Here is a 57,671-nt window from a genome sequence, read left to right on the forward strand (position 1 = left end):
CTCTCGTAGAGGTTGTCGATGCCGAGGTAGTCCTCGACCTTCGCGATGCCGGGCTCGAGCACGCCGACCGTGCGCTTCTTCTCGTCGACCTCGTAGTCCTCGCCCTCGACGAGGCGCGTCGCGAGGCTCGCGAACTCGGTGAACCAGCGGTTCGCCTCGCCGGACGCCGGCCCGGAGATGATGAGCGGCGTGCGGGCCTCGTCGATGAGGATCGAGTCGACCTCGTCGACGATGGCGTAGAAGTGGCCGCGCTGCACCATGTCGCTGGCCTGCCAGGCCATGTTGTCGCGCAGGTAGTCGAAGCCGAACTCGTTGTTCGTGCCGTACGTGACGTCGGCCGCGTACTGCTCGCGACGCTCCTCCGGGGTCTGTCCGGACAGGATCACGCCGACGGTCATGCCGAGCGCGCGCAGCACCCGGCCCATGAGCTCCGACTGGTAGCTCGCGAGATAGTCGTTGACCGTGACGACGTGCACGCCGCGCGACGGGATCGCGTTGAGGTAGGCCGCGAACACGGCCGTCAGGGTCTTGCCCTCGCCGGTCTTCATCTCGGAGATGTTGCCGAGGTGGAGGTTCGCACCGCCCATCGCCTGCACGTCGTACGGCCGCATGCTGAGCGTGCGCCGGGATGCCTCCCGCACCGCGGCGAACGCCTCGGGCAGCAGGTCGTCGAGCGACTCGCCCTGCGCGTAGCGCTCGCGCAGCTCCACCGTCTCGTTGCGGAGCTCGTCGTCGGTGAGCTCCTTGAAGTCGTCCTCGAGGTGGTTGACGGCCTCCGCGTATCGCTTGAGGCGACGCAGGATGCGCCCCTCACCGACGCGGAGTGCGCGCTCCAGAACGTTGGCCACTGGTGTCTCCCCACCTGCCGCACCGCGCGGCGGAAATCGGCTCGAAATCGTGAGCCAAGCCTAGGCCGCCGCGCGGTGCATCGGGTGTGAGTTCCGCCGTCAGCGCACGGCGCGCAGCGCGGTGACCGCCTCCTGCAGCTCTTCGGCGGCGCCGTCGAGCGCGATGACGCCGTAGTCCCAGCCCTTGCGGCGGTACACGACGCTCGGCCGCTGCGTGTCGCGATCGATGAACAGGTAGAAGTCGTGGCCGACGAGCTCCATGTAGTAGAGCGCGTCGTCGACGGTCATCGGCGTCGAGGCGAACACCTTCTCACGGATGACGACGGGGCAGTACTCCTCGTCGGCCTCCGCCTCGGCCGCCTCCACGACGGGGATCGACCCGGTGCGCACCGCCTCGAGCACGGCGGCATCCGCCGGCACGACGCCGACGGCACGGAACTCCCCGCCCGCCGCCTCGCGCAGCGACGTGGGCCGGTGCTGACCGCGGTGCACCTTCCTGCGGTCCTTGGTCTGGCGGATGCGCTCGACGAGCTTGCCGAACGCGAGGTCGAACGCGACGTACTTGTCCGACCCGCTCGACTCGGCCCGCACGAGCGGGCCCGGGCCGATCAGGGTGAGCTCGATCCGATCATCACCGGCGGATCCCCGGGTCTCCCGATGTCGCGAGAGCTTGACCTCGAGCGCGATCGTGCGGGGGGCGAGAGCCTCCACCTTGGACGCCTTGTCCGTCGCGTACTCGCGAAAGCGATCCGTGACGTCCACGTTCCGTGCGGTGATGATGGTGTCCACTGCGGCCTCCAACCCGGCGGCGTGCCCCGCCCGGTGGGTCCAGGCGGTGTTCCTCTCTCACGCCTTTCCGGTGAGCGTAGACCCGGCGGCACGCCGGTGTCTCGGTTGTTTCACTCCGGGCAAGCGATCGGCGGCGGATGCCTACCGCGCTGCCAGCAGACGCGCAGTCGAGGCGACAGCGACGGCCCCCAGCACCGTGCCCCCGGCGGCCCGCACGGCCCGCGCCGCCTCGTCGAGCGTGGCGCCCGAGGTCACGATGTCGTCGACGAGCACGACCGCGCGACCGGCGAGCGGACGGACCGCCCGCATCGCGCCGGCGCGGTTCGCGGCGCGCTGCTCGAGGCCCAGCGTCTTCTGTGCGGCGGCGGACCGCGAGCGCAGCGCCGGCGTCGCCCGCAGACCGGCCGCGCGCACGATCTCGGCCGTCGGGTCGAACCCGCGCCGGCGCCGGGAGGCCGGCGCGCTCGGCACGAGCACGAGGTCGCCGAGCGGATGCCGCTCGAGCGCGGTCGTGAGCGCTGCGGCGAGCGCGGGGGCCGCATCCGTTCTGCCCTCCTCCTTGAGCGCGAGCACGACGCGACGCGCGACGCCCGCGTAGGCCAGGCCGGCCGCGACGGGGAGCCCGCCGGGGGTGACGCGCTCGATCGGGTGCGGCGAGAGAGCGGCGCGGCACGCCGGGCACACGGCCCGGTCGACGCGGCCGCAGCCCGCGCACGCGACCGGCAGCAGCACCGCGAGGGCGTCGAGCACGGCCTCGCGCAGCACGGCGATCATGCCGGCAGGATGCCGCACCGGCGCCGGCGGCGGAGACCCGGACGCCGGCCGGTGCGATCCGCGCGGCTGTGGACGGATCGGCCGCGTCCGGCTCAGTCGGGCTGCTGCGTGAACAGCGCGGTGGCCGAGACCCCGGTGTCCTGGAACGTGACGCTGCGCTCGGCCAGGAGGGTCCCGTCGCTCGTCAGGATGCGCAGGCCGGTCACCCCGCCGTTGCCCCCGGTGATCGCGACGGCGTTCGGCACCGAGCCCAGCCGCTGGGCGGGGCCGCCGACGAGGTAGGCGGTGGCCACCGTGCCCGCGCCGCCGCCCGAGATCGTGGCCACGGTCTGGTCGTCCACCCAGGCGGCGTCGACGGGCAGCCCGGTGGCGACGGGGAGCTGGATGCCGGTCGAGGCGAGCGTGGGCACGCGACCCGACACGCGCACGATGCCCACGACCACGAGGGAGTTCGCGCCGTCGGGACCCGCGATGTACAGCAGCAGCCGCGTGCCGTCCCGCGAGACGTCGAGCGACACGAGCCGGCCGCCGGCCGGCACGAACGACTGCGTCACCTCGCGACTCGTGTCGTCGGCGTCGATCGCCTCGATGGCCCCGGCCGAGGTGGCCGACCAGATGATGCCGTACGGGTCGACCGAGGGAGCGATCAGGTCGGCCCGGGGGTCGACCGGGTCGACCCCGGTGCCGTCCACGCGGAACACGCCGTCCGCCGCGAGCACGGCGAGCGTCTGCGCGCCCACCCGGTAGCTGCCGCCCTCGATCCCGGCGAGCGCGCGGGCGGCATCCGTCACCGCACCGAGCGGGGTGCCCTTGCCCGTGCCCGCCGACACGATGCTGTCCCCGCTGAGCACGATCGGCTGCGCACCGACCGACGGGTTGACGACCGCCTTCGCCGCTGACGTCGGCGTGGCGAGCTCGACCCCGCCGACCGTCATGTCGAGCGAGAGCACCGACGTGTAGCTGCTCAGGCTCGCGAGCAGCTGGGCCCGCATCAACAGGCGCGTCTCGAGCGACGCGTCGTCGATGGACTGCCCCCCGGCGCTCGCGCTGTCGTCGAAGTCGACGACGGCGGCGCCCGCTGCCAGCGAGACGAGCGACGTGAGCTTGGTGCCGACCGGGAACGCGCTCGTGACCGACTGCGCGAGGGCCGTCGTCGGTCCCGCGAGCATGCCCTCGACGATGTTCGTGCTCGTGACGCTCGTGTTCGGGTACCAGCGCACGTCGGGCACGAGGTAGTGGTAGCTCGGGTCGTAGAAGTACAGCGCGTAGCTGTTGAAGACGCTCGTGAACACCGCCGCCGACAGCACGATGCCGTCGAGGTCCGCCGCGGGGCCGGCGATGCGCCACTCGCCGTGCTCCTGCACGAGGTCGAAGTCCCGCGTGCTCGTCGCGCCCGAGGTGTCCTGGGTGTAGCTGCCGCCCGCGTCGACGTGCGCCGACTCGGTGAAGCTCACGGTGCGCGTGGTCGGGGTCGACGGATCGGCGTCGAGCACGCGCGGCGCGGCGGCGCTGATCGACACGGCCTTGAGCGGGTTCCACTTCTTGGCGACCGAGCTCGCGAGGTACTCGCGCGCGACGGCGAACTTCTCGTCGGCGACGGCCTGCGCCTCGAGGAAGCCGTTCACGATGTCCGTCGGGTCCGCGCCCGGCGTCGGCGCGTTGGCCGTGAGAGACACCCCCGCGTCGGTGTCCTGGCGGATGGTGCCGCCCTGCTGCACGGCGCCCGTCGTCGGCACCGACACGCATCCCGCGAGCACCGCCGCGAGGATCGCGCCCGCGGCGACGGCGCGGATGACGTGCCCGATGCGTGCGGATCTCATGCGTCCTCCCGGTGGGGCACGGCCTCGGCGGGCGGCAGCGCGAGCGGTGACAGCGCGAACTCGCCGCCGCGCACGCGCGGGATGGTGAGGCGGAAGCACGAGCCCGCGCCCGGCTCGCTCCACACGTCGAGGCGCCCGCCGTGCAGGCCGGCGTCCTCGAGGGCGATCGCGAGGCCGAGCCCGGTGCCGCCCGTCGTGCGCTGCCGGGACGGATCGGCCCGCCAGAACCGGTCGAACACGCGCTCGACCTGGCCCGCCGTCATGCCCACGCCGTAGTCGCGCACCGCGATGGCGACCGCCGCCGAGTCGCTGTCCACGTAGACGACGACGGGCCGCCCCTCGCCGTGGTCGATCGCGTTGCCGAGCAGATTGAGCAGGATGCGGCGGATGCGGCGGGGGTCGACATCCGCCTCGAAATAGCCGCCCGGGGCGACGAGGCGCACCTCCGAGCCCTTGGTCGCGGCGAGCGTGGCGAGCGAGGCGATGGCGTCGTCGGCGAGCCGCACGAGGTTCGTGGGCTCGGCATCCATCTCGACCGCGCCGGCGTCGTACCGGCTCATCTCCAGCAGGTCGGCGAGCAGCGACTCGAAACGCTGCACCTGGTCGTGCAGCAGCTCGACCGTGCGGGCGGAGGTCGGATCGAACTCGTCGCGCTTCTCGTGCAGCACGTCGCCGGCCAGCCGGATCGTGGTGAGCGGCGTGCGCAGCTCGTGCGACACGTCGGAGACGAACCGCTGCTGCACCTGCGAGAGCGTCGCGAGCCGCGTGATCTGCTGCTGCATGCTCGCGGCCATCCGGTTGAACGACCGCGCGAGCGTCGCGACGTCGTCGTCGCCGTGCACGGGGATGCGGATGTCGAGCTCGCCCGCCGCGAGCCGCTCGCTCGTCTGCGCGGCCGTGCGCACCGGGCCGACGACGAGCCGCGAGACGAGCCACGCCACCGCCCCGATGAGCAGCACGAGCGCCGAGAACCCGACGAGCAGGGTCTGGCGCACGAGGTCGAGCGTCGCCTGGGTGTCGACGAGGTCGAACACCAGGTACAGCTCGTACTGCCCCGCCGTGGACAGGTCGACGACGCTGCCCACGACGAGACCCGGATGCACGGCGCCGCCCGGCATCGGCAGCGCGATCGACTGCCAGTAGGTGCGGCGCTCGTCGCCCTGACCGCCGACGTCGGCGCGCAACTGGGGCGAGATGAGCGACTCGTCGAAGTCCCCGCTCACGCGACCGAGCGGCGCGCCCGCGCTCGACCCCTGCCCCGGCGTGCGGGCGATCACCACCGCGGCGGTCGACGACGACGTCGCGAGCGCGCTGAACGCCGAGCGCATGGTGTTCTCGAGCGGCGGGTCGCTCTCCGTCGACGCGTCGGCCGCCGCGAACCGGTTCTGGGTCGAGACCGTGGCGCGCGCAGCGAGGTCGAGCGACTGCGTCACCCGCTCCGAGAACAGGTTCGTGCCGATCGAGTACTGCATGTAGCCGCCGATCACGACGACCGCGATGCCGGACAGCACGATCGTGATCGCGACGGTGCGGAACTGCAGCGAGGTGCGCCACAGCCGCCAGAGCCGGCGCACGCGCAGGCGCCAGTCACGCATCCGCGCGGCACCCGTCCACTCGGCGGTCGATCCGTCAGGCCACGGCGCCGGCGCGGTAGCCGACCCCGCGCACGGTCATGACGATGCGCGGGTTGTCCGGGTCGACCTCGACCTTCGCGCGCAGGCGCTGCACGTGCACGTTCACGAGCCGGGTGTCGGCCTTGTAGTGGTAGCCCCAGACCTGCTCGAGCAGCATCTCGCGCGTGAACACCTGCTGCGGGCGGGCGGCGAGCGCGAGCAGCAGCTCGAACTCGAGCGGGGTGAGGTTGATGCGCTCGGCGCCGCGGCGCACCTCGTGCCCGGCGACGTCGATGACCAGGTCGCCGACCCGCAGCGTCTCCTTGGCCGCCTCCGGCGCCGGGCGCAGCCGGGTGCGCACGCGCGCCACGAGCTCCTTGGGATCGAACGGCTTGACGACGTAGTCGTCCGCTCCGCTCTCGAGGCCGGCCACCACATCCGTCGTGTCGCTCTTCGCGGTGAGCATGATGATCGGCACGCCCGACTCCTCGCGGATGCGCGCGCACACCTCGATGCCGTCCATGCCGGGCAGCATGAGGTCGAGCAGCACGAGATCGGGACGGATGTCGCGGAACGCGCGCACGGCATCCGCTCCATCGGCGCAGAACGCGGCCTCGAACCCCTCGCCGGTGAGGACGATGCCGATCATCTCCGCGAGGGCGGTGTCGTCGTCGACGACGAGGATGCGTGGGCTCATGTCTTCCCTCAGCCGGGCTTCACAGCCCTGTGGACCTTTCGCGCAAGCGTAGCCGAGTGTGGAAGCATGAAAATATGAGCGATGGCCGCGGGTGGCAGCCGCCCGCCTCCGGCTGGCAGGTGCCCGCCGGCCCGCCCGCCGTCCGCCCCGGCGGGTCGTCGGGACCGCTGCCGGGTGCCGGTGGCTGGACGCCCCCGCCGCCGCCCGGTCTCATCCCGCTGCGGCCGCTCACGCTCGGCGTCATCCTGGGCGCAGCGTTCCGCGTCATGCGCCGCAACCCCCGGCCGACCCTCGGCATCTCGCTGCTGCTCTACGGGGCGGTCTCGATCGTCTCCTCGGCGATCGTCGGCGGGGTCGTCGCGTGGCTCATCTCCCGCATCGCGATGTCGAGCGGCGAGGCGCGCGACGACATCGTCGCGGGCGGCATCCTCGGCGGCGGCATCGCCCTGCTCGTGCCGATCGCCGGCTCGGTCGTCGTGAGCGCCGTGCTGCAGGGGATCATCTCGATCGAGGTGACGCGCGCGACCCTCGGCGAGCGCCTCGGCACGCGCCGGCTGCTGCAGCGGGCGCGCGGGCGCATCGCCCCGCTCATCGGCTGGTCCGCCGCGATCACGGGAGCACTGCTCGTCGTCGTCGTGGTGGTCGTGCTCATCAGCGTGCTGCTCGGTTCCACGGGCGACCCCGTCGGCGCCGTGCTCGGGTCGCTCGTCGTGCTCGGCGCCGAGCTCGGCATCGTCGTGATCGGCCTCTGGCTCTCGACGAAGCTCTCCTTCGTGCCGAGCGCGCTCGTCGTGGAACGGCTCACGCTGCGCGCGGCGATCGCGCGGTCCTGGACGCTCACGCGCGGCTCGTTCTGGCGCACGCTCGGCATCGAGTACCTCGTGCAGCTCATCGTCAGCACGGCCGCGCAGGTCGTGGTCGTGCCGCTCGGGGTCATCCTCGGGATCGTGCTCGCGCTCGTCGCGCCGCAGGGCGATCCGACGACGCTCGCGGTCGTGTCCGTCGTCGGCGGCGTCGTGATCGCCGCGGTGAGCACCGTGACGAGCGCGATCACGCTCATCATGCAGTCCGCCGTCGCCACCCTGCTCTACCTCGACCTGCGGATGCGGCGCGAGGGGCTCGACATCGAGCTGCAGCGCTTCGTCGAGGACCGCGCAGCGGGACGGGCGGGCGACCGCGACCCGTTCGCCCCACCGCCAGCCGCGCCGCCCGGCCGGCCGCCCGCGGCACCGACCGACTGGCCGACCGGCTGGCCGCCGGCCGCGCCGTGATCGCCGCCGGCGACCCCTCGGTGCCGCCGCTCGCGCCCGATGCGGACGAGGCCCGGCGCTGGGTGCTCGACGAGCTCTCCCGGTCGGAGTACGTGCGGGCGCAGCCGAGCTGGTTCGACCGGTTCGCGAAGTGGCTCGGCGATGTGCTCGCGTCGCTGCGCCCGGACGGCGCCGGCGGGCTGCCGGGCCTCGGCTGGCTCGTGCTGCTGCTCGTCGTGGCCGCGGCGATCGTCGTCGCGCTGCTCGTGTTCGGCGTGCCCCGGCTGCGTCGCCGCAGCGCGCTGCGCGGAGCGCTGTTCGGCGAGCGGGACGAGCGCTCGGCCGACGACATCCGTCGCTCCGCAGCGGATGCCGCTGCCGCCGGCGACCACGCGCTCGCCGTCGCCGAGGCGTTCCGCGCCATCGCCCGGGCCCTCACCGAGCGCACGCTCGTCGCCGTCCTGCCGGGCACCACGGCGCACGGATTCGCCGACCGCGCCGGCCGGGTGTTCCCGGCCGAGGCCGGGGAGCTCGCGGCGGCGGCCGCCGCGTTCGACGGGGTGCGCTACCTCGGACGCCGGGGCGACGCGGCGACCTACGAGAGCATCCGGGCTCTCGACGTACGGCTGCAGCGGGCGAGTCCGCGCCTGGACTCGCCCGAGGACGTGCTCGCGTGACGGTCACGACGCCGACCGTGCGCACCACGCTCCGCCGCTCGCTGTTCTGGATCATCGTCGCGGCGGGCGCGATCGTCACCGCCGTCGTGCTCGCCCTCGTCGGCACCGCGGGCGGCGCGGGTGTGCCGCTCGGCGCCGACGAGGCCGGTCCGGACGGCGCGCGGGCCCTCGTGCGGGTGCTCGAGCAGCACGGCGTCGCGGTCGAGCCGACCGGCAGCCTCGACGACACGCTCGACGCCCTCGACGACGACCCGGGCGCGACGGTGCTCGCGTACGACCCCGACCTGCTGCTGCCGGGCGATGCCTGGCCCGGGCTCGCCCGCGCGCACGCCATCGTGCTCGTCGACCCGGCGGCGGCGGCGCTCGAGGCGCTCGCCCCGGCGATCGCGCCGGCCGGCGTGATCGACGACGCGGGCGCGGTCGACGGCTCGTGCGCGCTGCCCGCCGCACAGCGCGCCGGCCGCATCCGCGCCGCGGGCCACGGCTACCGCATCGTCGACGACGGCGCCGGGGCGACCGGCTGCTTCGGCGCGGGCGACGGCCGGTACGCCGTCGTCCAGGCACCCACCGCATCCGGTGGCACGGTCACGGCGGTCGGCAGCCCGCACGTGCTCGACAACGACGGCGTCGCGCTCACCGGCGACGCCGCCCTCGCGATCGGCCTGCTCGGCGCCGACCCGCACCTGGTCTGGTACCTCCCGACCGCGGCCGACCTCACCGGCGGCGACATCGACCTGTCCGACCTCACCCCGGGCTGGCTCTCCCCCGTGCTCGTGCTCGGCCTGCTCGCCGGCGTCGCCGCAGCGCTCTGGCGCGGCCGCCGGCTCGGGGCGCTCCTCGTCGAGCCGCTGCCCGTCGTCGTGCGCGCGAGCGAGACCATGGCCGGCCGCGCGCGGCTGTACGCGCGTGCCGGCGCCCGCGGACGCGCCGCGGATGCGCTGCGGATCGGCACCGTGGGCCGCGTCGCGAGCGCGCTCGGGCTGCCGCGCACCGCATCCGTCGACGACGTGATCCGGGCGACGGCGGCGCTGCTCGACGCTCCCGAGGCGCCGCTGCGCGAGCTGCTGCTCGACGCGCGACCGGCGACCGACCGTGACCTCGTGGCGCTCTCCGACGACCTCGAGCGCCTCGAGCGGCGGGTCGCGGCCGCCGTCCGGCCCGGCGCCACCCCCGGCGCCGGGCGCCCGACCGAGCCGAAGCTGTGAGGATGACCGTATGACCGATTCCGCCGAGACGGCGTCCACCGACCCGCGGGAGGACTTCGCGCGCGTGCGCGCCGAGGTCGGCAAGGCCGTCGTCGGCCAGGACGGCGCCGTCACCGGACTCATGATCGCGCTGCTCGCGAACGGGCACGTGCTGCTCGAGGGCGTGCCCGGCGTCGCGAAGACCCTGCTCGTGCGCGCGCTGAGCGCCGCCCTCGACCTCGGCACGAAGCGCGTGCAGTTCACGCCCGACCTGATGCCGGGCGACGTCACGGGCTCGATCGTGTTCGACGCGGCATCCGGGTCGTTCGTGTTCCGCGAGGGCCCGGTGTTCACGAACATCCTGCTCGCGGACGAGATCAACCGCACGCCGCCGAAGACGCAGTCGGCGCTGCTCGAGGCGATGGAGGAGCGCCAGGTCTCGGTCGACGGCGTCACACGGCCGCTGCCCGCGCCGTTCCTCGTCGCGGCGACGATGAACCCCGTCGAGTACGAGGGCACCTACGAGCTGCCCGAGGCGCAGCTCGACCGGTTCCTGCTCAAGCTCGTGCTCGACGTGCCGGCCCGCGACGCCGAGATCGAGGTGCTCACCCGGCACGCCGCCGGCTTCGACCCGCGGAACCTCGCGGGCGCGGGCGTCGCACCCGTGCTCGACTCCGAGCGCCTCGCCGCCGCACGGGTCGCCGTCGCCGCCGTCGGCGCGAGCCCGGACGTCATCGGCTACGCGGTCGACCTGGCCCGCGCGACGCGGCAGTCGCCATCCGTCAAGCTCGGGGTGTCGCCGCGCGGCGCGACCGCACTGCTCGCCGCGTCGAAGGCGTGGGCGTGGCTGAGCGGCTTCGACGCGATCACGCCCGACCACGTGCAGGCGATGGCGCTGCCCGTGCTGCGCCACCGACTGCAGCTGCGGCCGGAGGCCGAGCTCGAGGGCGTCGGCGCCGACACGGTGCTGCGCTCGGTGCTGCAACAGGTGCAGGTGCCGATCTGATGCCCGTTCCGGCGCGGGCGGCCTGACCGTGGCCGTCACCGGACGCTTCGTCGCGCTCGTCGCCCTCGGCGCCGTGCCGCTCGTCGCGCTGCCCGCGGCGTCGTCCTGGCTCGTGCTGCTCGGCTGGCTCGGGATCGTCGTCGCCCTCGCCGCGCTCGACCTGGCCCTCGCCGCCTCGCCGCGGCGCGTCCGCATCACCCGCGCGGTGCCCGACGCCGTGCGGCTGGGCGAGACGGCCCGGGCGCCGCTCGCGCTCGTCAACACCGGGCGACGGATGCTGCGCGCCCTCGTGCGGGACGCCTGGCCGCCGTCCGCGGTCGCGGCTCCCGCCCGGGCGCGGCTGACGATCCCGCCCGGCGAGCGTCGGGTCGTCGAGACCCGCCTGACCCCGTTCCGCCGCGGGGAGCGCACGGCGGGCGCGGTCAGCATCCGTTCGTTCGGTCCGCTCGCGCTCGCGGCCCGGCAGGCGTCGATCGAGGTGCCCGCGCGGCTGCGGGTGCTGCCACCGTTCGAGTCGCGCAAGCACCTGCCGTCGCGCCTCGCCCGACTGCGCGAGCTCGACGGGGCGACGCCCCTGCTCGTGCGCGGCGCGGGCACCGAGTTCGACAGCCTGCGCGACTACGTGCGCGGCGACGACTCGCGGTCGATCGACTGGCGCGCATCCGCTCGGCGCCGCACGCCCGACGGCCGCGAGCGCCTCGTCGTGCGCACCTGGCGGCCCGAGCGCGACCGGCGGGTCGTCATCGTCGTCGACAGCGGACGGATGTCGGCCGCGCGCGTCGACAACGAGCCGCGGCTCGACACGGCGTTCGAGTGCGCGCTGCTGCTCGCCGCGCTCGCGACGCGCGCCGGCGACCGCGTCGATCTCGTCGTGTGGGACCGGCGCGTGCGCGGCCGGGTCGCGGGGGTCGCGGGTGCGGACCTGCTGCACCGCATGGTCACGACGATGGCGCCGATCGAGCCCGAGCTCATCGAGACGGACTGGCGAGCGGTGCCGGGACTCGTGCGCGCGATCACGACGCAGCGCGCGCTCGTCGTGCTCTTGACGACCGCGGATGCCCCCGGCTCGTCGCGCAGCCTGCTCGCGACGCTGCCCGAGCTGACGATGCGGCACGCCGTCGTCGTCGCGACGGTCGCGGACCCGGACGTCGCGGCCGCCGCCGCGGGAGCCTCCCGGGTCGATCGCGCTTCGGTGTATCGCGCGGCCGCCGCCGAGCGCGCGCTGCTCGACGCGGCGCGCGTGGCCGCGGCGCTGCGGCAGAGCGGCGCCGAGGTCGTGACGGGAGCGCCGCACGACCTGCCCCCGGCGCTCGCGGACCGCTACCTCGCGCTCAAGGCCGCCGGCCGCCTCTGAGCGGGGCGCCGCGGAGCGGGTCCTCGGGGGCGCCGGCCGCCGCGGGCGCCGCGGCGGCGCTGGCCCGGTGCGGGGCGGCGGCCCGGGGCGGGGCGCTGGCCCGGTGCGGGGCGCGACGGCCCCGAGGGTGACGGCCCGAAAACGAAGGAGTTCCACGTCGATCCGGTCGTGAAACGGCGCCCACGCCGCCGGCCGGCCGCGCCCTCCTTCGTTTTCGGTGACGTCGCCGGCTCCGCGTCGGTGCGGTGCGGGCCCGAACGCGACCGCCCCGAAAACTAAGGAGAACACGCGCGGATGCCGCCGCATCCGCTCGATTCGCGCCGATTCCGGGCGGAACTCCTTCGTTTTCGGGAACCGGCACGGCCCAGCTCGACACGGGAACCGGCACGGCCCAGCTCGACTCGGGCACGGGCGCAGGCGCCCGGACGTGGTGCCGCACGACGCAGCGAAGTTCGGATCAGCCCGCGACGAGCCGCCGCGCGCCCGCCTCGAACTCCTCGAGGTCGCCCGTGTGGCCCGCGCGGGCGGCGCGACCGCCGATCACCCACTGGTAGACGAGCACGACCGCCAGCGCGAGCGTGCCGACGCCGATCTTCACGGACCACGGCCAGTCCTGCCGGGTCACCCAGCCCTCGACGAGGCCCGACATGAAGAGGAAGACGATCAGCCCGATGACGACCGCGAACATCGCCCGCCCCTCGGTCGAGAGCGCCGTCACCCGCGCACGGGGGCCGGGCGCGACCCAGGCCCAGAACACCCGCAGGCCCGCGGCCGCCGCGAGGAAGATCGAGTACAGCTCGAGCTGCCCGTGCGGGGCGATGTACAGGAAGAACGTGTCGAGGTGCCCGAAGTGCGCGAGCACCGCGCCCGCCTCGCCGAGGCTCGCCGCGTTGCCGAGCAGCAGGTACACCGGGTAGATCCCCGTGATGCCGAACGCGACGCACTGCGCCGCGAGGAACGCGTTGTTCGTCCAGACGGTGCCGCTGAAGATGCCGCCGGAGTGGTCGGAGTAGTACGACACGAAGTCCTTCTCGGCGTACTCCTGCAGGTCGGCCTCGCTGCCGAGCTGCGCGATCGCCCGCGGCTCGGCCGAGATCCACCATCCGGTGATCACGGCGACGACGGCGGTCGCGGCGGCGACGACGAGCGTGAGGATGCGGATGCGGTACAGCGCCGCCGGCAGCTGCAGCACGAAGAACGACGGGATGCGCGCGAGCACGTTCGTACTCGTGCCGGTGAACCGCAGCCTCGCCCGAGCGAGGGAGATCGCGAGCCGATCCCCGGCGACGCTGTCGCCCGCGGTGGACCGGATCAGCGACAGGTCCGAGGCCCCGGACTGGTAGCGCTCGATGAGCTCATCCGCTTCGGCCCCGTCCGGACGCCGCCGCGCCGCAAGCCGCGCGAGCCGGTCCCATTCCTCGCGCCGTGCGGCGCGCAGCGCGTCGAGGTCCACGGGGACGAATATACGCACGGCCACGGACGCGGCTGATTGACTGTGCCCATGACGGATGCGCCCGCCGAGCCCGCGCCCCGCCTCGTCACCGGCGAGGCGGTCGACCTCGGCGTGCGCCCCGCGTCGTTCCTGCTGCGCGCCGCCGGGTCGCTCATCGACGCCGTGATCTATCTCGGCGGGTACCTGCTGATCGCCCTCGTCATCACCCTCAATGCACCGGCTTTCCTGATCGATGACGCCGTCGGTCGCATCGTCGCGATCGTGCTGCTCGTCCTCGCGCTCGTCGTCGCCCCGACGGCTGTCGAGGCGCTCTCGCTCGGACGCTCCGCCGGACGGCTCGCGGTCGGCGTCCGGATCGTGCGGGACGACGGCGGAGCGATCGGCTTCCGGCACGCGTTCATCCGTGCGCTCGTCGGACTGCTCGACTTCTTCTCCACGCTCGGCGGGATGGCCGTGCTCGTCGGCCTCCTCGATGAGCGCTCCCGCCGTCTCGGCGACCTCATCGCGGGAACGTACGCCCAGAACGAGCGGGCACCGCGACACGGGAACGCCGCGTTCGGCGTGCCGCTCGAGCTCGCCGCGTGGGCCTGGACCGCGGATGTAGCCGCCCTGCCCGACGCCCTCTCCCGCCGGATCGCGCAGTTCCTCGAGCATGCTGCGCGGCTGACGCCCGCGTCCCGCATCCGGGTCGCCGCGGATCTCGCGCGCGAGGCATCCGCGTACGTCGCGCCCCTGCCGGTCGCGCCCGACGAGCTGTTCCTGGCGGCGGTGCTCGTCGTGCGGCGCGAGCGCGAGGCGAGCGCCCTCGCGGGCGAGACGGCCCGGCTCGCGCGAGTGGCGCCCGCGCTCGAGCTGCTTCCGCACGGCTTCCCGACACGGGACTGACGGCGTGCGGGCGGCCCGCCGCGACGCGGCAGGCTCGACGGCCCGCGGTCGGCCCGCGGTCGGCCCGCGGTCGGCCCGCGGTCGGCCCGTCAGGCGCCGAGCACGGAATGGCGAATGACCTGCCAGCCCTGAGGCGCCGTCGAGCGCTCGGCGTGCCGGGCGCACAGGTCGTAGCTGTGCGGCTCGGCGGTGGTGCTCAGCGGACCGATGACGACCATCGAATCGGCGTAGACGTACGTGAGGGTCATGACCGCCTCGGCGGTGCACGCGACCCGGTCGCACGGTCTCGTCGTCGTCTCGCCCATCGCATCCCGAGCCTACGCGCGACGCACCGAAAACGCGCGACGCCCCGAAATCGCGACGCGCCGAAAACGCGACGCACCGAAAACGCGACGCACCGAAAACGAAGGAGAACGCGGCAGCGAGCGCCCCGATCGAGCGGATGCGGCGCATCCGACCGCGGTTCTCCTTCGTTTTCGGGGCGCGCGCCCTCCACGCCCCCAGCCGGGCCGGGTCGTCCGGGCGGGGTCCCCGAAAACGAAGGAGAACGGGGGCCGGCCTTCGGCGGGCGAGCCGTTCCGGCCCGGATCAGGCCCGAACTCCTTCGTTTTCGGACCCCCCGAGGCCGCCCTCGGGAATCCCGGGCGCCCTCGGGAATCCCGCCGCATCCGGAACACCGGGCCGGCCTCGGCCGCCGCGCCTAGGATGGGCGCATGTCCCCCCGGAGCCGCGAGGCGAACGCCCGCTCCCGGGAGCGGCACGGCCGCGCCCAGCGCTCACTCATCGCGGGACCCGAGCTCCCCCCGCTGTGGACCCGGTTCGACGCGTTCGACTCCGCGGTCGCCGGCTGCGCCGAGTACCTCAAGGAACTCTGGCCCGACGAGCTCGCCGCGGTCACGTTCGAGGTCGCCGGCATCCCCGCGCAGATCGCGAGCGCGCGCGGCGTCGACCGCTGGCGCGTCTACCCCGACGAGAACCGCGTGCTGCTCTACCGCCTGCCGATCGAGCGACTCAGCCGGCTGCACAAGCAGGACGCCCTGCACCGCCGCCTCATGATCGAGAGCTGCGTGTTCCGCGCCGTCGCCGAACTCCTCGGCAAAGACCCCTGGGACCTCGCGCCCGACCGCTTCCGGCACCTCTGACCGAGCGACCCGGGTTCCGCCTGCCGGCATCCACCGCATCCGCCAGCCCGGCATTCGGCGCCCCCGCCGTCCGGCAGCACGCCCCCGGCAGCGCCGTACCGAGCAGCGCCGCACCCAGCATCTCCCGTCTGGAGGCCCCGCCGACCGCGCGGCCCGCCGCCCGGCCTCACCGACCGACCGGCCTCACCGACCGACCGGCCTCACCGACCGCCCGGCCCCGCCGTCCGACCGGCCCCGCCGACCGGCCGGCCCCACCGTCCGACCGGCGCGCGCTACGGGTACACCCGCACCGGATCGGCGTCGGCCACGCGCGGCAGCACCGGGTAGGTCGCGAGCTCGCCGTCCGCCGCGTACGTGACGGATGCCGCCACCGCGCCCGTCGCGGACACGCCCCACGATCCTGCTGCGGCATCCGTGCTCCAGGTCGCTCCCGGCTCGAGCGGCACGTCCTTCGCCGCGCCGGTCGGGTCGGTCACGGTCGCGTCGATCGGTGAGCCACCGGGGTTCACGAGATGCAGCCGCGCGGGAGCACCGTCGACGACTTCCGCCACGGCAGCGGACCCGAGGCGCGGAGGCGCGACCGACCAGGCCAGGTCGCTCGTGCCGGAGGTGCGATCCGTGCCGACCGCCGTCGACATCCGCACCGCCCCGACGAGCGGCTCGGCGCTCGAGACCGCGATCGTGTACTCGCCGTCGACGAGTCCCTCGATGGGCGCGTCGAGCACCTGACCGGCCGGCACGCTCACGGTCGAGGTGGTCCCGGGCGATCCGTCGAGCGGGCGCACCTCGATCGTCGCGTCCGTCGCCGCACCTCCCGGCGCGAACAGGCGCAGCACCGGCGCGAGATCGTCGCTCGCCCCGGTCGTGTCGGCGAAGATGCGGGACTCGACGTCGTCGGAGCCGCGCACCGTGAGGCCCGGGAACACGAGCGACCCGCTCGGCGCCGCGCTCGCACCCACGAGGTCCGCCCCCGCGGTCTCCAGCCCGCGAACGACCGTCTCCTGCAGCGTTGCGGTGATGAGACCGCCCGTGCTCTCGACGCGGACGACGGGGGACACGGCATCCGGCGCGAGCCCGGCGAGGGCGATCACGGATTGCGCGTGCGCTCCCACCGAGATGCCGGTCGCGCCGCGCGCGGTCACCGCCCCGCTCTCGTCCCAGATGCTCAGGTCGACGGTCGCCGCGACATCCGACGGGTTGTCCAGGGTCAGCACGGTCGTGCGGCCGACCGCGTTCGAGCCGCCGATGAGCCACGACTCGCTCGCCACGGGCGCGCACGCGGTGGCGGCGAGTCCGGATGCGGCCGGGTCCGAGAGCTCCTGCAGCTGAGCCCCGGACACGGTCGAGTCCGTCTCGCCCGCGCCGGTGAGCCCGATCGCGCCGCCCGGCCCGTCGAGCGCCGACCGATCGGGATCGCCTCCCGCCGCGACGCTCGCCTGACCGATGGGCGACGCGGTCGAGACATCCTGGCCCGAGGCGTCGCCGAGTCGCAGCACGGCGCCCGGGCAGACGAGCGACTGCGGCGTCGCGACGGGGACGACGAGGGTGCTCCCCGGTGTCGGCGCGATCGTCGGGAGCGGCAGCATGGCCGCGGCACCGACCGTCACGATCGCGACGCCGAGCGCCACGACGGCGAGCGCGACGCGCGCGCTGGCGAGGGCGACGGTGCGCGCGGACGGCCGGGCGGATGCGGGCCGGCGCGGTTCGCCCTGCTCACTCATCGTCGTCCCCCGTCCCGGCGAGCGCGACCTCGTCCGCGGTCGGTGCGACCGTCGAGCGGCGACGCCGGGACGTCGGGATCGCGAGCAGCAGCACCACGCCGAACACGAGTCCGTCGGCGACGAGCACGAGCTCCCGGAACGGACTCGACCCCGGATGCACGGTCGGCCCCCGCTCGCCGGCCACCGCCGGGGCGAACCAGAGCTGACCGCCCGCGGTGGCACCGACGGCGGTGAGCTGCGCGTCCGCGTCGAGCGCCTCGATCGCGCGGTCGCGGGTCACGGCACCCTCATCGGCGGCGCCGCGACGCACGACGATGAACGCGATGTCATTCGCCGCGAGAGCCGCGGCGACGTCGAACCCGCTGCGGGACGCCAGGTTCGCGGCGAGCTCCGCGAGCGCGGCACGATCGGACGAGAGGCGCGTCGCTGTCGCCCAGATCGTCGACTCGTCCTCGAGGGCGGTGCCCGCGCCGTGCTCGACGTCGGCGGCGAGCGACCCGTCGGCGAGCGGCGTCAGCACGAGCGTGCGCAGCCACGGCTTCGCCGCCGCCTCCGCGCCGACGTACGCGGGCAGGTGCGCGCCGCCGCTCGCCTGCACCGCCGTCGAGCCGGACACGAGGGCGACGGATGCCGGCACCGCCGCGAGCAGGGACGTCGCGGCGAGCACGACCGTCGCCAGCGCAGCACGGGCGCCGAGCGCGTCGAGGGCGACGACGCTCGCCGCGACCAGGCCGAGCCAGTACACGCTGAGCGCGGTCCCCGGCCAGAGCGTCGTGACCTGGTCCTCGACGACGGTCACCGCGACGTGGGACGCCAGCACCGCGCTCAGGTAGCCGCCGAGAGCGAGCAGCAGGGCCGGGATCGACCGGCCGCCGCGCGGGTGCGCGAGCGCGACGAGCGCGAGCACGACGAGGGGCGCGAACAGCACCGCCATCGCGATCGGCGCGGCGAGGCCGGGAAGCCCGAGGGCGTCGACGAGTGCGGCAGCCCCATCCGTTCCCCCGCTCGGCGAGCCGAGCAGCAGCTGCAGCGCCGAAGAGCCGCCCGAGTCGCTCGGCACGCCCGGATCGGCGAGGAGCGCGAGCCAGGAGCCGCGCAGTCCCTGGTCGATGACGAGCGGCGTGAACAGCACCGCGAGCGGGATCGGCAGACCCATGTAGCGGTGCACGCCGCGCGGGTTGGCGACGAGGCAGACGATCCACAGCACGAGGAGTAGCGGGATGATCGGGGGCGCGCACGCGCCCACGAGCGCGAACAGGATCGCGGCGACACCGGATGCGGACCACGAGCGCGCCGCCCCGATCAGGGCGAGCAGCAGCCAGGGCAATGTGAGGTGCGCGATCACGGCGCCGAGGTGGCCGGTCGAGAGGTCGGCCAGCAGCGGCGGTGCGAGCGCCCACGCGAGGGCCGCCGCGGCGGGTGCCCAGCCGCGGCTCGACAGGCGGGCGGCGAACCACCACGCACCCAGTCCCGCGAGCGGGAGCGCGAGAACATACAGGGCGACGATCGCCGACGACGGCGACCAGAACGCGATGCTGCCGAGGATCGCGAGCACGAAGGCGAACGGGTCGGACGCGCCGACGAACCCGGTGCCGATCGGCTGGTAGCCCACCCCGACGGAGGCCCAGAGGTCGGCCACGCGCGTCGACAGCGGCGCGAGCCCGCCGCCGTCGAGGGCCGGCGCACCGAGGAACCGCGCGAGCACGAGCGCACCCGCGGCGAGCAGGAACAGCACGATCCAGGCGCCGCCGGCCGCGAAGAACCCCGCCCGCACCCGCTCGGTCGAATCGAGCACGGGGCTCGCGTGCAGGTCGCGCTGCTGCGACCGCAGCCGGCGGACCTCGGCCGGCGGCATCCGGAACGGCGCGATCGCCGACCAGCGCAGCCGCTTGCCGCGGGCGAGGTTGCGGCGCGCCGCCGGCACGCGCGCATCGGCGAGCGCGCCGAGGGCCGCGCGGAACTCCGCCGTCACGAGCCCGGGCTGCTTGCGCAGCAGCAGGGCGAGCGATCGCACGATCGCGAGCGGCACGAGGCTCAGCCAGTGCAGCGGCACGGCGAGCGGCGGCGCGGCCACGAGGCGACGGTGCAGCTGGGCCGCGCGCGCCGCCCGGGCGGCCACGGCATCCCCGACCGGGGCGGTGCGTCCCCAGCCCTCGGGCGCCGTCGCGCGGGTGACGCGCGCGGTCGGGACCCCGACGATGCGGTGCCCAGCGAGGCGGACGCGGATGCAGAAGTCGAGCGCCGCGTCGACGGTCGGGAGTGCGGGGTCGAACCCGCCGAGCTCGGCGTACACGCTGCGGCGCACGAGCATGCCCTCCCGGCCGACCGCGAGCACGTCGCTGCGTCGATCGTGCTGCGCCTGGTCGAGCTCGTCGACGACGAGCGGCACGGTCGCGCCCAGCCGCGACACGGTGGCGCCGTACGCGGCGATGACGTCGCGAGCGTCCCAGCGCATGACCTTCGGCCCGGCGACGGCGACGCTCGGCGCGACCTCGACGGCGGCGACGAGGGCGGCCAGCGCGCCGGCCTGCGGGGCGGAGTCGTGCGAGAGCAGCCAGAGCCAGTCGTCCGCGCCACCCGGGGGAACCGCCTCGCGGAGTGCCTGCGAGAGCGCCTGCGCGTACGGGCGCGGCGAGTCGATGGCGACGATCTGCGTCGCGCGCGCCGGGCCGAGAACGGAGGCCGTGGCATCCGTCGACGCGTCGTCCACGAGCACGATCGCGTCCGGCTGCCGGGTCTGGCGAGCGAGGGCGTCGAGCGTCAGCGGGAGCTGATCCGCGCCGTTTCGGGCGACGAGGATCGCGGTGACAGGCATCCGTTCGATGCTAAGCGCCCGTGTCGCGCCGAACCGGGAGCGCGCCCGGTGCGGCCCCGATCCCGGTGCTCCCGCGTGGGCGCTCGCGGCGGGGGTGGGGCGTGCCGGGTGGCTCGTGCCGGGTGGCTCGTGCTCTGGCCCCGACCCGTCCGGGTGTCCCGAAAACTAAGGAGGACCGGTCGAATGGGCCGCCATTCGATCGAATCCGGGCGCCTACGAGCGCGTTCTCCTTCGTTTTCGGGACAAACGCGCTTCCTTCGCCCGCAGTCCACGCGCTGCGCGGCGGTGCCGAGACGGGCGGTGCCGAACCGGGAGCGCGATGGCCCTTCACTCCGGGCCGAAAACGAAGGAGAAACCGGCGCGCCCGGGCCCTAACGAACGGATGCGGCGGGTTCCGCGCGCGATCTCCTTCGTTTTCGGGACCGCTCCCGCGCTCCCGCGCCCCGCATCCGCTCCGTGCACCACCTCCCGCGCAGGCGCACGCGCGCCGGCGCCGCGGGGGCTAGGCGCGCTTGCGGAGCTTGCGGCGCTCGCGCTCGGAGAGGCCGCCCCAGATGCCGTAGCGCTCGTCGTTCTTCAACGCGTACTCGAGGCACTCGGCGCGCACCTCGCAGGAGGCGCAGATGCGCTTCGCGTCGCGGGTCGAACCGCCCTTCTCGGGGAAGAACGCCTCCGGGTCGGTCTGCGCGCACAGCGAGTCGCTCTGCCAGGCGAGCTCCTCGTCCTCGGGAGCCGCGGGGCGCCGCACCCCGGGAACCCCGAGCCGGACCGGGTCGACGAACCAGTCGCCGGGCACGCGGCGATCGTCCGCGGTGCTCGGGGCGACCGCGTCGAGACCGAGCGCTCGCGCGTCGGTAGAACCGGCGTCGACGGGCCGGGGGAACTCATTGCTCACCATCGCGTCACGCACCTCCCGCCGGCCGGATCCCGCAACCGGACTGACCACAATTACACCGGTGTAATTCCGCGACGTCAAGTCGCACACTATAGATCGCGGATCCGCCCAGTCACTCGTGCGACGCGCCGCGTGTCGCGCGCCACGCACTGTCGACCATCTCGGCGAGCGTGTGCCGCATCCGCCAGTCCAGGTCGCGCCCCGCGAGGTCGCCGAGCGCGACGATCCGTGCCGGGTCGCCGGCCCGGCGCGGCGCGATCACGGGCTCGAACGCGATCCCGGTGACCTCGGCCACGGTGCGCATGATGTCCCCGACGCTCGATCCGTCGCCGCTGCCGAGGTTGTACGCGGCCTCGACCGGCTCGTCCGCCGCGAGCCGCTTCGCGGCGGCGACGTGGCTGATCGCGAGATCCTGCACGTGGATGTAGTCGCGCACCGTCGTGCCGTCGGGCGTCGGGTAGTCGTCGCCGTTGATGCGCGGCGTGCGCCCCTCGAGCAGTGCCTGGAAGACGAGCGGGAAGAGGTTGTGCGGGCTCGTGTCGTACAGGTCGTCGTACCCCGAGCCGACGACGTTGAAGTAGCGCAGGCTGGTGTGCTTGAGTCCCGCGGCGACGCCCTGGTCGCGGAGCAGCCACTCGCCGATCAGCTTCGACTCGCCGTACGGGGACTCCGGGCTCTTCGGGGTGTCCTCGGTGACGATCTCAGTCGGCGGCGTGCCGTAGACCGCGGCGCTCGACGAGAACACGATCCGGGCGACCCCGGCATCCGCCATCGCCTGCAGTACGGATGCCGTGCCCGTCACGTTCTGCTCGTAGGTGTGCAGCGGGCGCTGCACGCTCACGCCCGCGTACTTGAAGCCCGCGACGTGGATGACGCCCTCGACCGCGTGATCCTCGAGAGCACGGCGCACGAGCGCGGTGTCGAGGATGCTGCCCTCTACGAACGGCGTGCCGGGATCGACGAATGCGGCGTGCCCGCTCGAGAGGTCGTCGATGACGACCGCGCCGAGCCCCGCAGCGCCGAGCGCCCTGACGACGTGCGAACCGATGTACCCGGCGCCGCCGGTCACGAGCCAGGTCATGCGCCCACGGTATCGCGTGGCGCGGGGCGCCCGGAAACGGCGGCGGAGCCCGGTCGGCGGCAGACGCGCGGGGCGGCGGCGGACGCGCGGGCGGCGGCGGGCGCGCGGGCGGCGGCGGTGCCCGAAAACGAAGGAGTCCGCCGGCGTTCTGCCCGCGCAACCGAGTGGTTCGGGGCGCAACGGCGCCGAAGTCCTTCGTTTTGATGACGCGAGGGCCACACCGGGGCGGGCCGCCATCGGCCGACGCCGGCCGACCGAGGCGGGCCCGTTGGCGCGCGAACGGACGCCGCCCCTGGGTGGCAGGATCACGAGGGCTGGCCTGTTTCCGCCGCTCCTGGCAGGATGAGCGGCATCCGCTTCGTTACCGCCAGGAGGTGCGCATGCTGCGCAAGGTCGTCGCCCTCGCCATCGACGGGGTCGCCCCGTTCGAGTTCGGCGTCGTCTGCGAGGTGTTCGGCATCGACCGCACCGCGATGGGCGGGCCGGTGTTCGATTTCCACATCGCGACGGCGGACCCCGGCCCGGTCCGCACGAGCCTCGGCTTCGCGATGACGATCGAGAACGACCTGGCGATCGCGGCAGACGCCGACCTCGTCGCGGTGCCCGCGCACGCCCTCGGACGGGTCGACGAGCGCTATCTCACCGTCATCCGGGATGCCGTCGACCGCGGCGCCTGGGTGCTCAGCGTGTGCAGCGGCGCGTTCGCCCTCGCGCAGGCCGGGGTGCTCTCGGGCAAGCGCGCGACGACCCACTGGATGCACACCGACCGCCTCGCGCGCCAGCATCCGGACATCGAGGTCGACCCGGACGTGCTGTTCGTGCAGGAGGGCCGCATCGTCACCTCGGCGGGCACCGCGGCCGGCATCGACGCGGCGCTGCACGTCGTGCGCCAGGAGTTCGGCGCCGCCGTCACCAACGTGATCGCGCGCCGCATGGTCATCCCCCCGCAGCGCGACGGCGGACAGGCGCAGTTCATCGCCTCGCCCGTCGCTGACCGCTGCGCCGACTCCCTCGCCTCGACGGTCGAGTGGATGCTCGAGAACCTCGAGCAGGAGCTCACGATCGAGCAGCTCAGCCGCAGAGCACTGATGTCGACGCGGACATTCGCGCGCCGGTTCCGAGCGGATGTCGGCGCGACCCCGGCCGCGTGGCTGAACCGGCAGCGGATCATCCGAGCGCAGCAGCTGCTCGAGCAGAGCGACCTCGGGCTCGAGCAGATCGCGCAGCGCTGCGGGTTCGGCGCCGCGGCGGTGATGCGGCACCACTTCCTCAAGGTGCTGCAGACCACTCCCCAGGCGTATCGCCGCGCGTTCGGTGCCCGCGAGTCGGCCTAGCTGAAGGTTCTGCCGCGGTCGGCCCGAAAACGAAGGAGTTCGGGCCGATCAGGACCGGGAACGTGTCGAGCCGGGGCGGCCGAACGGGATGCTCCTTCGTTTTCGGGGGATGCGCGGAGTGTACGGCCGGCGGCGGCGTTCCCGCCCGAGCGCCTCGTCATCGGCGACCGCTCGGAGCATGGCGCGCACGCACGCGTCCCAGTTGGTCATGATCTGGCGGTAAGTGAAGCGCAGTACGCGATCGCCCTGGGCCGCCATGGCGACATCCTTCTCGTGATCGCGCTCGAAACGGCTGACCCCGCCGAACGCGCCGTCGTAGTGCTCGGAGTGCTGGATGCCGTCGATCTCGACGTAGGTGTGCGGCCCGATCCGCCCGTCGAACTCGCCGACACCGGGAAGATACGGATGCGGCACGTACGTGAGTCCGACCGCCTCGCAGCCGAGACGCACGTATGTCTCGCCGTGGGCATCCGTCGCGCCGTTGACCCTGGAGCGCCACGATCGCGCCCGGCGGGGTCCAGCGGCGAACACCGCGTCGAGCTCCTCGGGCGTTACGAGCCCCTCGTGCAGGGCGGCGTCGCAGCACGCGATCGCGACGGCCTCGGGCTCGACCCGCAGCACGTGGGCGAGCGCCTCGGCCGGGGTGACGCGCCAGCCTCGCTCGTCGCCGCGCGCATCGTCCCGCCAGAAGATGCGGCAGCCGTCCGCCGCCTCGAGCCGTGATCGTCGATCGCGCGGACGCCGCAACCGCGCCGCGTTGCGCGGTGCGACGAGCTCCACCCGCTCGGGGCGGGGCACGATGCATCCGTAGCTCAGCAGGGCGCTCGCACCGGTCAGCCGGGCGCCCACACGGATCGCGCGGGCGGCGTCGTCCGCGATCCCGGGCTGCGCGTACCAGCCGTGTCGCACGCGGAACAGCAGCTTCATGCGCAGCGCCGCGCTGATGCCGTCGTCGCTGTGCCCCAGTCGCAGCAGGTCGCGGCGTCGCAGGAACGGGCCGTGCAGCCGGAAGGTGTCGTCGAGATCCATGCCGCGCATCGTGCGCGATGCGACGCCGCCGGGCCCGGTCGAGTGCGCGATCCGTGGACGGTGCGGGGGTGTGGACAACGCCGGGCGCGGGGGCGCGCGGGGCGAGCGGGCGCGCGGGCGCGCGCGGGGCGGGCGCGGCGGATGCGCGGCGGACTCGGGCGCGAGCAAGCGGGTGCGCGCGGGGCGGGTGCGCGCGGGAGACCCCGAAAACTAAGGAGGATCGGGCGCGAACGGCCTGCAACCGGGCGTCCCGGGCGAAAACGGCTCCGGACTCCTTCGTTTTCGGAGAACCGGCTCCGGCGCGCCGGAGAACCGGCGCGCTCACCCCGGCGCCGCCCCGACCCCGCGCCCGGCGTCAGCCCTCGAGCGCCGTCGCGATCGACGTCGTCGCGATGAACAGGTCTCCCTCGCCGGCGACGTCGATGCTCGGCTCGCCGTCGACGAAGAGCGCGTCCCCGGGCGCGAGCGGATGCCCCGCGGCCGTGAATCGCCCGGCCGTGCACAACGCGATCGCCGGCCCGGCGAGATCGATCGCCGCATCCGTCACGGTGTGCAGCAGCTCGAAGTCCGGCACATCGGGCCGGAACGCCTCGACGCCGAATCCCGCGTCGAGGGGCGCAAGGTACGGCACGGGCAGCGAGCGGAAGTCAAGCACTCGCTCGAGCTCGGGCACGTCGACGTGCTTGGGCGTGAGTCCGCCGCGAAGCACGTTGTCGCTCGCCGCCATGAGCTCGACGCCGAGCCCGTCGAGATAGGCGTGGATGTTGCCGGCCGGCAGGTAGAGCACCTCGCCGCGCTGCAGAGTCACCCGGTTGAGCAGGAGCGCGATGACGACGCCGGGGTCGCCCGGGTACGCGTCCGCGAGGGCGGGGACGAGGCCCAGGTCGTCCGAAAACGAAGGAGAAACGCGCTCTCGCGCCGCATCCGTGATCCTCTCGACGAGCTCGTCGACGCCATCACCGCGCGAGATGAGCCAGGAAAATGCCGGTCGGAGGCTGTTCTCGTCGACCAAGCGTTCCGCGAGCGGCTCCGCGGCGGCACCCAGCCGCGCGAGGATCTCCTTCGTTTTCGGTATCGACCGGAACCCGCACAGCGCGTCGAACGTCGGCGACAGCGCGTAGATCAGCTCCGGTTTGTGGAACGCGTCCCGGTAGTTGCGATTCGGCGCGTCGAGCGGGATGCCGAGCGCGTTCTCCCGCTCGAACCCCTCCGCCGCCTGCGCCATCGTCGGATGCGCCTGCAGCGACAGCGGTCCGCCCGCCGCGAGCAGCTTGAGCAGGAACGGCAGTCGCCCGCCCTCGAGCAGGTCGAGCAGGGTCCGGTCGCTGCCGACGACGCGCGCGGGCGATCCGGGATGCGCGCCGAGCCACAGCTCGGCCTCCGGTCGGCCCGACGGCTCGCGGCCGACAAGCGCCGGGATCGCCGTCACCGACCCCCAGGCGTAGTCGCGCGGGACGTTCTCGATGGGGATGAGCACGCCCCCACGCTAGTCGGCACGACAAGCCCGCGGCCCCCGACTCCCGGGCGGATTGTCGGTTGCAGGCAACCCGCTCGCCGCGCGGCACCCGCGCTTCCTAGGCTGGAGACGAGAACGGATGCCGGCCCCGGCTCGGCGCGACGCTCACGGATGCTGCACCACGGCATCCGTGTCCGGCACCGCGACCGCCGGGTGCCCGGCGACGGCCGCCCGCCGCCGGGTGTCCTTCGTCGGGCGCCAGGTCGCCGACGCAGCGCATCCGCACCAGAGAGCACCCGCCAGACCGCACCCACAGAGAGCAACGGAGCCCCATGACCATCGCCGACTCGCAGACGAACCGCGCGACCGCAGACGCCACCGACGCCGGCGCCGCTGACGCGATCACCACCGGCCCGGCGTTCGAGCCGCTCGCGGCCGACTTCTACGGATTCGAGAACGCACTGAGCGCCGAGGAGAGGGACTTCATCGTTCGGCTGCGCGCGTTCCTCGACGCCGAGGTGCGCCCGATCGTCGACGAGCACTGGGAGCGGGGGCAGTGGTTCCCCCGCAGCGTCGTCACCGGCCTCGCCGAGCTCGGCGTCTTCGGGCAGCCCTGGGAGGAGACGCGGCGATTCCGCAACTCGGCGGTGTTCCGCGGCTGGGTCGCGCTCGAGCTGGGACGCGTGGACGCATCCGTCGCGACGCTCGTCGGCATGCAGAACGGGCTCGTGATGGGCGCGATCGCCGTCGGCGGCTCGCCGGAGCAGCGCGCCGAATGGCTGCCGCGGTTCGCGAGCGGTGAACTGCTCGGCGCTTTCGCGCTCACCGAGCCGTTCAGCGGATCGGACAGCGCGCAGGGCCTGCGCACGACGGCCGAACGCGACGGCGACATCTGGACGATCAACGGGGCGAAGCGCTGGATCGGCTCCGGCTCGATCTCGGATGCCACGATCGTCTGGGCGAAGGACGTCGCCGACGGCCAGGTCAAGGGCTTCATCGTGCCGACCTCGACGCCCGGGTACGCCGCGAAGCGGATCGAGCGCAAGGGCGCTCTGCGCATCGTGCAGAACGCCGACATCACGTTCACCGACATGAGAGTGCCGGAGGCGAACCGATTGCAGAACGCGAACTCGTTCCGCGAGACGGCCGCCGTGCTGCGGCTGACCCGCGCGGAGGTCGCCTGGGCCGCGATCGGAAACTCCGTGGGCGCCTACGAGGCCGCGGTGGCATACGCGAAGGAGCGCGTGCAGTTCGGCAAGCCGATCGCGCACCACCAGCTCATCCAGGAGCTGCTCGCGAAGAGCCTCGGCAACATCACGGCCTCGATCGGGCTCACGACGCGCGTCAGCCAGATGCTCGACGAGGGCGTGCAGCGCGACGAGCACTCGGCGCTCGCGAAGGAGTTCGCGACGTCCCGGATGCGCGAGACCGTCGCGTGGTGCCGGGAGGCGATGGGCGGCAACGGCATCGTGCTCGACTACGGCGCGATGCGCGCGTTCGCGGATGCCGAGGCGCTCTACTCCTACGAGGGCACCCGCGAGATGAACACCCTCATCGTCGGACGGGCGATCACGGGCAAGAGCGCGTTCGTCTGAGTCGGCGCGGCGGCCGGGCGGCGCGGCGACCGGGCGGCGCGGCATTCCCGGGTCGGCGGCTGGCCCGTTGGCACCGAAAACGAAGGAGTCCGCGGCGGTTTTCGCCCGGAACGCGGGCCACAGGACGTTTCGGGCCCGGAACTCCTTCGTTTTCGGTAGCAGCTGGGGCGCAACCGCGGCGCCCGGCGCATCCGCACCCGGACGAGACCGGCGCCGCGGTCGTCTAGCCTGAGAGCCATGTCGTCCTGGGCCGAACCGCGGGTACGGGCGGCCCTCGCCCGGCCATCCCTCGACCTCGCCCACGTCGTGTTCGCATCACTCGCGTTCTTCGTGGCGTTCGGCGCGAACGGCATCAAGAACGCGTTCGGCTGGTGGACCTGGGGCGCCCTCGTGCTCATCGTCTTCGGCGTGTCGCTCGGCTGGCTGATCCGCTCGGGCGCGATCCGCCGGGTCGCCGATCTGCCCCGGCCGCTCGCGGCGTTCTGGCTGCTCACTGCGCTGAGCCTGATCTGGTCGCAGTGGCGGCCGGAGACGCTGCTCGGCGTCACGATCACGACGATCACCCTCATCTCGTCGTGGGCGATCGGCGCGCTCATGAGCATCGAGGAGATCATCGTCGCGCTCAGCCGGGCGGTGCGCGCCGTCGTCGCGCTCTCGTTCGCGTTCGAGCTGTGGGTGTCGATCGTCGTCCGGCATCCGGTGCTGCCGGTGTGGCTCTCCGGCGATCCCGAGACGGCCGACCTGCAGACGCTGTGGTCGCGTGACCTGCTGTTCGTGTCGGGCAAGATCCAGGGCATCGTCGGCAACTCGGCGATCCTCGCCCAGATCGCCGGCGTCGCCCTCGTCGCCCTCGTCGTGCAGTACCTCATCGGACGCATCGGCCGCCTCGCGGCGATCATCTGGCTCGCGCTCATCGTGCTGACCCTGGTGCTCACGGCATCCGCGACGATGACCGTCGCGATCGCGATCACCGCGGTCGTCGCGATCGCCGTGCTGGTGCGCCGACGGATCGTGCGGTTCGGCGCACGCGCCGGGTACGGCCTCGTCGTGCTCGCCGTCGTCATCGTGGCCGTCGTGCTCGCGACCACCCGCACGGATGCGATCATCCACCTGCTCGGCAAGCAGGACGACCTGACCGGCCGCACGAGCATCTGGGCGAACACCATCGGCCTCGCGGTCGAGCATCCGTGGTTCGGCTGGGGCTGGCTCGGCTACTGGCCGCCGTGGCTCGCCCCGCTCAACACCCTCAACATCCGCTACGGGGTGCCGCAGCTGCACGCGCACGACGCGTGGGTCGACCTGTTCCTGCAGCTCGGCATGCTCGGCGTCGTCGTGTTCGCAGCGCTCGTGCTCTGGGCGCTGTGGGGCTCGTACCGGGCCGCCACGGCATCCGCTCGCGGGGAACTGCCGCCGATCGACGACGCGATGCTGCTGCCCGTGCTCCTCATCGTGCTGCTCGTCGTGCAGACCGTGACGGAGAGCGGCATCCTCGTGCAGGAGGGGCTGTTCCTGTTCGGCACGATGTGCGTCGTGCTGTCGCGTGCGGCGCCGAGGCGAGAGCCGGCGGCGTGACCCTCGCACGGCGGGTGCTCGACGGGCTCGGCAGCGCCCCGATCGTGCGCGCCCTCACCCTCACGGTGTTCGGGATCGGCGCGCTCGCGTTCCCCATCCACGAGCTGTTCGGCTGGCCGGCGCTCATCGCCGCGCTCGCGACGCTCGTGGTGCTGTGCGCGGGATCGCTCGCCGGCCGGCAGCGCGCGCTCGACTGGGACGGCATCCTGCCGATCTCGCTGCTCGCGTTCCTGGGCTGGTGCACGGCATCCGTGCTGTGGAGCGGATACCAGTGGGCGACCCTGTCGAGCTCGCTGTACCAGCTCGCGTTCGCCGCGCTCGGCATCTACGTGGCGCTCATGCGCGACATGATCCAGATCGTGCGCGCGCTCGGTGACGTGCTGCGCTGGGTGCTGAGCGCATCGCTCGTGCTCGAGGTGGTCGTCGGCATCCTGCTCGACACGCGCCTGCGACTGCTCAACGTGCGAGGGGTGCTCGAGGACGGCGGGCCGATCCAGGGCCTCGCCGGCGACTCAGCGCACCTCGGCATCCTCGCGCTGCTCGCGGCCGTGACGTTCGGCGTCGAGCTGCTCACCCGATCCGTGCCGCTGCCGCTCTCGGTCGCATCGCTCGCCGGGAGCATCGTCGTCATCCTGCTCACCCAGTCCACGGTCGTGCTCGCCGCCGGACTCGTCGTGGTCGTCGCCGCTCTCGTGCTCACGGGTGTGCGTCACGCCCCGGATGCCGCCAAGCTGCCGATCACGTGGACCGTCATCGTGCTGGCGATCCTCGGGTCGGGCATCGCCGTTCTGCTCCGCGCGCGGCTGCTCGACCTCTTCGCCGGCAGCGGACAGGTGGCCAACCGGCGGTGGCTCTGGGAGCAGGTCATCGCGCTCACGACCGCGGACCACGCCGTCGTGGGCTGGGGCTGGATGGGGCACTGGCGCACCGGCCTGTTCCCGTTCTCGCTGTTCTACCAGGTGCGCGGCAACGACTTCGCGTCGGCGTTCAACACGCTGCTCGACGTGTTCTTCCAGGTCGGCCTGGTGGGGCTCGTCGCGTTCGTCGGACTGCTCGGGCTCGTGCTCGCGCGCTCGTGGGTGCTCGCCGTGCGCCAGCGCAGCGTCGTGTACCTGTGGCCCGCGCTCACGGTGGTCGCCCTCATCGCGACGTCGATCACGGAGAGCGCGGTGCTCGTCGAGTTCAGCTGGCTCATGCTCGTCGTGTGCGTGGTGACGAGCGCGGACAAGCTCTCCTGGCGCCGCGCCTTCGAGCGCCTGCGCCCCCGCACGACCGGGCCGGAGCTCCCGCGGGCGTAGCTCGGGGCGCTGCGCGGGCGTTCGGCGCGGGCGCTGCGCGGGGCGTTCGGCGCGGGCGACGCGGCGGCGCAGGCGGCGCGGGAGTTTCCCCGAAAACGAAGGAGAACGACGGCGGATGGGGCCAGAACGCCGGGTTCGCGGGCGTTTCGAGCGCAGGCTCCTTCGTTTTCGGAGTCACTCCGACCGGAGTCCCGCGACCGACCGCCGTGGCCCGAAAACGAAGGCGAACGCGAAGGATGCGGGTAGAGCAACCCCGTTCCGGCGCGAAACCCCGCGGGACTCCTTCATTTTCGGGCAGAGTCGCGCCACACGTCGTACGCCGCCGCCCCGCGCCCGCGCAACCGCGCCCCGCACCGCGCCAGCGCCAGCGCCGCCCCGCGCCCGCGCCCCGCACCGCGCCCGCGCGCCGCGCCGCGCCAGCGCCAGCGCCAGCGCCAGCGCCAGCGCAGCGCCGCTACTTCTTCTTCGTCGGGAGCACAGCCGCGAAGGCCGCGTGCACCGGCTGCGCGGCGACGCGGGTCGCCGCGACGATCGCCTTCGCGCGCTTCGCGGTGACCTTGATCTTCTTGCCGCCCTTGACCTCGTAGTACGTCGAGCCGACCTTGATCACCCGGCCGATCGCGGCGCCGACGCGCAGGTGCGCGAGCGTCGCCGGGTCGTACACCCCGAACCCGAACTTCGAGCCGTAGAGCTTCGCGTACGCCACGGTCACCGGGCGCAGCACGCCCCCGTCCGCGACATAGCGCTGTGCGCCGAACCTCAGGCCCAGCTTGGCCGCGCCCGAGACCGTGCGGAAGCCGTCGATCGTCGACTGCGGCACGACCTTCGCCTTGCCGAGCCCGGCCGACCCGACGATCTCGCGCGCTTGCGCGGCCGTGACCGGCCGCTTCTTCGCTGCACCGTCGACGAACCAGAGCGCGGTCGCCTTCTTCGACGCCTTCATGACCGTTCCGGGGGCCACCAGCGGATGCCCGGTCGCCGCGAGCGCGGCGCTCGCGATCGGGATCCGCGTCGTCGAGGCCGCATCCACTTTCTCGGCGAGTGCCCGGATCGCCGCGTTCGTGGTCGCGGGACGCGTCGTCCTCGAGGAGATCAGGAACGTCGTCCCCGTGCCGATGTCCTTCACGAACACCGGCACGCTCACGCTCTTGCCGTTGACGACGAACCGCGCCGCGAGGTCGGCGTCGACGGGCACGAACGCCGCGCCCCACTTCTCGGGATTCGAGACCGCGATCGAGCCGGTCGGGGTCAGCAGGTACGAGCCCGACCCGTCGGACCACAGCCCGACGAACGGCCGGGCGCCGAGCAGGGCGAGGCTCGGCGCGGAGAGTCCGCCGACGGGGGCGCCGAGTCGTGGGGTGAGTCCGAGCTGCGCCACGACCTGCGAGGGGATCGTGTACGCGCCCGACGTCGAGAGGTACGCGACGCCGTCGCCGCCGAGCGCGGTCGCCGTCACTCCGGATCGGACGATCGGGGCCGCGAGCGGCACGGCCGAGAGGGTGTCGTCGAGCACGGGCACGGATGCCGCGAGCGAGATCCCCGCGGCCTGCGCGGATGCCGCGTCGAGCAGCTCCCGACGCACTCCCCCGCCGAGCACGAACGTCGATCCGGCGGCGGTCCACGCGACCGGCGCCATCGCGCCCACGTACGGGAACAGGGCGAGCATGTCGTCCGTGAGGGTCGGGACGCCGGCGCACGGGTAGCCCCAGTCGGCCGCGGTCGCGCAGTCGGGCACCGAGAGGCGATGCCCGTTGTCGAGCAGGAAGAGCGCGCCGGTGCCGTCCTGCACGAGGTTGCCGAACGTGCCCGCGGTCGGGTAGCCCGCGGCGAACGCGTCCGAGACGGCGCCGACCGCGCCGAGCGGGGCGAGGGTGGGCAGGATGCCGAGGCGGTTCGCCGGGATCTGCCACTTCGCGCCGTTCACGAGCACGTAGGTCGCGCCGCCGGACGACACCAGGAAGCCGCCGACGATCGGCGAGCCGAACCAGTCGTTGAAGTAGTTCCAGAAGTTTCGGTTGCCGTACGAGCTGCACGAGTCGCCGGTGCCGTACGGGTTCGCGAGCGCTGCGGCGTTGGGCGTGTACGGCGTGTAGAAGTACAGCGCGCCCGTCGCGCGTGTCTTGATCGTGACCGTCACGGTGCCGCACGACTTCTTGGGGCTGTAGTAGATCGTGCGCACGCCGGGCTGGTAGGCGGTGTAGACGTCGGGGCTGCGCACGTACTTCTGGTACGCGTAGGCCGCCTGGTACACCTGGTTCACGAACCCGAAGTAGAGCGCGTCGCACGGCGCCGTGTCGGGGCAGCCGTACCCCATCGCGATCTTGTACTTGCCCGTGGTCGGCGCCGTCGAGGTCACGAGGCCCTGCTCCTTCTGCAGGGTCACGATGAGCACCTTGGGGTTGATGCCGCAGGCGCGCGCGACGATCGCGATGATGTCGGATGCCCGCGCGTTCGTCGTCGCCGGGATGTCGCCGAGGCACCGGTTGGCGACCGCCTTGATGGCGGGCACGTCCGCGCGGTAGTCCCGGAGGCACGGAGCGGATGCCGACACCGAGCAGGCCGGAACCTTCGACTCGAGGAACGCCTGGATCTGGTCCGCGGTCATGGTGCCCGAGTCGAACATGACCGAGTCGCTGATCAGGTTGCCGGGGTCGAACGCGCTCGCCGGCGGGGCCGCGGATGCCGCGGGAGCCGCATCCGGGACGAGCGCGGGAACGACGCCGACGAGCGCGCCCGCGGCGAGTGCGACGGCGGCCGTCAGGCCGATCAGTCGGCGCACGGTTCGCGTGCGGACGCGGTTTCTCACGGTCGTTCCCCCTGGTGAGCGGTCGCGGGCTGGGCGGGGTACACGCTAACCCGCCGATCGCGTACGACGCGGCAGCGCCTCACTTCTTCGTCTTCACGAGCGAGGCGAAGTAGTCGTCGACCACCTGCGCCTTCTTGCCGAACTGGTGGGCGAGTCTCTTGTACTGCGCGGTGGAGATCTTCACCGTGCGGCCGTCGCGCACGAGGTAGTAGTGCCCGTCCCACCTGATGAGGCGACCGATGCTGATGCCCGTCCTGAGCGCGACGACGGTCGACAGGTCGTACGTGCCGAAGCCGAACGTCCGCTTGTAGTGCGGCACGTCCTCGGGACGGATGCGGCGCAGCACCCCCTGGTCGGCGATCCAGTAGCGCTGGCCGACGCGCAGGCCGAGCTTCGCGCTGCCGGCGCCGGTGCGATATCCGCTCACGACCTTGGCGCCGACGACCGTGGCCTTCGACGAGCCGGTGAGCTCGATGGCCTGCTTCTTCGAGATCGGCCGCTTCGTCGTGAGGCCGTCGACCAGGTAGAGCTTCTTCGACTTCGCGGTCGCTGCGATGACGGTGCCGGGCTCGACGAGCCGGAACGACCCGGTGCCGATCTGCGACACGATGTCGCCGTCGAGCGAGGGCAGCTTGTACGGGATCCCGGTGGCGACCGCGATGAGCCGCATCTCGTGCTTCGACGCGATCGGATGGCGCTTGCCGTTCGCGATGAGGTAGATCTGCTTCGTGGTGGCGTTCTTGATGAAGTAGGGCGCCTGGTCGTCGACGGGACCGAACCAGGTGTAGTAGTAGGCCCAGAAGTTGCGATTGCCGTAGGACGAGCATCCGTCGCCGACGGCGCCGACCCCCGCCGCGAGCGCGGCCCCGTTCGGCGTGTACGGCGTGTAGTTGTAGAGCGCCGCGGTCGCGCCGTTCGCGATGCGCACCGTCTTCGTGCCGCACGCGGAATGCGGCTTGAACTGGATCTCGGCGACCTGGCCGGCGCGGAAGTTCCAGCCGTCGGGGAAGCGCACGTACGACTGGAACGCGCGCGCCGCCCAGTACACCTGGTTGAAGAAGCCGAGCGTCGTCTCGGCGCACGGCGCCGAGTCGGAGCAGTTGTAGCCCGTGGCGCGCCGGTACTTGCCCTCGGTGAGCCCCTCGCCGCCGGGGCTCGTCACGAGTCCCTGCTCCTTCTGCAGGGTCACGAGGAGCACCTGCGGGTTGATCTTGCAGGCCTGCGCGACGAGGTAGATGATCTGCGCCGCCGAGCGGTTCGGCGCCGCCGCGATGTCGTCCTGGCAGCCGCGCACGGTCGGGTCCGCGTGGTAGCCCGCGACCGCCTGCACGTCGGCGCGATAGTCCTTGAGGCACGGCGCACTGCCCGCGACGCACCCCGAGCCCTTCGCGTCGAGGAACGCCTGGATCGCCGACGCGCTCATCGTCGTGTACGTGAACATGTCCGCGTCGGTGATGATGTCGCCCGGCTGGAACGACGTGATCGACGAGGCGGCCTCGGCCGCGTCATCCGTCGGCACCGCGAGGGCGCTGAGCACGGATGCGGCGAGCGCCGGGACCAGCAGGAGCGCGAGTCGGCGGAAGGGGTGGCGGGCGGCTGCTGAGTGCGTCACGGAGCGGGATTCCTTGGTGGCGCCGACAGGGCAGCGCGGTAGAGCGGCCCGTCTACGCTAACCCGGGGACGACGGATGTCGGAAACGACCGGCGTGTCCGCGCACGGGCGCCGCTCGTCCCGACTCGCCGGATCCGCCTCTCAGAGGGTGGAGTCGAGGTAGGCGTCGCACACGGTCTGCGGGTCGCCGTCGAGGCGCAGCTCGCCGTGGTCGATCCACAGCACGCGCGTGCAGGTGTCCATGATCGAGCTGATCGAGTGGCTCACGAGGAACACCGTGCCCGCCTCGTCGCGCATGTCGCGGATGCGCTGCTCGCTGCGCTTGCGGAACCGCTTGTCGCCGACCGCCAGCGCCTCGTCGATCATCAGGATCTGCTGGCTCTTCGCGATCGCGATCGAGAACCGCAGGCGCGCCTGCATCCCGGACGAGTACGTGCGCATCGGCAGGTCGCGGAACTCCTCGAGCCCGGCGAAGTCGATGATCTCGTCGGCGCGCTCGTCGATCTCCGCGGGCGTGAAGCCGAGCGCCAGGGCGCCCAGACGCACGTTCTTGTCGCCGGAGAGATTGTTGAGCAGCGCGGCGTTGACACCGAGCAGGGCGGGCTGCGCCGAGGCGTACACCGCGCCCTCGGTGGCCGGCTGCAGGCCCGCGATGGTGCGCAGCAGCGTCGACTTGCCCGATCCGTTGTGACCGATGATGCCGATCGACTCGCCCTGCCGGACGACGAAGCTCAGCCCCTTGAGGGCGTGCACCTCGCGCATGCCGCGGGTGCGGGGGATGCGCTCGCCCATCTTGCCCGTGGTCGCCTTGCCCGAGGCGAACACGCGGTACTTCACGTGCAGGCCGTCGACGACGACCGTGGGGGCGCCGAGCGGCGCGGGCGCGACGTCTGCGGCGGAGAGGTCAGTCACGCCCGTACGTCTCCTCGCCGGCCCAGAAGTAGACGATGCCGAAGACGAAGAACGCCACGGCTCCCACGCTGCCGATGATCCAGAAGATCGGATCGAACGGCGAGTGGAGCACCGTGGCCCAGCGAATGAGCGCGATGTAGTCGTGCACCGGGTTGAGCCGCGCGATGAACAGGAGCGCCGGGTCGCCCTGGAGGTACTGCTCGAGCGAGAAGAACACGCCCGTCGTGTAGAACATGATCCGCGTGATGAACTGGATGAACTGCCGGAAGTCGCGGAAGTGCGTCGTGATGCGCGCCGCGATGAGCGCGACGCCGGTGTTGAACATCGTCATGAGCACGAGTACGGGGATGACGGCGAGCCAGGCCACCGTGACCGGCTCGCCGAACACCGCGACGATCGCGAGCATGAGCACGACCATCGGGATGACCTCGAACAGCGACTGCAGCACGGACGAGAGCGGCAGCAGGATGCGCGGGAAGCTGAGGCTCTTGACGAGCGCGGCGTTGGCGATGACCGACTTCGCGCCGTCGGAGAACGAGTCGCTGAAGAACGCGAAGATGAACACCCCGACGATGAGGTAGGGGATGAACGCGGGGCCGTTGTTCGGAGCCGTGTGCAGGAACACGCCGAAGATGACGCCGTACACGACCGCGTTGAGCAGCGGGCCGAGCACGACCCAGGCGAGACCGAGCCGGTTCTCCTCGTTCGCGGCCCGGATGCGATAGCTCGCGAGCGTCACCGCGAACGCCCGGCGGCTCCATGCCTCGGCCAGATAGGCGAAGAGGTGGGGGCGCGCACCGACCCGGGCCAGTCCCGCGTCGCGCGCGAGGCTCGCGTAATCCGTCACGTCCACCGCACTCCCGCTGCGACCAGGGGGGTCGGGTCGCTCACAACGCACGGAATGCTACCAGCCGCCGGCCGTGCTCCGGCCGCAGGCACCGGGCGACCGCACCGGGCGACGGCACCGGCCGGCCGCGGGCACACGGCAGCGGGCGACGGCACCGGCCCGTCGACGCGCCGGGTGGTAGCCTCGACGCCGCCCAGCGACCCACGGGTCCCGACGGGACACCGGCGAACTCGACGGAGGAAGGGCGACCGTGCCGACCCTGAGCGTCATCGTCGACGAGATGCTGAGCACCGCCCCGAGCGGCGTCGCCCGCTACACCGAGGAGCTCGCCCGGGCGCTCATCGAGACGGCCCCCGCCGGGTGCGACGTCGAGGCGCTCGTCGCCGCGTCGTCACAGAGCGCCCGCGCACTGCTCGCCGAGCGCCTGCCCGGCCTCGCCGGCATCCGCTCGAACCGTCTCGACCGGCGGCAGCTGCGCGGGGCGTGGCAGCACGGGTTCACGCGTCTGACGGCGGGGATGGTGCACGCCCCGAGCCCGTTCGCGCCGCTGTCGCGTCACGAGCGCGCGTCGCACGCCGGCGGACAGCAGATCGTCGTGACGGTGCACGACACGCTCGCGTGGACGCATCCGGAGTCCCTGTCGGCCGCGGACGCGTCCTGGGCGAGGGCGATGGTGGCGCGCGCCGCCCGGTACGCGGATGCCGTCGTCGTGCCGACGCACGCGGTCGCGGATGCGCTCGCCGGTGTCGGGTCGTTCGGCGAGCGCATCCGCGTCATCGGCGGGGCGGTGAGCGACCGCCTCGTGGAGCCGGCGGATGCCGCTGCGCGGCGGGCGGGCCTCGCGCTGCCCGCCCGCTACCTCGTCGCGCTCGGCGACCTCTCCGCGGGCAAGGCCCTCGACCGCACGCTCGACGCGCTCGCGCAGCTCGGCGACGACGCGCTCCCGCTCGTGCTCGTCGGGGTGTCGGGTGCCGCGATCGTCGCCGTCCAGGACGCTGCGCGCGACGCCGGGCTGCCGACCGGTCGAGTCGTGCCGCTCGGGGTGCTCGAGGACGCCGACTACGCGGCGGTGATCGCCGGCGCGGTCGCCCTCGTGCACCCGAGCGTCGACGAGGGCTTCGGGCTCGTCGTGCTCGAGGCGATGCGGCTCGGGGTGCCGGTCGTGCACGCCGACACGCCCGCGGTGCTCGAGGTGGCCGGCGACGCGGGGCTCGTCGTGCCCGCGTCGGAGGGCTCGCGCGCACTCGCCGACGCGCTCGCCGCCCTCACGACGGATGCGGTGCTCGCGGACAGCCTGCGCGTGCTCGGACGCGACCGCGCGGGCCTGTTCAGCTGGGCCCGGTCGGCCGAGAAGGTCTGGCAGCTGCACGCGGACCTCTAGCGCGGCCCCGCCGGCCGCCGCGCCGGCCGCCGCCGTGCTCCGGGTCGGTGACGGCCCCAAAACGAAGGAGTTCGGCGCCCGGGCGCCCGGTTCGGGGGCGGTTCGGGCGCATCCGTTCGCGTTCTCCTTCGTTTTGGGGCGGGAGCGTTGGGGCGGGAGCGTCGGGGCGGGGCGAGCGCCGCGTCAGTGGGCGGCCGGGCGGGCGCCGCGTCAGTGGGCGGCCGCGTCCTTCGCGGCCTGGGCGAGGGTGTCCTGCACGCGGGCGTGGATGTCGTCGAAGTCCGGGAACACCACGTTCACGCCGTTCTTCGGCACGAGCTCGAGCTGGGTGACCTCGTGCCCGCGCGCCTTCTCGGCGAGATCGACGAAGCCGCCGAGCATCCCCTGCGGGATGTCGGTCTTCACGATGCGCGTGCCCGCGTTCGCGACCGCCTGGACCTTCGTCAGCACGGTCGAGGGCGAGAACTGCTTGAGCAGCGCCTCCTGCACCTCGCGCTGGCGCGCCATCCGGTCGTAGTCGCTCGTCGACTCGCGACTTCGCGCGTACCAGAGCGCGGCGCGCCCGCTCATCACGCGCGTGCCCTTCTCGATCCAGCCGGTGACCCCGACCAGCCGACCGGCCGAGTTGACCTTGCCGCCGATCGGCAGCCGCTCCTTGACCGTGATCTTCACGCCGCCGAGCGCGTCGATGAGGTCCTTGAAGCCGCCCATGTCGATGAGCGTGTAGTACTGGATGGTCAGTCCGGTGACCCCGGATGCCGCGTCCCGCATCGCCTCGATGCCCGGCTCGCTGCTGTCCGCCGCCGCGTCCGGGTAGAGCTCGGGATGGTCCTCGCCGTAGGTGTAGAGGTAGTCGATGAGGCAGTTCACGCCGCAGTCGTACCCGTCGGGGAACGCCCGGTTGAGCGGCGAGCCGGCGGGGAACGGGGTGCGCTGCAGATTGCGCGGGATGCCGATGATCGTCGCCGCGCCCGTCGCCGCGTCGACGGACACGACCGAGATCGAGTCCGGCCGCAGGCCCACCCGGCTCGACCCGGCGTCACCGCCGAGCAGCAGGATGTTGTACTTGCCGTCGACCGGGTCGGCCAGGTGACCGCCCGAGAACACGTCGACGACGAGTCCGCGTGCGCTGTTCGTGACGACCGCGCCGTAACCGGCCCCGGCGACGAGCGCGCCGACGACGACCACCGCGAGCAGGGTGATCGCGGGCCGGGCGGCCGGCGCTGCGCGGACGAGCCGCGCGAGCCGCAGGGTGTCGACGGTGAGCGTCAGCCACAGCAGTCCGAAGAAGACGCACGCGACCTGCAGCACGGTGAGCGCGATCGCGTTCGTCGCGACCGTGATGAGCACGTCGCGCCGCACCAGGAGGAGCACGACCCCCGCGACGACGACGATCCAGAGCGCGAGGGTCGCGACGAGCCCGAACCGCCCGAGCCGGCGGTTGCCCGCGAGCACCTGCACGCTCCCGGGCAGCAGGATGTTGAGCAGCACGAGCCACCAGGCCCGGCGCGTCATGCCCTCCCGCGACGCCTGGTCGGGGAACCGGATCGGCTGCAGCGCCGTCACGAGGCGGCGGAGCCCGAGGCCGTCGACGGACCGCGGCCGGCGCCGGGACCCGGCTCGAGCGTGGCCTTCAGCGCGGCGTTCTTCTGCTCGACGAGGGTCTCGAGCTCGGCCGCGTAGGCGACGAGGCGGGCGGCGAGCGCCGCATCCGTCGTCCCGAGGATGCGGGCGGCGAGGATTCCGGCGTTGCGGGCGCCGCCGATCGACACCGTGGCGACCGGGATGCCGGCGGGCATCTGCACGATCGACAGCAGCGAGTCGAGGCCGTCGAGCCGGGCGAGCGGCACGGGCACGCCGATGACGGGCAGGGTGGTGAGGCTCGCGAGCATGCCGGGCAGGTGCGCGGCCCCGCCCGCGCCCGCGATGATCGTGCGGATGCCGCGGTCCCGCGCCCCGGCGCCGTACGCGAGCAGCTTGCGCGGGGTGCGGTGCGCGGAGACCACCTCGACCTCGTAGGGCACGCCGAATCCGTCGAGGGCGGATGCGGCATCCGCCATCACGGACCAGTCGGAGTCCGATCCCATGACGATCGCGACGAGAGGCGTGGACACGACCCCGATAGTAGGGCGCGCGCACGGGAGAACCCCGGAGCCGCGCTGCGCCGGTCCGACGGGCGCCGGTCCGACGGGCGCCGGCGTCGACGAACGCGGCGAGCGCGACCGGACCGGCTCAGGCGTCGAAGAACGCGGCGGCGGCGCGCGCCCGGTAGACGACGTCGTCGAGATCGTCGCCGGTCGCGGTCACGTGGCCGACCTTGCGGCCGGGGCGCGGGGTCTTGCCGTAGCCGTGCACCTTCACGGTGGGCTGGTCGGCGAGGGCGCGCGGATAGCGGCCGACGTACTCCCCCGCGGACGGTCCGCCGAGCACGTTGACCATGACGCTCCACGGCTCGCGCACGCCGGTGGCGCCGAGCGGCAGGTCGAGCACGGCGCGCAGGTGCTGCTCGAACTGGCTCGTCGTCGAGCCCTCGATGGTCCAGTGGCCGGTGTTGTGCGGACGCATCGCGAGCTCGTTGACGAGCAGCCGGTCGTCGGTCGTCTCGAACAGCTCGACCGCGAGCACCCCGGTCACGTCGAGCTCGGCCGCGACGGTCGTCGCGATGTCGGCCGCGGCATCCGCGAGGCGGCCGGCGGAGCGCGGCGCCGGGGCGATGACCTCGGCGCACACGCCGTTGCGCTGGGTCGTCTCGACGAGCGGCCAGAGCGCGATGTCGCCCGACGGCCGCCGGGCGACGAGCTGGCTCAGCTCCCGGCGGAACTCGACGAGCTCCTCGACGAGCAGCGGCCGCCCGGCGTCGCCGAGCCAGTCCGCCGCGTCGTCCGGGCTCGTCACGACGCGCACGCCCTTGCCGTCGTACCCGCCGGTCGGGGTCTTCAGCACGGCGCGGCCGCCGTGGTCGGCGAGGAACGCCGCGAGGCCGTCGGGTCCGGTCACCTCGGCCCAGTCCGGTACGGGCTGGGCGAGCGCGCTGAGCCGCTGCCGCATCCAGATCTTGTCCTGGGCGAAGAGCAGGGCGTGCGGGCCGGGGCGCACGGCGACGCCCGCCGCGACGAGCGCCCTCAGGTGCTCCTGGGGCACGTGCTCGTGGTCGAACGTGAGCACGTCGACCCCCTGCCCAAAACGAAGGAGGTCGTCGAGGTTTCGCGGCGATCCGAGCTGCGAGACGGCGATCGCGGCCGATTCTCCTTCGTTTTCGGCCAGCACGCGGATGCCGATTCCGAGCTCGATCGCGGGCGGCACCATCATGCGGGCGAGCTGCCCCCCGCCGACGACCCCGACCGTGTAGCCCATGAGTCCCTCACCCTTCGCGCAGGAGGCGTGCGGAACGCCCTGCATATACTGTGCCGACCGCTAGAGACCCTACCGAGCGACGCCCGCTGGAGGAGACGACTGCCCGCATGAGACGACCGCTCGCATGAGACGACTGCTCAGTCAGTTCGCCCGCTTCGGCGTCGTGGGCGCGGGCGGCGTCGTCATCGACTTCGTCGTGTTCAACGTTCTGCGCGCGACGGTGCTCGACCCGTCCGACGTCGCCCACGGGCCGCTCGTCGCGAAGGTCATCTCGACGACCGTCGCCATCGTCTTCAACTGGCTCGGCAACCGCTACTGGACGTTCCGGCACGACAAGCGCGACCACTGGCTGCGCGAGGCGGTCGAGTTCGCGATCGTGAGCCTCGGCGGCATGGGCATCGCCCTCGGCTGCCTCGGCGTCTCGCACTACCTGCTCGGGTTCACCGACGTCGTCTCCGACAACATCGCGACGAACGTCGTCGGCCTCGCGCTCGGCACGGCGTTCCGATTCACGTTCTACCGGCTGTGGGTGTTCCGCGGCGAGCGCGCCCCCGCCGTCGAGCTTCTCGGCATCGACCTGCCGGCCGACGACATCGGCACGACGGCTACCGCGACCCCCAGTGCACGGTCTCATCGGGCGCCCGGGCCTGCGAGCGCTGACGGCGCGCCGCAACGGGGTTGACGCTCTCCTCCATCAGGTCGTTGAGCGCCTCCTGCACGAGGCGCGCGTTCGGCACGTCGCGCAGCACGACCGGACGGTCGAGGCCCGCGTTGATCTCGACCGTGCCGCTGCCCGCGATCGCCTGACCGGCCGACTGGCGCACGGTCACGTCGTAGCCGCGGCTGTGCAGCAGCTCCTGACGCACGCGCACGACGCCGCCGGTGCGCACCACGACGCGCCGCGAGGTGATCGTGTAGCGCGTGCCGAGCCAGACCAGGAACGGCGCGAGCGCGAGCAGCACGACGACGAGCGCTGCGCCCCCGATCAGCGCGAGCTGCTGCCAGCCCTCCTCGACGATGCCGGAGAGGTAGCCGACCGCCCCCGAGACCGCCACGAGCACGACGGCGGGCAGCACGAGCCGGCGGGCGTGGGGACGCAACTGGGCGACGACCGTCTCGGGGGCCCGCTCGGGCATCCGCTCCTCGGCCGTCGACATGCCCCTATTCATACCGCAGGTGGGTCACGTCCCCGGCAGCGACGGCGCGCTCCGGCGCGCCGTCCGGGGCGACCAGGAGGCGCCCGTCGGCGTCGATGCCCGTGGCCGTGCCGTGCAGCGCCGAGCCGTCGGGCAGCTCCACCCGCACCGCACGCCCCACGGTCGCGCACTCCTCGAGCAGGAGCGCACGGATGCCGGCGGCTCCGGCATCGCCGCGGGCGGCGTCGAGCCGCGCCGCGAGCGCCCGGAGCGCCCGCAGGTAGCCGGAGAGCACGGCGTCGGCCAGGGCGTCGCCCGCGAGCGTCGCCCCCTCGAGGAGGAGCGAGGTCGAGACGGGAGTCGGCAGCTCCTCGGCACCGAGGGCGAGGTTGATCCCCGCGCCGACGACGACGCGGCCGTCCGGCAGCAGCTCGGCGAGCACCCCGCTCACCTTTCGCCCGCTCACCTGCGGGTCGTTCGGCCACTTCAGGGCGACCACGGCGTCCGCCGGCAGCACGGCGCGCACCGCCTCGACGACCGCGAGGCCCGCGACGAGGGGGATCCAGCCCGACGCCGGCGTGGCCGGTGCGAGCAGCACGGAGATCGCGAGCGAGCGACCGGCCGGCGCCGACCAGTCCCGCCCCCGGCGTCCGCGGCCGGCCCGCTGGTCGCCGGTGACGACGGCCGTGAACGGGACGGCATCCGGCTCGGCGGCGAGCGCCCGCAGGTCGTCGTTGGTCGACCCGGTATGCGGCAGCACCACGAGCCGGGGCGTCGTCGCGGCGCTCAGCGGCAGGTGCATGCGTGCAACGCTAGCGGCGGTTTTCTGTCGGATCCGGCGACCGGGCGACCCGGATGCCCCCGGGTAGGGTGACACCGTGACTGACGCTGTGACGCCCGACATGCTCACCACCGCGGGCAAGCTCGCCGACCTCAAGAACCGCTATCACGAGGCCGTCACGGCGAGCGGCGAGGCCGCCATCGAGAAGCAGCACGCCAAGGGCAAGAAGACCGCCCGGGAGCGCATCGAGCAGCTGCTCGACCACGGCTCGTTCGTCGAGCTCGACGAGTTCGTGCGGCACCGCACCCACGCGTTCGGCATGGAGAAGAAGCGCCCGTACGGGGATGCCGTGGTCACCGGGCTCGGCACGATCCACGGGCGCCAGGTCGCGGTCTACAGCCAGGACTTCACGATCTTCGGCGGCAGCCTCGGCGAGGTCGCGGGCGAGAAGATCATCAAGGTCATGGACCACGCCATCAAGACCGGGGTGCCGATCATCGGCATCCTCGACTCGGGCGGCGCGCGCATCCAGGAGGGCGTCGTCGCGCTCGGCAAGTACGGCGAGATCTTCAAGCGCAACACGCAGGCCTCGGGCGTCATCCCGCAGCTCTCGATCATCATGGGGCCGGCCGCGGGCGGCGCCGTCTACTCCCCCGCGCTCACCGACTTCGTGATCATGGTGGACAAGAGCTCGCAGATGTTCGTCACCGGTCCCGACGTCATCAAGACCGTCACGGGCGAGGACGTCGGCATGGAGGAGCTCGGCGGCGCACTCACCCACAACTCCGTCTCGGGCGTCTCGCACTACCTCGCGGCCGACGAGGACGACGCGCTCGACTACGCGCGCACCCTGCTGTCGTTCCTGCCGGACAACAACCTCACCGACACCCCGGTCTACGAGACGGAGGTCGAGCTCGAGATCACGGATGCCGACCGCCGGCTCAACGCGATCATCCCGGACAGCCCGAACCAGCCCTACGACGTCACGACGATCATCGAGCACATCGTCGACGAGGAGGACTTCGTCGAGGTGCAGCCGCTGTTCGCGCCGAACATCGTCATCGGCTTCGGGCGCGTCGAGGGCCGCTCGGTGGGCATCATCGCCAACCAGCCGAGCGCGATGGCGGGAACGCTCAACATCGACGCGGGCGAGAAGGCGGCGCGCTTCCTGCGGTTCTGCGACGCGTTCTCGATCCCGATCCTCACGCTCGTCGACGTGCCGGGCTACCTGCCGGGCACCGACCAGGAGTGGACGGGCGTCATCCGCCGCGGGGCGAAGCTGCTCTACGCCTACGCGGAGGCGACCGTGCCGCTCGTCACGGTCATCACGCGCAAGGCCTACGGCGGCGCCTACATCGTGATGGGGTCGAAGCAGCTCGGCGCCGACCTCAACTACGCGTGGCCGACGGCCGAGATCGCCGTGATGGGCGGCCAGGGTGCCGTCAACATCCTGTACCGCAACGAGATCAAGGCGGCCGAGGCGGCCGGCGAGGACGTCGCCGCCGTACGGGCCCGGCTCGCGAGCGAGTACACCTACAACGTGACCTCGCCGTTCCTCGCGGCCGAGCGCGGCGAGCTCGACGGCGTCATCGAGCCCGCGGCGACGCGCGTCGTCGTGACGAAGGCGCTGCGTGCGCTGCGCACCAAGCGGGCCTCGCAGCCGCCGAAGAAGCACGGGAACATCCCGCTGTGAGCGAGCACGCCGCCGACGGGGCAGTGCCGCTGTCGATCCGGGTCGAGCGCGGCCGCCCGTCCCCCGAGGAGCTCGCCGCGGTGACCGCCGTGCTCACGGCCGCGATCGACGAGCTCTCCCAGGACCGCGCCCGGGCGCACGAGCCGGTCGTGTCGTCGTGGTCCCGGTCGCAGCGCGCGGTGCGGCACGAGCTGACGCCCGGCGCCGGCCGATGGCGCTCGTTCGAGGCCTGAGCACCGCGATCCGCGGCCGCGGCGACCGAACCTGTCGTGTTCGCACGGCCACACGACGGAATGCGTCGCCGATCGGCGCGACTGTACCCCGATCCGTCGTTGTTGCGGATTCCCGGGCCGCACGAACACGGAGCGGCTCGGGCGTCCGGATCGGACATTTGTACCCCGAATCGGGTTCGCGTGTCCCCAGAAATGACGACTGTGCTCACGGGTCGCGACGGGGATGATTGATCGTGCTAGGTGTCTCTCACAGAGGTACACCGCCGATCACCGGTCTCTGGGTTAAGCGGACCGGTGCATTGGGGGCGAGTCAGGGCGTTGTTCGGGTCAGCGTCCTGACTCGGTACGTGACGAAGGGCCGGTGCGCATCGCGCACCGGCCCTTCGGTCGCTCCCGGGCGGTCAGGAGACGTCGGAGGTCTCGCCGTCCGGGTCGAGGCCGGGCAGGATCCCGTCCTCGACGGCCCGGCGCAGCAGGTCGACCTTCGTCCGCGCCGGCCGGCCGACCTGCACGTACTTCTCCCGGATGCGGTCGAGGTACTCGCGCGCCGTCGAGTAGCCGATCCCGAGCTGCTGCGCGGCGAGCTTGAGCGGCAGGCCGGAGGCGTACAGGTGCAGGATCTCCCGCTCCCGACGACCCAGCTGCGCCTTCGCGAAGTCGCGATCGGCGTCGATCGCGGTCGCCCACTCCAGGTTGTTGAGCACCTCGCCGTGCGCGACGGAGGTCGCCGCGGCGATCACCGTCCGCGTCGCCGAGGACTTCGGGATGACGCCCGCAGCGCCCGCCGCGAGCGCCTCGCGCACGAGACCCACGCGGTCGGCGATCGAGTGCACGAGCACGGCCGAACCGGCCGCCTGCACGCGCTTGACGTTGTCGGTGACGGTCGAGCCGTCGCCGAGGGAGAGGTCGAGCACGACGACGTCGCACTCCCGGCCCGCGAGCCCGTCGATGAGCTCGGCGACGGTCGCTGCGGCGAGCATGAACTGGTAGCCCTCCGACTCGAAGGCGGCACGGAGGCCGAGCCGCACCGACTCGTGGTCGTCCACGACCGCGACGCGCACCGAGCCAGGAGCAGCACGCGGGGGCGTGACCTCGGTCTGCACGGCATCCATCCTGATCTCCCGGGATCGCGATTCGGGTCTGCGATCCACTGCCATGTTAAACGGAATCAGCCGGGGCTCGGCGCGAGCGTCGCGACCGCCTCGACGTGGTGGGTGTTCGGGAACAGGTCGAACGCCCGCAGCGCCCGCAGCTCGTAGCCGCGTTTGGCGAAGGTGCCGAGATCGCGGGCGAGGGCGACGGGGTCGCACGCGACGTAGACCACCTGGGCGGGCGCGAGCGACGCGATCGCGGCGACGACGTCCCGACCGGCGCCCGCGCGCGGCGGGTCGAGCACGATCGTCGCCCGGGCGAACCGGGCGCGCTCGCTCGCGGAGGCGTCGCGGGCGCGCTCCGCGATCCAGCGCTCGACGCGCGCGGTCTCCACGGATGCGCCGAGCCAGTCCGCCAGATTCGTGCCGGCGTGGTCGGTGGCGCGCGGGTCGCTCTCGACGCTCGTGATGCGCGTGCGCGGACCGAACCGGTCGCCGACGGCGGCGGCGAGCAGGCCGACGCCGCCGTACAGGTCGAGGTTCGCGGCGTCCGGGTCGAATCGCTCGGCCTCGACCGCCTGCTGCACCGCGCCGGTCAGGGCCGCCGCCGCGCCGCGGTGCACCTGCCAGAACCCGGTGTCGGAGAGCTCGAACTCCCGCTCGCCGACGACCTCGACGATCGTCGACGGCTTCTGCTCGCCGATCACGAGCCGCACGCCGCCCGTCGAGGGGGCGATGACGTCGACGAGCTGCTCGCCGGCGAAGGACTCGCCGAGCGGAGCACCGGCCTCGAGCTCCGCGGTCGCGAGCGGCAGGGAGTCGACGGGGATCACGCGGTGCGAGCGCGCCGCGAACGGGCCGAGCCGACCCGACTCGTCGACGTGCAGGCGAACGCGGGTGCGCCATCCGCTGCCGTCCGTGGTCTCGCCCTCGACGGGCTCGACCGCGACGCCGCGCTCGATGCCCGCGAAGCGCTGCAGCGCGTCGACGAGCACCTGCCGCTTGAGCTCGCGCTGGTGGGCGAGCTCGATGTGGCCGAACTCGGCGCCGCCGGCGCGATCGGCCGGATCGCGGTCGACGGATGCCGCCGCCCACACGTGCGGGCGGCGGTGCGGGCTCGCGTCGAGCACGCGCACGGTGTCCGCCCGCCAGAACGACTTCTTGCGGGTCTCGGCGAGGCGCGCGAGCACCCGCTCGCCCGGGATCGCGTCGGTCACGAAGACCACCCGGCCGTCGAGACGGGCCACCCCGATGCCGCCGTGCGCGATGTTGGTAACGTCGAGCTCGACCGTGTCACCGATGGACTCTGCCGATTGTCGAGGGGTCACCTGTCGAGGGGTCACCTGTCGAGGATAGGAGCATCCGTGCCGCTGTATCTCGCGTCGACGTCGCCCGCGCGCCTCGCGACGCTGCGCGCCGCCGGCATCGAGCCGATCGTCGTGCCGTCCGCGGTCGACGAGGAGGGCGCGGTCGCCGCGGCCGGTCCGATGACCCCGGATGCCATGGTCGCGTTCCTGGCGCAGCTCAAGGCCGAGGCGGTGCTCGGCTCGCTCGTGGACGGCTCTCCGATCGACGGGTTCGTGCTCGGCGGCGACAGCGCGTTCGAGCTCGACGGGGTCGCCTACGGCAAGCCGCACAGCCCCGCGATCGCGACGCAGCGCTGGCTGCTCCAGCGCGGACGCACCGGCGTGCTGCACTCCGGGCACTGGCTCATCGACCACCGCGGCGGCGCCGTGCGGGCGGCCGTCGGCGCGGTCACGAGCGCCCGGGTCACGTTCGCCGACGACATCACCGACGGAGAGATCGCCGCCTACGTCGCCACCGGCGAGCCGCTCGAGGTGGCCGGCGCGTTCACGATCGACGCGCGCGGCGCCGCGTTCATCACGCGTGTCGAGGGCGACCCGCACGCCGTCGTGGGGCTCTCCGTCGCGACGCTCCGCTCGCTCGTGAACGGATGCGGCGCGCGCTTCACCGACCTCTGGAACCGCTGACCGCATCCGTTCGGTTGTAGGGGTGCGCGCGCCGCCGGCCGCCGTTCTTGTCGTGCGGCGACATAGGCCCCGTCGGCCCGGCCAATAGGCTGGGAAGACTATGGCCCGCATCACCAAGGTCCTCATCGCCAACCGTGGAGAGATCGCCGTCCGGGTCATCCGGGCCGCGCGCGACGCGGGCTACGCCTCGGTCGCCGTCTACGCCGACCAGGACCGCGACGCCCGGCACGTCAAGCTCGCCGACGAGGCCTACGCGCTCGGCGGCGCGACGAGCGCCGACACCTATCTCGTGATCGACAAGATCCTGTCCGTCGCGCGCCGCTCCGGCGCCGACGCGATCCACCCCGGCTACGGCTTCCTCGCCGAGAACGCGGACTTCGCACGCGCCGTGATCGCCGCGGGGATCACCTGGATCGGCCCGTCGCCGGATGCGATCGAGCGCCTCGGCGACAAGGTCAGCGCGCGTCACATCGCCGAGAAGGTCGGCGCGCCGCTCGCCCCCGGCACCATCAACCCGGTCTCCGGAGCGGATGAGGTGCTCGCCTTCGCCGACGAGGTGGGCCTGCCCGTCGCGATCAAGGCCGCGTTCGGCGGCGGCGGTCGCGGTCTCAAGGTCGCGCGCACGCGCGAGGAGATCCCCGAGCTGTTCGACTCGGCGACGCGCGAGGCCGTCGCGGCGTTCGGGCGCGGCGAGTGCTTCGTCGAGAAGTACCTCGACGAGCCGCGGCACGTCGAGACCCAGTGCCTCGCGGACTCCGCCGGCACGGTCGTCGTCGTCTCGACGCGCGACTGCTCGCTGCAGCGCAGGCACCAGAAGCTCGTCGAGGAGGCGCCCGCGCCGTTCCTCACCGACGCCCAGAAGGACGCCCTGTACACGGCGTCGAAGGCGATCCTCGCGGAGGTCGGCTATCTCGGCGCGGGCACGTGCGAGTTCCTCATCGGCAGGGACGGCACCGTCTCGTTCCTCGAGGTGAACACCCGGCTGCAGGTCGAGCATCCGGTCTCCGAGGAGGTCACGGGCATCGACCTCGTGCGCGAGCAGTTCCGCATCGCCGAGGGCGGCCTGCTCGACTACCCGGACCCCGAGCCGCAGGGCCACTCGTTCGAGTTCCGCATCAACGGCGAGGACCCGGGCCGCAACTTCCTGCCGACGCCCGGGCCGGTCTCCGTGCTGCGCTTCCCCGGCGGCCCCGGGGTGCGCGTCGACTCGGGGGTCACGACCGGCGACGTCATCTCGGGCGCGTTCGACTCGCTGCTCGCGAAGCTCATCGTCACGGGCTCCTCCCGCGAGGACGCGCTCGAGCGCTCCCGCCGCGCGCTCGACGAGTTCGAGGTCGCGGGACTGCCGACCGTGCTGCCGTTCCACCGCGCGATCGTGCGCGACCCGGCGTTCACGTCGGAGCCGTTCTCCGTGTACACCCGCTGGATCGAGACCGATTTCGCGAACGACATCGAGCCGTGGTCCGGCACGCTGACGGATGCCGCACCCGCGGCCGAGCGTCAGAGCGTCGTCGTCGAGGTCGACGGCAAGCGCGTCGAGGTGTCGCTGCCGACGAAGCTGCTGCCGTCCGCGGGGCGCGCCGCGGCATCCGCGGCGCCCGCCCCGCGCCGTCGCGGCGGCGCCGGCTCCTCGCCGAGCGCGACGGGCGACCGCGTCGCCGCGCCCATGCAGGCCACGATCGTCAAGGTCGCGGTCGAGGAGGGCGCGAGGGTCGTCAAGGGCGACCTCGTGGTCGTGCTCGAGGCGATGAAGATGGAGCAGCCGATCGCCGCGCACAAGGACGGCACGGTCACCGGCATCGACGCGACCGTCGGCGCGACGGTGTCATCGGGCCACGTGCTGCTCTCGATCGCCGACTGAGGTCGCCGGGCGACGGCTGGGCCCACCGGCCCCGCCGCGCCCGCCGGTCGCCGGGCGGCCGCTGGTCAGTCCGGGAACGGCCCGAGGTGGTAGCTCGCCGCGGACCCGCTGATCCAGACGAACGCGGCCCGGTTCACATCCGTCGTGAGCGTCTGACCCTCGCCGGTGTAGTAGTACGTGGTCGTGCCGCGGGTCACGCCGATGCGGTAGCGCACGTCGCGGTGCACCTTCTGGGTCACGGTCGTGCCGCCGACGAGCGGGGAGTACACCGACTGCGCGGCGAGGTACGTGCCGTTCGCGGTGACGTTGTCGAGCGCGAGGCGCGACGTCGCGTTCACGGGCGAGGCCAGGGTGACCGTGACATCCGTCGTGCGCGTGCCCACCCGTCCGTTGACGTCGCTCGTCGTGGTCGCGCCGGCGTACCGGTTCTGCTGGTAGACGAGCACGCGGTGCGAGCCCTCGAGCGTGCTGCCGCGCCAGTACGACCAGCCGTAGTTCTGCAGGATCTTCGACTTCGGGTCGTTCCAGCCGCGCTGGTTGAAGATGACGTAGTAGCGACCGGTCTGCAGGCCGCGCAGCGTGTACCGGCCCTTCTTGTCGGTCGTCGTGTAGCCGTAGACCACGCCGTCGGCCTTCGTGACGGCGACCGTCGCACCGGGAAGGGGCTTGCCGTCGGGCTTCGTCACCTTTCCCTCGACGACGCCGCCCTGGTAGATCTTCATCCCGATCGTCTTGACCTGTCCGCGCGCGATGGCGATGTAGTCCTGGGTCGCGATCGCGTAGGTGTAGTCGGTGCGGTACATCTGCACGGTGATCGTGTACTTGCCCGGCGGGACCTTGACCGTCGCGAGCCCCTGCGCATTCGTGCGTTTGACCTTGTCGGTCGAGTTCTTCATGCCCGCGACCTCGACGTAGACGCCCTTCTTGTGCCAGTCCGCGCCGGTCGGCTTCGCGAGCTGCACCTTCAGGGTGCCCATCCAGGTGGAAGCGGATGCCGGGGCCGCGGCCGTCACCGTCGCGCCGAGCACAAGGGCGGCCGCGGCGAGGCCGGCGAGGAGCCGGAAGAGTCGAGGTGTCACCCGATGGAGTGTAGGTCGGGCTCGGCGGTTCGTCCTGTCCCCCGATCGGGACGCGGCGCGCCCGGGGAGCGCCGGCGGCGTGTGCCGAGGAACCGATGGCGGGTGCCCGAGGGACCTGCGGCGCAGCGAGGACACGCTCATCCCGCTGGTCGAGGAGCGCCCGAGCGCAGCGAGGACGCGTCTCGAGACCACTCGTCCGCCGAAGGGAACCGTGCTGGTCTCGAGACGCCAGCTCGCTCCGCTCGCGGGCTCCTCGACCAACGCGGGAAGACACGCTCCGCTCGCGGGCTCCTCGATCAGCGAGGACACGGTCATCCCCGCTGGTCGAGGAGCGCCCGAGCGCAGCGAGGACGCGTCTCGAAACCACACGCCCGCCGAAGGAACCGTGCTGGTCTCGAGACGCCGACTCGCTCCGCTCGCGGGCTCCTCGACCTACGGGGGACCGCTCGCGGGCTCCTCGACCTACGGGGAAGGCTCGCGGGCGCCTCGACCAGCGCGACGGAGGATCGCGGCAGCGACGAGCGACCCGGTCGTGGGCGCAACACCGCCGGCTAGTTGACGATGTGCATCGCGCGGGCGGCATCCGTTATCGAGCCCGCGAGCGACGGATACACGCTGAACGCGCGCGCGAGCTGGTCGACCGTGAGCCGGTGCTCGACGGCGAGCGCGATCGAGAGGATGAGCTCGCTCGCCTTCGGGGCGACGATCACCCCGCCGATCACGGTGCCCGAACCGGTGCGCGCGAACAGCTTCACGAAGCCGTCCTTGATGCCCATCATCTTCGCGCGCGGATTCGACGACAGCGGCAGCTTGTAGATCTCGCCCTGGGCGATGCCGTCCTCGATCTGCTTCTGCGTCCAGCCGACCGTCGCGATCTCGGGCTGCGTGAAGATGTTCGAGGTGATGTTGCGCATCTCCGTGGGGAACACGGCGTCGCCCATCGCGTGGAACACCGCCGTGCGCCCCTGCATGGAGGCGACGGATGCGAGCGGCATGAAGTCGCTGCAGTCCCCGGCCGCGTAGATCGACGGCACGCTCGTGCGCGCCACCCGGTTGACGCGGATGTGACCCGACTCGGTGAGCTGCACGCCCGCCTCCTCGAGGCCGATCCCGGCCGTGTTCGGGATGGCGCCGACAGCCATCAGGCAGTGCGAGCCCTCGACCGTGCGTCCGTCGGCCAGGTGGGCGACGACCCCGTCATCCGTCACCTCGACGCGGTCGGCGCGGCTCTTCGAGAGCACGTGCATGCCGCGGCGCTTGAAGACGTTCTCGAGCACGCGGGCCGCATCGGCATCCTCACCCGGGAGCACCTGATCGCGGCTCGAGATGAGCGTCACCTCACTGCCGAGCACGTTGTAGGCGCTCGCGAACTCGGCGCCCGTGACGCCCGAGCCGACGACGATGAGGTGCTCGGGCAGGGCGTCGAGGCTGTACAGCTGCTTCCAGGTGAAGATGCGCTTGCCGTCGGGCTGGGCCGCGGGCAGCTCGCGCGGGCTCGCGCCGACCGCGACGACGATCGTGTCGGCGTCGATCACGTCGAAGTCGGTGCGCGCCCGGCCGCGTCCGGCGCTGAGCACGACGCGGTTCGAGCCGTCGAGGCGACCGTCGCCCTGCACGACCGTGACGCCGGCCTTGATGAGCTGCGACTTCATGTCCTCGCTCTGCTGCTTCGCGAGGCGCAGCAGCCGGTCGTTGACGGCCTCGAGGTTGACGGCGACCTCGGGGCGCACCGGCCGGCCGTTCTCGCCGCGGGAGAAGAACTGAACGCCGAGGTCCCCCGCCTCGCCGATCGAGTGCGTCGCCTCCGCGGTCGCGATGAGGGACTTCGACGGCACGACGTCGGTGAGCACGGCCGATCCGCCGACCCCCGAGCGCTCGACGAGCGTGACCTCGGCGCCGAGCTGCGCGCCGGCGAGCGCCGCCTCGTACCCTCCCGGACCGCCGCCGAGCACCGCGATCCGCTGCTTGCGCTCGAACTCGTAGGCCATGCAGCCATTCTGGCGGGTCGCGCCCGGGCGGGCGAACCCCACCCGGCGACGAGCTTGTGCGGCGCGCAGACGTGGGTGCCGGGACGGGCGGGGCCGGGACGGGCGCTGCCGGGACGGGCGCTGCCGGGACGGGCGGTGCCGAACCGTCGGTGCCGAAACGAATGAGGTGCCGAAACGGGCGGTGCCGAAAACGAAGGAGGAACGTGCGGATACGCGCGACACGCCGCGGGATCGGGCGCGGCATCCGTCGATCTCCTTCGTTTTCGGGAACGGGCCCGGTGCCGTGACTCGCGCGGGCCCAGCGCGGAAGACGAGGGCCGCCACGACACGACCACGGAACGGCTTGCCGCCGACCCGCCGCGGGCGCTGCGCGGCACGCACGTCTCGCCCCTCTCGGGCCGACGCGTCGTCAGCGCTGGCCCGGGCGATCAGTCGAGGTGGCGCAGGCGCGGCCACAGCGCCGACCAGGGCAGGGTCGGCGCGCTGCACAGCTGAACGGGCGCCCCCTGTTCCTCGTTGTCCACGCCGAGCCCGTTGTCCAGCCGCGCCAGCATCGAGCACGACGCGAACCAGCGGCCGGGATCGCGGAGGCCGACCGTGACCACGCGGTCCGTTCTGTCGGCGGGCCGACCCAGGTCGTAGAGCGCGTTGTGGGCGCTGTACACCTCGAGGCCGGGCTCGAACCGATCGAGGGCGCCCGCTTCGCCGTAGTTCGCGGCGACCACGGGTGTGCCCGCCGGCACCACGCCCGCCACCTGCGCCGCGAGGTGCGGCCAGCCCACCTGATCGGCGATCGCCTGGTTGATGAGCGGCGCGGGCGAGACGGATGCCGGCAGCAGCGGCAGCGTGAGGAACGGCGTGACGAGAATGTTGGCCACGACCGCGGCGCGCAGCCAGCCGCGCCGCGCGCGCGAGGCCGCCCAGCGCGCGGCCGGCGCGCATCCGATCGCGAAGACCGCGACGACGATGCCGTAGTCGTAGTAGAACTGCGACCCCGCGGCGCACACCTCGATGAGCACGACCGCGAAGGCGACGGCGATGAAGCGCAGACGGGGATCCCGCGCCGCACGCACCAGTCCCGCGACCCACACGGGCACCAGAGTGGGGCCGATCAGGATGAGCAGGAACGGCCACATCGTCACGCGCACGTCGGCCGCGTTGCTCGCGGCGAGGCCCGCGCCCACCGCGAGCTGCGGCCATCCGTGCTGCGCCTGATAGACGAGCTGAGGCGCCGCGAGCACGGCCAGCAGGGCGACACCGGCGTAGAGCCAGGGTGTGCGGAACGCGCGCCACGGCCCGCAGGTCGCGAGCCCGATCGCGAGCGCGACGAGGAGCATCGCGACGAGCAGCTTGTTCCACGTGCTCGCGCCCGCGATGAGGCCCACCGCGAGCCACCACCGCGGATCGCGACCGAGTGCGCGCAGCGCGCACAGCACGATCGCCGGCCAGACCACGAGATCGACGGAGGCCGTGAGCAGCGTGTGTCCGCCGGTGAGCGTGAACGCGCCGAACGCGTAGCCCCACGCGGCGAGCGCCTGCGCACCGCGGCCTCCGCCGGTCTCCCGTGCGATGAGGGCGACGATCGGCACGCTTCCGACCGCGAGGAGCACCGCCGGGACGCGCAGGATCCAGACCTCGTCGCCGAGCAGCCGCGTCAGGTGAACGAGGGCCGGCACCAGCGGGGGCTGGTCGACGTAGCTCCAGGCGAGCGGAAGCATGCGGAAGTAGAGCTCGTCGCGGTGGTAGCCGTAGGCCCAGCTCGTGGCCGCGAGCACGATGGCGAGCGCCGCGCACGCGGTCGCGACGGGGAGCCGTGCGAGCGCGGGTCTCTCCATGCGGCGACTGTACCCGCGGCCTCGAGCGCCGACGTGCGCCGACGTGCGCCGAAAACGAAGGAGATCCGCACGCAACCGAGCGAAAACCGGCCGGCGGGACGGCGTCCGGCCCGCCGTTCCTTCGTTTTCGGGACCCACCGGCGCCCGTTCGCGCCCACCGGAGCCCGCCGGCGCCGGCTCGCGCCCGCCGGCGCCCGTCCGCGTGCCGACCGGCCCGGTTACGATCGACGGATGACGAGCCCCTACGACTTCGCCGATGTCGATCCGACGGCCCTCGCCGCAGAGGCCGCCGCGCAGATCGCCGCGGCGACGGGCGTCCCGCACCACGACATCGCGCTGACCCTCGGCAGCGGCTGGGGCAAGGCGGCGGAGCTGCTCGGCGAGGTCACCGCGACGATCCCCGCGACCGACATCGCCGGCTTCTCGAAGCCCGCCCTCGCGGGTCACGTCGGCACGCTCCGCAGCATCGCGCTGCCGAACGGCAAGCGCGTGCTCGTGATCGGCGCGCGCACGCACTTCTACGAGTACCGCGACGCCCGCCGCGTCGCCCACTCGGTGCGCACCGCGGCCGCGACCGGAGCGACGACGTTCGTCGTCACGAACGGCGCGGGCGGCATCCGTGAGTCGTGGACCCCCGGGCAGCCGGTGCTGATCAGCGACCACATCAACCTCACGGGCGCGACGCCGCTCACGGGCGCGACCTTCATCGACCTCACCGACCTGTACTCCAGCCGGTTGCGCGCGATCGCCCGCGAGATCGACCCGAGCCTCGACGAGGGCGTGTACGTGCAGTTCCCCGGTCCGCAGTACGAGACGCCCGCCGAGGTGCAGTACGCGAAGGCGATCGGCGGACACATCGTCGGCATGTCGACGGCCCTCGAGGCGATCGCCGCACGCGAGGCGGGCATGGAGATCCTCGGCCTCTCGCTCATCACGAATCTCGCCGCGGGCATCCAGAAGACGCCGCTCAGCCACGCCGAGGTCATCGAGGCCGGTCAGCTCGCCGAGGCGCGCATCGCCCCGATGCTCGCGTCGATCGTGAGCCGGCTGTGACGCTCGACCCCGCGCTGCGAACCGCCGCGGAGGCCTGGCGCGACCAGGATCCGGATGCCGTCACGCGCGCCGAGCTCGACGCGCTGCTCGCGGCGGCCGGCACCGACGACGATGCCGCCGCCGCGCTCGCGGAGCGCTTCTCGGGACGCCTCGCGTTCGGCACGGCGGGACTCCGCGGCGAGCTCGGCGCGGGTCCGACGCGGATGAACCGCGTGCTCGTCGCCCAGGCCGCGGCCGGACTCGCCGCCTACCTGCTCGAGGCGTCGGGGGGCGAGCGCCCGACCGCCGTGATCGGCTACGACGGGCGCACCAACTCATCCGTGTTCGCGCGCGACACCGCCGAGCTGATGGCCGGCGCGGGCGTGCGCGCGATCCTGCTGCCCCGGCTGCTGCCGACCCCGGTGCTCGCGTTCGCGGTGCGGCACCTCGGCGCGAGCGCGGGCGTCATGGTCACCGCCTCGCACAACCCGGCGCGCGACAACGGCTACAAGGTGTATCTCGGCGGGGCCGACGGCGGCAGCCAGATCGTGCCGCCCGCCGACGGCGCGATCGCCGCGCGCATCGCACGTGTCGCGGCCGGCGACATCCGCACGCTCCCCCGGTCGGACGCGTTCGAGGTCGCCCCGGAGGAGGTCGTCGACGCGTACGTCGCGGCGGCCGCGGCGTCCGGTCGAGCGAACGTCGGGGCGGATGCCGGGGCGGATGCCGCGGCGGATGCCGGCACGGATCCCGCGGCCCCGCGCTTCGTCTACACCGCCATGCACGGCGTCGGATTCGAGACCGCGCGGCGGGTGTTCGCGGCGGCCGGCCTCGGCGAGCCGGTCGTGGTCGAGGAGCAGCGCGATCCGGACCCCGCGTTCCCGACCGTCGCGTTCCCGAACCCGGAGGAGGAGGGCGCGCTCGACCTCGCGCTCGCGCTCGCCTCGGCCACGGACGCGCAGCTCGTCGTCGCGAACGACCCCGACGCCGACCGGCTCGCGATCGCGATCCCGGATGCGGCCGGCTGGCGCCGCCTGTCCGGCAACGAGGTCGGGGCGCTGCTCGGCTGGGCGGCCGCGCGCGCGCAGCACGAGACGGGCGGGCACGGCGGGCTCGCCGCATCCCTCGTCTCCTCGCCGGCGCTGCTCGAGGTCGCCGAGAGCTACGACCTGCCGTTCACGGCGACGCTCACGGGCTTCAAGTGGATCTCGCGCGTGCCCGGCCTCGCGTTCGGGTTCGAGGAGGCGCTCGGCTACCTCGTGAACCCCGGCGACGTGCGCGACAAGGACGGCATCTCGGCCGCGACGGCGTTCCTGCGGCTCGCCGCGGCGCTCGCCGCCCGCGGCTCGTCGGTCGCGGAGCACCTGCGCGACTTCGACGAGACGTTCGGCGCGTTCGCATCCGCGCAGGTGTCGATCCGCGTGACCGACCTCGCGCGCATCGGCGAGCTGCTCGCGGGGCTGCGTGCGAGTCCGCCCGCGCACATCGGCCGCGTGCGCGTGCTGCACGTCGACGACTTCCTGGACGGGGTCGACGGGTTCGAGCCGCAGGACATCCTGCGCTTCCGGCTCGAGCACGGCGCCCGCGTGATCGTGCGGGGCAGCGGCACCGAGCCGAAGCTCAAGGTGTACATCGACGCGTCGAGCACGGATGGCACGGTCGAGACCCGGCGGCGCGCCGCGGGCGACCTCGTCGCCGATCTCGAGCACGGCATCCGATCGCTGCTGGGCTGACGGCAGATGAGGCTGACAG

At 73.1% G+C, this 57,671-nt stretch carries 47 protein-coding genes (1 of these 47 cut by a window edge); 19 read left to right on the plus strand and 28 right to left on the minus strand.

The window, feature by feature from the left end:
* The 6 genes from secA to mtrA all read right to left on the minus strand — a co-directional run.
* Positions 1-848 carry the 5' end (the start) of a preprotein translocase subunit SecA gene (gene secA, locus QT381_RS06745; protein WP_289248055.1) on the minus strand. Its footprint begins 1,975 nt before the window's first position, so only the first 848 of its 2,823 coding nucleotides appear in the window; its start codon is at positions 846-848; the stop codon falls past the left edge of the window.
* A gap of 99 nt (positions 849-947) precedes the next feature.
* Positions 948-1,637 (minus strand): ribosome hibernation-promoting factor, HPF/YfiA family, encoded by a 690-nt coding sequence (hpf, locus tag QT381_RS06750; RefSeq protein WP_289248056.1) that lies wholly within the window; start codon positions 1,635-1,637, stop codon positions 948-950.
* Positions 1,638-1,778: 141 nt separating this feature from the next.
* Positions 1,779-2,411, minus strand: a complete 633-nt coding sequence (locus tag QT381_RS06755; protein WP_289248057.1) for a ComF family protein — start codon at positions 2,409-2,411, stop codon at positions 1,779-1,781.
* A 92-nt stretch (positions 2,412-2,503) separates the two neighbouring features.
* Entirely contained in the window at positions 2,504-4,231 is a 1,728-nt protein-coding gene (locus QT381_RS06760) for an LpqB family beta-propeller domain-containing protein (protein WP_289248058.1), read from the minus strand.
* A complete protein-coding gene (mtrB, locus tag QT381_RS06765; RefSeq protein WP_289248059.1) occupies positions 4,228-5,826 on the minus strand; it encodes an MtrAB system histidine kinase MtrB in 1,599 nt (532 codons plus the stop codon). Before mtrB ends, QT381_RS06760 begins: the two co-directional genes overlap by 4 nt.
* Before the next feature lie 34 nt (positions 5,827-5,860).
* Positions 5,861-6,541: an MtrAB system response regulator MtrA gene (gene mtrA / locus QT381_RS06770; RefSeq protein WP_289248060.1), complete on the minus strand. Its 681-nt coding sequence runs from the start codon at positions 6,539-6,541 to the stop codon at positions 5,861-5,863.
* Between the two features lie 74 nt (positions 6,542-6,615).
* Between mtrA and QT381_RS06775 the strand changes: the two genes are divergently transcribed.
* Genes QT381_RS06775 through QT381_RS06795 form a run of 5 tightly spaced genes read left to right on the plus strand, consistent with a single transcriptional unit; the run spans position 6,616 to position 12,012 of the window.
* Positions 6,616-7,812: a DUF7847 domain-containing protein gene (locus QT381_RS06775; protein WP_289248062.1), complete on the plus strand. Its 1,197-nt coding sequence runs from the start codon at positions 6,616-6,618 to the stop codon at positions 7,810-7,812.
* The gene (locus QT381_RS06780; protein WP_289248063.1) at positions 7,809-8,468 is read left to right on the plus strand and encodes a DUF4129 domain-containing protein; all 660 of its coding nucleotides are present in this window, start codon (positions 7,809-7,811) and stop codon (positions 8,466-8,468) included. The genes QT381_RS06775 and QT381_RS06780 overlap by 4 nt, the downstream gene beginning before the upstream one ends.
* Positions 8,465-9,673, plus strand: a complete 1,209-nt coding sequence (locus QT381_RS06785) for a DUF4350 domain-containing protein (protein ID WP_289248064.1) — start codon at positions 8,465-8,467, stop codon at positions 9,671-9,673. Before QT381_RS06780 ends, QT381_RS06785 begins: the two co-directional genes overlap by 4 nt.
* A gap of 10 nt (positions 9,674-9,683) precedes the next feature.
* Positions 9,684-10,658, plus strand: coding sequence for an AAA family ATPase (locus tag QT381_RS06790; protein WP_289248065.1), 975 nt, complete (start codon positions 9,684-9,686; stop codon positions 10,656-10,658).
* 28 nt (positions 10,659-10,686) lie between these two features.
* A complete protein-coding gene (locus tag QT381_RS06795; protein ID WP_289248066.1) occupies positions 10,687-12,012 on the plus strand; it encodes a DUF58 domain-containing protein in 1,326 nt (441 codons plus the stop codon).
* A 457-nt stretch (positions 12,013-12,469) separates the two neighbouring features.
* Here the strand turns inward: QT381_RS06795 and QT381_RS06800 are convergent, their stop codons facing one another.
* On the minus strand, positions 12,470-13,465 hold the full coding sequence (locus tag QT381_RS06800) for a stage II sporulation protein M (RefSeq protein ID WP_289248067.1): 996 nt from the start codon (positions 13,463-13,465) through the stop codon (positions 12,470-12,472).
* Positions 13,466-13,513: 48 nt separating this feature from the next.
* Between QT381_RS06800 and QT381_RS06805 the strand changes: the two genes are divergently transcribed.
* Positions 13,514-14,350, plus strand: a complete 837-nt coding sequence (locus QT381_RS06805) for an RDD family protein (RefSeq protein WP_289248068.1) — start codon at positions 13,514-13,516, stop codon at positions 14,348-14,350.
* 89 nt (positions 14,351-14,439) lie between these two features.
* On the opposite strand, the gene QT381_RS06810 is transcribed toward QT381_RS06805, so the two are convergent.
* Complete coding sequence (locus QT381_RS06810; RefSeq protein WP_289248069.1) at positions 14,440-14,655, minus strand: DUF3499 family protein; 216 nt, start codon at positions 14,653-14,655, stop codon at positions 14,440-14,442.
* A gap of 408 nt (positions 14,656-15,063) precedes the next feature.
* Here QT381_RS06810 and QT381_RS06815 point away from each other — a divergent pair, with 408 nt between their 5' ends.
* A complete protein-coding gene (locus tag QT381_RS06815) occupies positions 15,064-15,492 on the plus strand; it encodes a metallopeptidase family protein (protein ID WP_289248070.1) in 429 nt (142 codons plus the stop codon).
* Between the two features lie 272 nt (positions 15,493-15,764).
* Here the strand turns inward: QT381_RS06815 and QT381_RS06820 are convergent, their stop codons facing one another.
* From QT381_RS06820 to galE, 4 genes are all read right to left on the minus strand, one after another.
* Positions 15,765-17,213 carry a DUF5719 family protein gene (locus QT381_RS06820; RefSeq protein ID WP_289248071.1) on the minus strand — a complete coding sequence of 483 codons (1,449 nt, stop codon included), beginning with the start codon at positions 17,211-17,213 and terminating at the stop codon, positions 15,765-15,767.
* A complete protein-coding gene (locus tag QT381_RS06825; RefSeq protein ID WP_289248072.1) occupies positions 17,206-20,028 on the minus strand; it encodes a glycosyltransferase in 2,823 nt (940 codons plus the stop codon). Before QT381_RS06825 ends, QT381_RS06820 begins: the two co-directional genes overlap by 8 nt.
* A 502-nt stretch (positions 20,029-20,530) precedes the next feature.
* Entirely contained in the window at positions 20,531-20,926 is a 396-nt protein-coding gene (locus QT381_RS06830; protein WP_289248073.1) for a WhiB family transcriptional regulator, read from the minus strand.
* Between the two features lie 109 nt (positions 20,927-21,035).
* Positions 21,036-22,004, minus strand: coding sequence for a UDP-glucose 4-epimerase GalE (gene galE / locus QT381_RS06835; RefSeq protein ID WP_289248074.1), 969 nt, complete (start codon positions 22,002-22,004; stop codon positions 21,036-21,038).
* 380 nt (positions 22,005-22,384) lie between these two features.
* Between galE and QT381_RS06840 the strand changes: the two genes are divergently transcribed.
* A complete protein-coding gene (locus tag QT381_RS06840; RefSeq protein ID WP_289248075.1) occupies positions 22,385-23,338 on the plus strand; it encodes a helix-turn-helix domain-containing protein in 954 nt (317 codons plus the stop codon).
* A gap of 48 nt (positions 23,339-23,386) precedes the next feature.
* On the opposite strand, the gene QT381_RS06845 is transcribed toward QT381_RS06840, so the two are convergent.
* A complete protein-coding gene (locus tag QT381_RS06845) occupies positions 23,387-24,367 on the minus strand; it encodes a DUF559 domain-containing protein (protein ID WP_289248076.1) in 981 nt (326 codons plus the stop codon).
* 355 nt (positions 24,368-24,722) lie between these two features.
* Positions 24,723-25,844: a mannose-6-phosphate isomerase, class I gene (gene manA / locus QT381_RS06850; protein ID WP_289248077.1), complete on the minus strand. Its 1,122-nt coding sequence runs from the start codon at positions 25,842-25,844 to the stop codon at positions 24,723-24,725.
* A gap of 311 nt (positions 25,845-26,155) precedes the next feature.
* On the opposite strand from manA, the gene QT381_RS06855 reads away from it, so the two are divergent.
* From QT381_RS06855 to QT381_RS06865, 3 genes are all read left to right on the plus strand, one after another.
* Positions 26,156-27,418 (plus strand): acyl-CoA dehydrogenase family protein, encoded by a 1,263-nt coding sequence (locus tag QT381_RS06855; RefSeq protein WP_289248078.1) that lies wholly within the window; start codon positions 26,156-26,158, stop codon positions 27,416-27,418.
* Positions 27,419-27,655: 237 nt separating this feature from the next.
* Positions 27,656-28,990: an O-antigen ligase family protein gene (locus QT381_RS06860; protein WP_289248079.1), complete on the plus strand. Its 1,335-nt coding sequence runs from the start codon at positions 27,656-27,658 to the stop codon at positions 28,988-28,990.
* Positions 28,987-30,288 (plus strand): O-antigen ligase family protein, encoded by a 1,302-nt coding sequence (locus QT381_RS06865; protein WP_289248080.1) that lies wholly within the window; start codon positions 28,987-28,989, stop codon positions 30,286-30,288. Before QT381_RS06860 ends, QT381_RS06865 begins: the two co-directional genes overlap by 4 nt.
* 454 nt (positions 30,289-30,742) lie before the next feature.
* Here the strand turns inward: QT381_RS06865 and QT381_RS06870 are convergent, their stop codons facing one another.
* The 4 genes from QT381_RS06870 to QT381_RS06885 form a co-directional block, all read right to left on the minus strand.
* On the minus strand, positions 30,743-33,094 hold the full coding sequence (locus tag QT381_RS06870) for a hypothetical protein (protein WP_289248081.1): 2,352 nt from the start codon (positions 33,092-33,094) through the stop codon (positions 30,743-30,745).
* A 79-nt stretch (positions 33,095-33,173) separates the two neighbouring features.
* Positions 33,174-34,706 (minus strand): hypothetical protein, encoded by a 1,533-nt coding sequence (locus tag QT381_RS06875; protein WP_289248082.1) that lies wholly within the window; start codon positions 34,704-34,706, stop codon positions 33,174-33,176.
* A 140-nt stretch (positions 34,707-34,846) separates the two neighbouring features.
* Positions 34,847-35,617, minus strand: coding sequence for an ABC transporter ATP-binding protein (locus tag QT381_RS06880; protein ID WP_289248083.1), 771 nt, complete (start codon positions 35,615-35,617; stop codon positions 34,847-34,849).
* Entirely contained in the window at positions 35,610-36,470 is an 861-nt protein-coding gene (locus QT381_RS06885) for an ABC transporter permease (RefSeq protein ID WP_289248084.1), read from the minus strand. Before QT381_RS06885 ends, QT381_RS06880 begins: the two co-directional genes overlap by 8 nt.
* 244 nt (positions 36,471-36,714) lie before the next feature.
* Between QT381_RS06885 and QT381_RS06890 the strand changes: the two genes are divergently transcribed.
* Positions 36,715-37,845 carry a glycosyltransferase family 4 protein gene (locus tag QT381_RS06890; RefSeq protein WP_289248085.1) on the plus strand — a complete coding sequence of 377 codons (1,131 nt, stop codon included), beginning with the start codon at positions 36,715-36,717 and terminating at the stop codon, positions 37,843-37,845.
* Between the two features lie 210 nt (positions 37,846-38,055).
* On the opposite strand, the gene QT381_RS06895 is transcribed toward QT381_RS06890, so the two are convergent.
* The 3 genes from QT381_RS06895 to QT381_RS06905 form a co-directional block, all read right to left on the minus strand.
* Positions 38,056-39,411: an LCP family protein gene (locus QT381_RS06895; RefSeq protein ID WP_289248086.1), complete on the minus strand. Its 1,356-nt coding sequence runs from the start codon at positions 39,409-39,411 to the stop codon at positions 38,056-38,058.
* Positions 39,408-39,968 carry a 5-(carboxyamino)imidazole ribonucleotide mutase gene (gene purE / locus QT381_RS06900; RefSeq protein WP_502877469.1) on the minus strand — a complete coding sequence of 187 codons (561 nt, stop codon included), beginning with the start codon at positions 39,966-39,968 and terminating at the stop codon, positions 39,408-39,410. Before purE ends, QT381_RS06895 begins: the two co-directional genes overlap by 4 nt.
* Positions 39,969-40,077: 109 nt before the next feature.
* Positions 40,078-41,199 (minus strand): 5-(carboxyamino)imidazole ribonucleotide synthase, encoded by a 1,122-nt coding sequence (locus QT381_RS06905; protein WP_289248125.1) that lies wholly within the window; start codon positions 41,197-41,199, stop codon positions 40,078-40,080.
* Positions 41,200-41,323: 124 nt separating this feature from the next.
* Here QT381_RS06905 and QT381_RS06910 point away from each other — a divergent pair, with 124 nt between their 5' ends.
* Positions 41,324-41,881 (plus strand): GtrA family protein, encoded by a 558-nt coding sequence (locus tag QT381_RS06910; RefSeq protein ID WP_289248087.1) that lies wholly within the window; start codon positions 41,324-41,326, stop codon positions 41,879-41,881.
* Here QT381_RS06910 and QT381_RS06915 read toward each other — a convergent pair.
* Entirely contained in the window at positions 41,805-42,356 is a 552-nt protein-coding gene (locus tag QT381_RS06915; RefSeq protein WP_289248088.1) for a PH domain-containing protein, read from the minus strand. The genes QT381_RS06910 and QT381_RS06915 overlap by 77 nt on opposite strands.
* 4 nt (positions 42,357-42,360) lie before the next feature.
* Complete coding sequence (locus QT381_RS06920) at positions 42,361-43,137, minus strand: biotin--[acetyl-CoA-carboxylase] ligase (RefSeq protein WP_289248090.1); 777 nt, start codon at positions 43,135-43,137, stop codon at positions 42,361-42,363.
* A 100-nt stretch (positions 43,138-43,237) separates the two neighbouring features.
* Here QT381_RS06920 and QT381_RS06925 point away from each other — a divergent pair, with 100 nt between their 5' ends.
* Both QT381_RS06925 and QT381_RS06930 read left to right on the plus strand, forming a co-directional pair.
* Positions 43,238-44,809, plus strand: a complete 1,572-nt coding sequence (locus QT381_RS06925; RefSeq protein ID WP_289248126.1) for an acyl-CoA carboxylase subunit beta — start codon at positions 43,238-43,240, stop codon at positions 44,807-44,809.
* On the plus strand, positions 44,806-45,042 hold the full coding sequence (locus QT381_RS06930) for an acyl-CoA carboxylase epsilon subunit (protein WP_289248092.1): 237 nt from the start codon (positions 44,806-44,808) through the stop codon (positions 45,040-45,042). The genes QT381_RS06925 and QT381_RS06930 overlap by 4 nt, the downstream gene beginning before the upstream one ends.
* 401 nt (positions 45,043-45,443) lie before the next feature.
* Here QT381_RS06930 and QT381_RS06935 read toward each other — a convergent pair whose 3' ends face one another.
* Positions 45,444-46,154, minus strand: a complete 711-nt coding sequence (locus QT381_RS06935) for a response regulator transcription factor (RefSeq protein ID WP_289248093.1) — start codon at positions 46,152-46,154, stop codon at positions 45,444-45,446.
* 56 nt (positions 46,155-46,210) lie between these two features.
* The gene (locus tag QT381_RS06940; RefSeq protein ID WP_289248094.1) at positions 46,211-47,476 is read right to left on the minus strand and encodes a class I SAM-dependent RNA methyltransferase; all 1,266 of its coding nucleotides are present in this window, start codon (positions 47,474-47,476) and stop codon (positions 46,211-46,213) included.
* Positions 47,477-47,497: 21 nt separating this feature from the next.
* Here QT381_RS06940 and QT381_RS06945 point away from each other — a divergent pair, with 21 nt between their 5' ends.
* A complete protein-coding gene (locus QT381_RS06945) occupies positions 47,498-48,124 on the plus strand; it encodes a Maf family protein (RefSeq protein ID WP_289248096.1) in 627 nt (208 codons plus the stop codon).
* 100 nt (positions 48,125-48,224) lie between these two features.
* Complete coding sequence (locus tag QT381_RS06950; protein WP_289248097.1) at positions 48,225-49,985, plus strand: acetyl/propionyl/methylcrotonyl-CoA carboxylase subunit alpha; 1,761 nt, start codon at positions 48,225-48,227, stop codon at positions 49,983-49,985.
* Between the two features lie 65 nt (positions 49,986-50,050).
* Here the strand turns inward: QT381_RS06950 and QT381_RS06955 are convergent, their stop codons facing one another.
* From QT381_RS06955 to QT381_RS06965, 3 genes are all read right to left on the minus strand, one after another.
* Positions 50,051-51,064 carry a carboxypeptidase-like regulatory domain-containing protein gene (locus tag QT381_RS06955; protein WP_289248098.1) on the minus strand — a complete coding sequence of 338 codons (1,014 nt, stop codon included), beginning with the start codon at positions 51,062-51,064 and terminating at the stop codon, positions 50,051-50,053.
* A 551-nt stretch (positions 51,065-51,615) separates the two neighbouring features.
* Positions 51,616-53,052 (minus strand): NAD(P)H-quinone dehydrogenase, encoded by a 1,437-nt coding sequence (locus tag QT381_RS06960; RefSeq protein ID WP_289248099.1) that lies wholly within the window; start codon positions 53,050-53,052, stop codon positions 51,616-51,618.
* Between the two features lie 428 nt (positions 53,053-53,480).
* Positions 53,481-54,887: an ArnT family glycosyltransferase gene (locus QT381_RS06965; RefSeq protein ID WP_289248100.1), complete on the minus strand. Its 1,407-nt coding sequence runs from the start codon at positions 54,885-54,887 to the stop codon at positions 53,481-53,483.
* A 231-nt stretch (positions 54,888-55,118) separates the two neighbouring features.
* Between QT381_RS06965 and QT381_RS06970 the strand changes: the two genes are divergently transcribed.
* Together QT381_RS06970 and QT381_RS06975 are read left to right on the plus strand one after the other, a co-directional pair.
* Positions 55,119-55,940, plus strand: a complete 822-nt coding sequence (locus QT381_RS06970; RefSeq protein WP_289248101.1) for a purine-nucleoside phosphorylase — start codon at positions 55,119-55,121, stop codon at positions 55,938-55,940.
* Positions 55,937-57,652, plus strand: coding sequence for a phospho-sugar mutase (locus tag QT381_RS06975; RefSeq protein WP_289248102.1), 1,716 nt, complete (start codon positions 55,937-55,939; stop codon positions 57,650-57,652). Before QT381_RS06970 ends, QT381_RS06975 begins: the two co-directional genes overlap by 4 nt.
* Positions 57,653-57,671: the final 19 nt, after the last annotated feature.

The organism is Galbitalea sp. SE-J8, from assembly GCF_030345695.1.
Lineage (GTDB): Bacteria > Actinomycetota > Actinomycetes > Actinomycetales > Microbacteriaceae > JAUASV01.

Coding starts and splice junctions, on each gene's coding strand:
- QT381_RS06755 (WP_289248057.1), bottom strand. CDS start 2,411: ATGATCGCCGTGCTGCGCGAGGCCGTGCTCGACGCCCTCGCGGTGCTG.
- QT381_RS06760 (WP_289248058.1), bottom strand. CDS start 4,231: ATGAGATCCGCACGCATCGGGCACGTCATCCGCGCCGTCGCCGCGGGC.
- mtrB (WP_289248059.1), bottom strand. CDS start 5,826: ATGCGTGACTGGCGCCTGCGCGTGCGCCGGCTCTGGCGGCTGTGGCGC.
- mtrA (WP_289248060.1), bottom strand. CDS start 6,541: ATGAGCCCACGCATCCTCGTCGTCGACGACGACACCGCCCTCGCGGAG.
- QT381_RS06775 (WP_289248062.1), top strand. CDS start 6,616: ATGAGCGATGGCCGCGGGTGGCAGCCGCCCGCCTCCGGCTGGCAGGTG.
- QT381_RS06790 (WP_289248065.1), top strand. CDS start 9,684: ATGACCGATTCCGCCGAGACGGCGTCCACCGACCCGCGGGAGGACTTC.
- QT381_RS06805 (WP_289248068.1), top strand. CDS start 13,514: ATGACGGATGCGCCCGCCGAGCCCGCGCCCCGCCTCGTCACCGGCGAG.
- QT381_RS06810 (WP_289248069.1), bottom strand. CDS start 14,655: ATGGGCGAGACGACGACGAGACCGTGCGACCGGGTCGCGTGCACCGCC.
- QT381_RS06815 (WP_289248070.1), top strand. CDS start 15,064: ATGTCCCCCCGGAGCCGCGAGGCGAACGCCCGCTCCCGGGAGCGGCAC.
- QT381_RS06820 (WP_289248071.1), bottom strand. CDS start 17,213: ATGAGTGAGCAGGGCGAACCGCGCCGGCCCGCATCCGCCCGGCCGTCC.
- QT381_RS06825 (WP_289248072.1), bottom strand. CDS start 20,028: ATGCCTGTCACCGCGATCCTCGTCGCCCGAAACGGCGCGGATCAGCTC.
- QT381_RS06830 (WP_289248073.1), bottom strand. CDS start 20,926: ATGGTGAGCAATGAGTTCCCCCGGCCCGTCGACGCCGGTTCTACCGAC.
- galE (WP_289248074.1), bottom strand. CDS start 22,004: ATGACCTGGCTCGTGACCGGCGGCGCCGGGTACATCGGTTCGCACGTC.
- QT381_RS06840 (WP_289248075.1), top strand. CDS start 22,385: ATGCTGCGCAAGGTCGTCGCCCTCGCCATCGACGGGGTCGCCCCGTTC.
- QT381_RS06845 (WP_289248076.1), bottom strand. CDS start 24,367: ATGGATCTCGACGACACCTTCCGGCTGCACGGCCCGTTCCTGCGACGC.
- QT381_RS06855 (WP_289248078.1), top strand. CDS start 26,156: ATGACCATCGCCGACTCGCAGACGAACCGCGCGACCGCAGACGCCACC.
- QT381_RS06860 (WP_289248079.1), top strand. CDS start 27,656: ATGTCGTCCTGGGCCGAACCGCGGGTACGGGCGGCCCTCGCCCGGCCA.
- QT381_RS06905 (WP_289248125.1), bottom strand. CDS start 41,199: ATGGGCTACACGGTCGGGGTCGTCGGCGGGGGGCAGCTCGCCCGCATG.
- QT381_RS06910 (WP_289248087.1), top strand. CDS start 41,324: ATGAGACGACTGCTCAGTCAGTTCGCCCGCTTCGGCGTCGTGGGCGCG.
- QT381_RS06915 (WP_289248088.1), bottom strand. CDS start 42,356: ATGTCGACGGCCGAGGAGCGGATGCCCGAGCGGGCCCCCGAGACGGTC.
- QT381_RS06920 (WP_289248090.1), bottom strand. CDS start 43,137: ATGCACCTGCCGCTGAGCGCCGCGACGACGCCCCGGCTCGTGGTGCTG.
- QT381_RS06925 (WP_289248126.1), top strand. CDS start 43,238: ATGCTCACCACCGCGGGCAAGCTCGCCGACCTCAAGAACCGCTATCAC.
- QT381_RS06935 (WP_289248093.1), bottom strand. CDS start 46,154: ATGGATGCCGTGCAGACCGAGGTCACGCCCCCGCGTGCTGCTCCTGGC.
- QT381_RS06950 (WP_289248097.1), top strand. CDS start 48,225: ATGGCCCGCATCACCAAGGTCCTCATCGCCAACCGTGGAGAGATCGCC.
- QT381_RS06960 (WP_289248099.1), bottom strand. CDS start 53,052: ATGGCCTACGAGTTCGAGCGCAAGCAGCGGATCGCGGTGCTCGGCGGC.
- QT381_RS06965 (WP_289248100.1), bottom strand. CDS start 54,887: ATGGAGAGACCCGCGCTCGCACGGCTCCCCGTCGCGACCGCGTGCGCG.
- QT381_RS06970 (WP_289248101.1), top strand. CDS start 55,119: ATGACGAGCCCCTACGACTTCGCCGATGTCGATCCGACGGCCCTCGCC.